This is a genomic window from Paenibacillus liaoningensis (genome assembly GCF_059609455.1).
This window is the reverse complement of the sequence record NZ_JCAALU010000028.1, coordinates 1-57671: the sequence shown is the minus strand read 5'-3', so window position 1 is coordinate 57671 and position 57671 is coordinate 1. Positions and strand designations below refer to the sequence as shown.

Annotated in this window: 51 protein-coding genes and 2 riboswitches (1 of these 53 running past the window's edge); of the genes, 1 reads left to right on the top strand and 50 read right to left on the bottom strand. The window is 50.7% G+C overall.

The genetic code is table 11. The annotated features are described in order from the left end of the window. From AC6B99_RS31270 to yabN, 37 genes are all read right to left on the bottom strand, one after another. Positions 1-3377, bottom strand: partial view of a glycosyltransferase family 39 protein gene (locus AC6B99_RS31270; protein WP_496664979.1) — the 5' portion only. It extends 520 nt beyond the left edge of the window; the window shows 3377 of its 3897 coding nt (coding positions 1-3377); the start codon lies at positions 3375-3377; its stop codon lies beyond the left edge, outside the window. 227 nt (positions 3378-3604) lie between these two features. Continuing rightward, the gene (lysS, locus tag AC6B99_RS31265) at positions 3605-5128 is read right to left on the bottom strand and encodes a lysine--tRNA ligase (RefSeq protein ID WP_494865540.1); all 1524 of its coding nucleotides are present in this window, start codon (positions 5126-5128) and stop codon (positions 3605-3607) included. Between the two features lie 85 nt (positions 5129-5213). After that, entirely contained in the window at positions 5214-5690 is a 477-nt protein-coding gene (gene greA, locus AC6B99_RS31260) for a transcription elongation factor GreA (RefSeq protein ID WP_056034744.1), read from the bottom strand. 784 nt (positions 5691-6474) lie between these two features. Continuing rightward, complete coding sequence (dusB, locus tag AC6B99_RS31255) at positions 6475-7473, bottom strand: tRNA dihydrouridine synthase DusB (protein ID WP_056034751.1); 999 nt, start codon at positions 7471-7473, stop codon at positions 6475-6477. A 130-nt stretch (positions 7474-7603) separates the two neighbouring features. Further along, the gene (locus AC6B99_RS31250; RefSeq protein WP_056034753.1) at positions 7604-7825 is read right to left on the bottom strand and encodes a helix-turn-helix domain-containing protein; all 222 of its coding nucleotides are present in this window, start codon (positions 7823-7825) and stop codon (positions 7604-7606) included. Then, complete coding sequence (folK, locus tag AC6B99_RS31245) at positions 7777-8328, bottom strand: 2-amino-4-hydroxy-6-hydroxymethyldihydropteridine diphosphokinase (protein ID WP_056034756.1); 552 nt, start codon at positions 8326-8328, stop codon at positions 7777-7779. The genes AC6B99_RS31250 and folK overlap by 49 nt, the downstream gene beginning before the upstream one ends. Beyond that, positions 8306-8692, bottom strand: coding sequence for a dihydroneopterin aldolase (gene folB, locus AC6B99_RS31240; protein WP_496664978.1), 387 nt, complete (start codon positions 8690-8692; stop codon positions 8306-8308). Before folB ends, folK begins: the two co-directional genes overlap by 23 nt. A gap of 31 nt (positions 8693-8723) precedes the next feature. Further along, positions 8724-9596, bottom strand: coding sequence for a dihydropteroate synthase (gene folP / locus AC6B99_RS31235; RefSeq protein ID WP_056034762.1), 873 nt, complete (start codon positions 9594-9596; stop codon positions 8724-8726). 61 nt (positions 9597-9657) lie between these two features. Then, the gene (locus AC6B99_RS31230) at positions 9658-10623 is read right to left on the bottom strand and encodes an aminotransferase class IV (RefSeq protein WP_494882973.1); all 966 of its coding nucleotides are present in this window, start codon (positions 10621-10623) and stop codon (positions 9658-9660) included. After that, positions 10620-11201 (bottom strand): aminodeoxychorismate/anthranilate synthase component II, encoded by a 582-nt coding sequence (gene pabA, locus AC6B99_RS31225; RefSeq protein ID WP_046234446.1) that lies wholly within the window; start codon positions 11199-11201, stop codon positions 10620-10622. Before pabA ends, AC6B99_RS31230 begins: the two co-directional genes overlap by 4 nt. Before the next feature lie 14 nt (positions 11202-11215). Next, a complete protein-coding gene (locus AC6B99_RS31220) occupies positions 11216-12853 on the bottom strand; it encodes a chorismate-binding protein (RefSeq protein WP_494882971.1) in 1638 nt (545 codons plus the stop codon). Positions 12854-13150: 297 nt separating this feature from the next. Next, positions 13151-14089 (bottom strand): cysteine synthase A, encoded by a 939-nt coding sequence (gene cysK, locus AC6B99_RS31215; RefSeq protein WP_056034771.1) that lies wholly within the window; start codon positions 14087-14089, stop codon positions 13151-13153. 307 nt (positions 14090-14396) lie between these two features. After that, the gene (locus AC6B99_RS31210; protein WP_494865528.1) at positions 14397-15368 is read right to left on the bottom strand and encodes a peptidylprolyl isomerase; all 972 of its coding nucleotides are present in this window, start codon (positions 15366-15368) and stop codon (positions 14397-14399) included. Positions 15369-15386: 18 nt separating this feature from the next. After that, a complete protein-coding gene (gene hslO / locus AC6B99_RS31205) occupies positions 15387-16286 on the bottom strand; it encodes an Hsp33 family molecular chaperone HslO (protein WP_056034777.1) in 900 nt (299 codons plus the stop codon). A gap of 3 nt (positions 16287-16289) precedes the next feature. After that, positions 16290-17060: a type III pantothenate kinase gene (locus tag AC6B99_RS31200; protein ID WP_056034779.1), complete on the bottom strand. Its 771-nt coding sequence runs from the start codon at positions 17058-17060 to the stop codon at positions 16290-16292. Further along, positions 17057-17941 carry a carboxylating nicotinate-nucleotide diphosphorylase gene (nadC, locus tag AC6B99_RS31195; RefSeq protein ID WP_494882969.1) on the bottom strand — a complete coding sequence of 295 codons (885 nt, stop codon included), beginning with the start codon at positions 17939-17941 and terminating at the stop codon, positions 17057-17059. The genes AC6B99_RS31200 and nadC overlap by 4 nt, the downstream gene beginning before the upstream one ends. Further along, positions 17934-19550, bottom strand: a complete 1617-nt coding sequence (nadB, locus tag AC6B99_RS31190; protein WP_494865525.1) for an L-aspartate oxidase — start codon at positions 19548-19550, stop codon at positions 17934-17936. Before nadB ends, nadC begins: the two co-directional genes overlap by 8 nt. A 39-nt stretch (positions 19551-19589) precedes the next feature. Beyond that, positions 19590-20528, bottom strand: a complete 939-nt coding sequence (gene nadA, locus AC6B99_RS31185) for a quinolinate synthase NadA (RefSeq protein ID WP_046234439.1) — start codon at positions 20526-20528, stop codon at positions 19590-19592. Between the two features lie 416 nt (positions 20529-20944). Next, positions 20945-21907 (bottom strand): ABC transporter permease, encoded by a 963-nt coding sequence (locus AC6B99_RS31180; RefSeq protein ID WP_496664977.1) that lies wholly within the window; start codon positions 21905-21907, stop codon positions 20945-20947. 1 nt (position 21908) lies between these two features. Continuing rightward, complete coding sequence (locus tag AC6B99_RS31175; protein WP_056034790.1) at positions 21909-23003, bottom strand: ABC transporter permease; 1095 nt, start codon at positions 23001-23003, stop codon at positions 21909-21911. Between the two features lie 5 nt (positions 23004-23008). Then, entirely contained in the window at positions 23009-24556 is a 1548-nt protein-coding gene (locus AC6B99_RS31170) for an ABC transporter ATP-binding protein (protein WP_099517805.1), read from the bottom strand. 118 nt (positions 24557-24674) lie between these two features. Further along, positions 24675-25742, bottom strand: a complete 1068-nt coding sequence (locus AC6B99_RS31165; protein WP_496664976.1) for a BMP family lipoprotein — start codon at positions 25740-25742, stop codon at positions 24675-24677. Between the two features lie 517 nt (positions 25743-26259). Continuing rightward, positions 26260-28260: an ATP-dependent zinc metalloprotease FtsH gene (gene ftsH, locus AC6B99_RS31160; protein ID WP_056034799.1), complete on the bottom strand. Its 2001-nt coding sequence runs from the start codon at positions 28258-28260 to the stop codon at positions 26260-26262. A gap of 104 nt (positions 28261-28364) precedes the next feature. Then, positions 28365-28904 carry a hypoxanthine phosphoribosyltransferase gene (gene hpt / locus AC6B99_RS31155; RefSeq protein ID WP_046234433.1) on the bottom strand — a complete coding sequence of 180 codons (540 nt, stop codon included), beginning with the start codon at positions 28902-28904 and terminating at the stop codon, positions 28365-28367. Positions 28905-28953: 49 nt separating this feature from the next. Beyond that, positions 28954-30384, bottom strand: a complete 1431-nt coding sequence (gene tilS, locus AC6B99_RS31150; protein WP_496664975.1) for a tRNA lysidine(34) synthetase TilS — start codon at positions 30382-30384, stop codon at positions 28954-28956. Positions 30385-30462: 78 nt separating this feature from the next. Continuing rightward, positions 30463-31386: a protein kinase domain-containing protein gene (locus tag AC6B99_RS31145; RefSeq protein ID WP_056034801.1), complete on the bottom strand. Its 924-nt coding sequence runs from the start codon at positions 31384-31386 to the stop codon at positions 30463-30465. Beyond that, positions 31370-32095 (bottom strand): vWA domain-containing protein, encoded by a 726-nt coding sequence (locus AC6B99_RS31140; RefSeq protein ID WP_056034804.1) that lies wholly within the window; start codon positions 32093-32095, stop codon positions 31370-31372. The genes AC6B99_RS31145 and AC6B99_RS31140 overlap by 17 nt, the downstream gene beginning before the upstream one ends. Positions 32096-32592: 497 nt before the next feature. Then, positions 32593-35085 carry a stage II sporulation protein E gene (spoIIE, locus tag AC6B99_RS31135; protein ID WP_056034810.1) on the bottom strand — a complete coding sequence of 831 codons (2493 nt, stop codon included), beginning with the start codon at positions 35083-35085 and terminating at the stop codon, positions 32593-32595. 364 nt (positions 35086-35449) lie between these two features. Next, entirely contained in the window at positions 35450-35998 is a 549-nt protein-coding gene (locus AC6B99_RS31130) for a S1 domain-containing RNA-binding protein (RefSeq protein ID WP_056034813.1), read from the bottom strand. 103 nt (positions 35999-36101) lie between these two features. Next, complete coding sequence (locus AC6B99_RS31125; RefSeq protein ID WP_056034815.1) at positions 36102-36413, bottom strand: FtsB family cell division protein; 312 nt, start codon at positions 36411-36413, stop codon at positions 36102-36104. Between the two features lie 69 nt (positions 36414-36482). Continuing rightward, positions 36483-37085: a spore cortex biosynthesis protein YabQ gene (gene yabQ / locus AC6B99_RS31120; protein WP_063892552.1), complete on the bottom strand. Its 603-nt coding sequence runs from the start codon at positions 37083-37085 to the stop codon at positions 36483-36485. Next, positions 37082-37366, bottom strand: coding sequence for a sporulation protein YabP (gene yabP / locus AC6B99_RS31115; protein ID WP_056034818.1), 285 nt, complete (start codon positions 37364-37366; stop codon positions 37082-37084). The genes yabQ and yabP overlap by 4 nt, the downstream gene beginning before the upstream one ends. A 209-nt stretch (positions 37367-37575) precedes the next feature. Beyond that, positions 37576-38337, bottom strand: coding sequence for a DUF817 domain-containing protein (locus AC6B99_RS31110; RefSeq protein ID WP_081418787.1), 762 nt, complete (start codon positions 38335-38337; stop codon positions 37576-37578). Further along, complete coding sequence (locus AC6B99_RS31105; RefSeq protein ID WP_056034823.1) at positions 38337-38945, bottom strand: histidine phosphatase family protein; 609 nt, start codon at positions 38943-38945, stop codon at positions 38337-38339. Before AC6B99_RS31105 ends, AC6B99_RS31110 begins: the two co-directional genes overlap by 1 nt. Positions 38946-39051: 106 nt before the next feature. Further along, positions 39052-39333: an RNA-binding S4 domain-containing protein gene (locus AC6B99_RS31100; RefSeq protein WP_046234424.1), complete on the bottom strand. Its 282-nt coding sequence runs from the start codon at positions 39331-39333 to the stop codon at positions 39052-39054. A 3-nt stretch (positions 39334-39336) separates the two neighbouring features. Further along, positions 39337-39609, bottom strand: a complete 273-nt coding sequence (locus AC6B99_RS31095; RefSeq protein WP_046234423.1) for an HU family DNA-binding protein — start codon at positions 39607-39609, stop codon at positions 39337-39339. A gap of 192 nt (positions 39610-39801) precedes the next feature. After that, positions 39802-41283 carry a bifunctional methyltransferase/pyrophosphohydrolase YabN gene (gene yabN, locus AC6B99_RS31090; protein WP_056034825.1) on the bottom strand — a complete coding sequence of 494 codons (1482 nt, stop codon included), beginning with the start codon at positions 41281-41283 and terminating at the stop codon, positions 39802-39804. Positions 41284-41639: 356 nt separating this feature from the next. On the opposite strand from yabN, the gene AC6B99_RS31085 reads away from it, so the two are divergent. Further along, entirely contained in the window at positions 41640-42047 is a 408-nt protein-coding gene (locus AC6B99_RS31085) for a hypothetical protein (RefSeq protein ID WP_496664974.1), read from the top strand. Positions 42048-42100: 53 nt separating this feature from the next. On the opposite strand, the gene spoVT is transcribed toward AC6B99_RS31085, so the two are convergent. The 13 genes from spoVT to AC6B99_RS31020 form a co-directional block, all read right to left on the bottom strand. After that, on the bottom strand, positions 42101-42643 hold the full coding sequence (gene spoVT, locus AC6B99_RS31080; RefSeq protein WP_046234419.1) for a stage V sporulation protein T: 543 nt from the start codon (positions 42641-42643) through the stop codon (positions 42101-42103). 537 nt (positions 42644-43180) lie between these two features. After that, positions 43181-43414 (bottom strand): hypothetical protein, encoded by a 234-nt coding sequence (locus tag AC6B99_RS31075; protein ID WP_496664973.1) that lies wholly within the window; start codon positions 43412-43414, stop codon positions 43181-43183. 24 nt (positions 43415-43438) lie between these two features. After that, positions 43439-44287 carry an ABC transporter ATP-binding protein gene (locus tag AC6B99_RS31070; RefSeq protein ID WP_496664980.1) on the bottom strand — a complete coding sequence of 283 codons (849 nt, stop codon included), beginning with the start codon at positions 44285-44287 and terminating at the stop codon, positions 43439-43441. A gap of 177 nt (positions 44288-44464) precedes the next feature. After that, entirely contained in the window at positions 44465-46291 is a 1827-nt protein-coding gene (gene atzF, locus AC6B99_RS31065; protein ID WP_496664972.1) for an allophanate hydrolase, read from the bottom strand. Continuing rightward, on the bottom strand, positions 46288-49989 hold the full coding sequence (gene uca, locus AC6B99_RS31060) for an urea carboxylase (protein ID WP_496664971.1): 3702 nt from the start codon (positions 49987-49989) through the stop codon (positions 46288-46290). Before uca ends, atzF begins: the two co-directional genes overlap by 4 nt. A 22-nt stretch (positions 49990-50011) precedes the next feature. After that, positions 50012-50662, bottom strand: coding sequence for an urea amidolyase associated protein UAAP2 (locus tag AC6B99_RS31055; protein ID WP_056034837.1), 651 nt, complete (start codon positions 50660-50662; stop codon positions 50012-50014). A gap of 2 nt (positions 50663-50664) precedes the next feature. Further along, positions 50665-51390, bottom strand: a complete 726-nt coding sequence (locus AC6B99_RS31050; RefSeq protein ID WP_056034840.1) for an urea amidolyase associated protein UAAP1 — start codon at positions 51388-51390, stop codon at positions 50665-50667. Positions 51391-51439: 49 nt separating this feature from the next. Further along, positions 51440-51589: riboswitch (guanidine-I (ykkC/yxkD leader) on the bottom strand. Positions 51590-51737: 148 nt separating this feature from the next. Next, the gene (locus AC6B99_RS31045; protein WP_496664970.1) at positions 51738-52745 is read right to left on the bottom strand and encodes a hypothetical protein; all 1008 of its coding nucleotides are present in this window, start codon (positions 52743-52745) and stop codon (positions 51738-51740) included. Between the two features lie 25 nt (positions 52746-52770). Next, positions 52771-52971 carry a type II toxin-antitoxin system antitoxin gene (locus AC6B99_RS31040; protein WP_056034846.1) on the bottom strand — a complete coding sequence of 67 codons (201 nt, stop codon included), beginning with the start codon at positions 52969-52971 and terminating at the stop codon, positions 52771-52773. Between the two features lie 13 nt (positions 52972-52984). After that, positions 52985-53857 (bottom strand): SPFH domain-containing protein, encoded by an 873-nt coding sequence (locus tag AC6B99_RS31035; RefSeq protein WP_494882947.1) that lies wholly within the window; start codon positions 53855-53857, stop codon positions 52985-52987. A 502-nt stretch (positions 53858-54359) separates the two neighbouring features. Further along, on the bottom strand, positions 54360-55166 hold the full coding sequence (locus AC6B99_RS31030) for an ABC transporter permease (RefSeq protein ID WP_496664969.1): 807 nt from the start codon (positions 55164-55166) through the stop codon (positions 54360-54362). After that, a complete protein-coding gene (locus AC6B99_RS31025; protein ID WP_494882945.1) occupies positions 55166-56182 on the bottom strand; it encodes an aliphatic sulfonate ABC transporter substrate-binding protein in 1017 nt (338 codons plus the stop codon). Before AC6B99_RS31025 ends, AC6B99_RS31030 begins: the two co-directional genes overlap by 1 nt. Positions 56183-56365: 183 nt before the next feature. Continuing rightward, positions 56366-56514, bottom strand: a riboswitch (guanidine-I (ykkC/yxkD leader). A gap of 145 nt (positions 56515-56659) precedes the next feature. Further along, positions 56660-57671 (bottom strand): asparaginase (locus AC6B99_RS31020; protein WP_496664968.1); only part of this gene is annotated, 1012 nt, incomplete at its 5' end.

Genomic DNA, 57671 nt, shown 5'->3' with positions numbered 1-57671 from the left:
TACATATGCTCCTGCTGACTTACAAGTCCTTCAAATGTATATTTGCCATCGCCTGCGTTCAGCACCGGGATAAAGGATAGGCTGTAAATAACAGCAGGAATGGCGATATACGTCACCAAACAGCTCGCGAGCGTCAATAGCGTATTGCGCGGGAAAGCTTGAATGACGCGCTTATACGTTTCCCTCTGCTCGGCATTCCCTGTTCCCGATGCAAGCGCACGCTTGGAAGCCGCATATTGCTTGTAGCGTTCGAACAAGGATAGGCCCAGCATAACGGCAAGCCCTGCCCCGCCGTAAAGGACGATCCATTTGGACGCAGCACCTATGCCGAATACGACCCCTGCGAGCGATAGCGGAACGAGCGTCTTCCTTAGTGCTACTAAATAGAAGTTCATTCTATAGTAACGGTACATGAAGTAGAACATCAGCATAATGAAAAATACGGCGTACACATCGATCGTCGCAATGCGCGTCTGTGTGAAATGCATGAAATCGGCCGCCAGCAAAATCGCGCCAGCCGCTGCATAAACCGTGCGGTAGCGGAACAGCCGCAGCACGAATATATACATAAGAGGAATCATCGCAATGCCGAACAGCGTTCCAATAATCCGCCAGCCGAAGGGGCTGAGCCCGAACAGCTTGATACCGATGGCGATGAGTATTTTGCCCAATGGCGGATGTGTATTTTCATATACGGGCAAATCCTCAAGGAACTCATACGCAGTACGTGCATGATAAATCTCATCGAAGTATGAGCCGTTCCAATAGGTCGACTTGTAAGCTGCCGAGCTTTGCTCATCAAATAGATGCTCCACAGGGCCAAAACGCGGGTCCTCGGCCGCTGCCGCATTAGAGCCGATATAAACAATGTCTCCAATAGGCAGCGGCTGATCGCTTCCGTTCGGATAAAAGGCCATTTCCTGCAGCGAGAAACCAGTTGAAGCAACCGTAACCTTGGCATATCTCGCGCTCACATTAAGCGGCTGGACGACCCATTTTAGATCATCGCCGATTTTCAGTTCGACTTCTACACCGCCGCTCCACGCATCCGGTGAATTTCCGAACTCCAGCTTGAGCTTGCCGGCTCCCACGCCTCCGAACATATTGACCCGTTCCAACTGCTGCGTCTGGCCAAGATCAACATAAAAGCTTTGGCCATTCTGCTGCGGCTTCCAGCCTGTATTCAGGCTGTTGAACGAGCCCAAATTAAGCAGCGCCACAATCGCATAGACAACAGTAATGCCGCCCATCCACCACCAGTCCTTGCGGGTGAGCTTATTGCCGCTCTTATCAGAGGTAGAAGCCTGCAGTTCCTTGCCCTTAGGAGTGCTCTGCGGCTCCAGCTCCTTGAGTGCCTGCTGGTCCGCTTCCCGAAGTTCTTCCTGCGTCAGCGGTGGAACTGGTTTGGGATCATTTTTCACATAGAGAGAATAACCAACATAAAGCAAATAGGCGAACAAACACAAATTCGTAATGGAGCACAAAATGACAATGCCGTCGGTCACCGTATGCTGACCTGCCTCGCTAAATGCAAGCACGTACCCGACATTAATGAAATGCGTGACACTGAAACCCATCATGAGATGCAGCAGCCGCCGATCCTGCGACTCGATATAGGCGAATACATACAGCAAGATGACAGGGAACAGATAACGCTCATGCATTTTCGTCGCAAATAGAAACACGATTGTGATGAGAATAATCGCAATAAAATAAGAGATGCCCAGATTGCGCTTTGGCTTGCCCTTAAAGGAGAACCATAGTGCCACCACAACAGCTAGTACTATGGCAATATTGCCCCATGTTTTATAAGACAACAGCAGCCAGCTGCTGTCCAGTGAAGCCCAGTTCCCTCCCGTGAGCGCGTATAAGTTGAACGCATTCAATGTTGCGTACGGATAGGAGGATAACGTTGCTTTGTAAAGCTCAATAACACCCATTAAACCGCCATTATTCAAGAAAAATGGAGCCGCAAGCACTAGAAAAGCAATCAAGCCATAAGCGACGCTCATCAAGGCGCGCTTCCAATCGCGTTTATGCCAATAAGCGAGCAGGACAACCGGGGCGAAAATTAAAGCCTGCGGTTTAATGAGCACAGCAAGCGCGAACCAGATACCGCCTCGTTCCAGACGCTCCCCCGCCATGCTGCTAATGGCCATAATGAGAAACAAGGTGAAGAAGGAATCCACCTGTCCCCAGCCTGCTGAATTGATCCAAATCGCCGGGTTAAAGACATAGAGCAGGGCAAGGCCTGTCGCTGCTGCCGGATTGAGCTTTGTTTTGGCAAACCGGTAAATGAGCCAGCTGGACACTAGATCGGCCACGATGGCCGGGAGCTTGAAGAGCAGCGTTGCTCCGCTTGTATCCGGATTTATGCTGAACCATGACTTGATGGCAGCAAGAACATACAAAATATAGACGTAGCCCGGCGGGTAGTCTGCAAAGACCCCTTCTTCATAAAACTGCTGTACGCCATTCTGATAGGCGCGATCCGCCCAGTACATAAAGGTCTTAATATCGTTGACGTAGCCCGGCACCTTAATCGCAACCCATAGCCTGAAAATAAGAGCTGCTGCCATAGCGGCAATCAGCCAGCCACGATAGGAAGTGCTGGATTTGCCAAGCGGCTGCGTCCGAAGCATTTTTCGATAGAGAAAAACAAACAAGAGGCCGAATAAGGCCGATATTGATAATACGGGAAAAGCGGATATCTTTTTCGGGTCCATCTTTTCAGCATCTGTCGCTCCGCCCCCACCACCTGTCAGCTGCGATGGCTCGAAGGACATGATTTGAACGTTTTCAGGCTTTGCTGGAAGCTGCTCCATTTTCAAATCGTCGAACAGCGCTGTTCCCGTGTTCAAGCTTCCGTAGCCGCCCAGGCTGATGCCCATTTGCAGCTCCTTCTGTTCTGGGCCTGTCCGGCCGTAAAATTCGAGCAGCTTCCACTCGCCCGCCGTATCAGTCAACTGTGGAAATGGATCGCCCACTCCTACAATGAACAGATTTGCCCCGATTGCATCGCTCTTTGCATCTGAAACCTTGACCCAGCCGCTCACATGGTAATAAGCGTCCGGACTTACGGTCAGCTTCTGTATCCATTTGGCATGGTTCGGCTGAAAGTTCTGAATCTTAGCTGCGCCGGTGCCTGAATAAACATCGGACTGCTCCAGCGTGAAGCGCGATACGCTCTCCCCAGCCTCCCACACATCCTGCGTCCATGACAAAGGTACACCGGACTCCGCATCCTCGAAGCCAGCATTATGTATAATATTAAATTCCTCCGCGAACACCTGCTTGCCGCCATAAGGCAAAAAACTGAATAAGAGCATTACCATGCATATGACCAACCGCAAACTTCTCATTGAACCTTTCAGCAACGTCTGTTCACCTCTGATTTCTATAGTCATTACCTCGCTAAGATAGCTTTTTTTGTCTGAAAATACATATTCACTTTAAAGGAAAATACGGCACGGGTCAATGGACGGAGGCGGCATCAGCTTGTTGCCTGACATAAAGCACGTTTCAACAGCTTTCCTAGCCCTATTATAGAAAAAAACCTGCTGAAGCCACAGGCCTCAACAGGTTAGTAGAAAAATATGATCGGCTATTCGCCCGCCAGATTGCGCATATGCGGGAACAGCAGCACGTCGCGGATGGAAGGCGCATCAGTCAACAGCATGACCAGACGGTCGATGCCGATTCCTAGTCCGCCCGTTGGCGGCAAGCCGTACTCCAGTGCACGGATGAAATCGTCATCCATCTCATGCGCCTCATCATTGCCCTGCTCCTTCTCCAGCAGCTGCGCCTCAAAACGTTCGCGCTGATCGATCGGATCGTTTAGCTCTGTAAACGCATTGGCATGCTCGCGCGCCACGATAAACAATTCAAAACGATCCGTGAAGCGCGGATCAACCGGGCTTTTCTTCGCCAGCGGCGAAATCGCAACCGGATGGCCCGTAACGAAGGTTGGCTGAATGAGCGTATGCTCACAAAACTCTTCAAAGAACGCATTCACAATATGACCGAACGTCATATGCGGCTCAACTTTGACGTTATGCTCCTTCGCAATGGCATGCGCTTCTTCATCCGTCATTTGAACGCTGAAGTCAACGCCTTTGATTTCCTTAACTAGATCAACCATTGAAATACGGCGCCATTGCGGCGTCAGGTCGACTTCTTGGCCTTGGTACATGATCTTGGTAGTGCCGAGCACATCCTGCGCGATATGCGCGATCATGTTTTCAGTCAATGCCATAATATCCTTGTAGTCAGCGTAAGCCTCATACAGCTCCAGCATCGTAAATTCTGGGTTATGGCGCGTCGACATGCCTTCGTTCCGATAAACGCGGCCAATTTCGTAAACCTTCTCCATGCCGCCGACAATGAGGCGTTTCAAATGCAGCTCAATCGCGATACGCATATAAAGCTGCATATCAAGCGCATTATGATGCGTGATGAAAGGACGTGCGGATGCTCCGCCCGGAATCGTATGCAGCGTCGGCGTTTCCACTTCCAGATAGTTCTGGCCATCCAGGTAGCGTCTCATCGATTGGATAATGCGGGAGCGGGAGATGAACGTTTGTTGAACATCAGGATTCACAATTAGATCAACATAACGCTGGCGGTAGCGCAGCTCGACATCCTTCAGTCCATGGAACTTGTCCGGCAAAGGCAGGAGCGATTTCGTAAGTACGATCACTTCCAGCGCTTTTACCGATACTTCGCCGGTATTCGTCTTGAATACCGTTCCCTTCACGCCGATGATATCGCCGATATCAAGCAGGGTGAATGCTGCGAATTGGTTTTCCTCAACCGTATCCTTGCGCGCATAAATTTGAATTTTGCCGCTTAGATCCTGAATGTGGGCAAAGCTCGCTTTACCCATGCCGCGCTTCTGCATAATCCGGCCCGCAATGCTTACCTGTTCGGCTTTCTCTTCCAGCTCTTCCTTCGTAAACGACTCATAAGCGGACACGATGTCCTTCGCATTATGCGAACGCTCGAATTTGCTGCCGAATGGATCAATGCCGAGTCCTCTCAGCTCGTCCAGTTTATCACGGCGGATTTGCAGCAGCTCGCTTAGCTCTTGTTCTTGTTCATGACCTGTCTCGGTGTTCTGATGTTCCAACTTGATTTCATCTCCTAAGGCACCGCTTTAACGTTCAAAAAGCTTCCGCTTAAGGAAGCTTTCTGAATCAGACACAGTGCAAACCTTATTTTTTAATATCGACGATTCTATATTGTATAACACCGGCAGGTACGCTGACATCAACGACCGTGCCTTCCTTTTTACCCAAAATCGCTCTGCCTACAGGGCTCTCATTGGAAATCTTATTGTTAAGCGGATCCGATTCTGCGGAACCGACAATGGCATATTCCATTTTATCGCCAAATTCCAAATCTTCTACAGTTACCGTGGAGCCGATGCTGACCACATCTGTATCGATCTCATCGCTGTTGATGATCCGAGCGTTGCGGAGCATTTTTTCCAACGTAATGATACGACCTTCGATGAAGGCCTGCTCATTCTTAGCATCTTCATACTCGGAGTTTTCGCTAATATCGCCGTAGCCAATCGCGATCTTGATCCGCTCAGCTACTTCGCGACGCTTGACCGATTTCAGCATCTCCAGTTCGTCCTCAAGCTTTCTCAAACCTTCCTGAGTCAGAATGATCTCTTTATCGCTCATCTTTCCGATTCTCCCGTCGTGTGACCAATTTTCATACCAGGTATGAATTCACTGTTAATTAATATATTACGCTCCTCTTGCCTCAGACCAGCTGAGGGAGCAGATAAGCCGCGTTGACTATAGTCATTAAGGTTATATTGCACGATTATATGCAATGTTCTCCTGAATGTCAATCAAAGCCAAACGACTGGAACGACTTTCGCATAAGGCCTCTTGAAAGCGTTGCCCTCCATATATGTACACCTGGCTGCAAGGAACACGCCGCTTGTAAAAGCGCCTGTGCTTGAACCCTTTATTTCAGTTGGCAGGACAGCCACACGGCCCTTCTTTTTTATTCGTTGCAAAACCGTACAATCCTTCCTAACTCGTCTGCAAAAAACACAAAGTTCCAAATATATAAGGTTTTTTACATAACCTTTCCATTTTCTCATAAGCCGCCATGGCTCTCCTCATCTATTACCCAAGGTGAAACGGCTCGCGCCGTTCTATGAAAAAATAACAAATGTTTTGTCGTTAGGCGTCATACGAGCATAGGCAGGAGACTCGCCTTTACAACCTTTTATTTTAAAAAAAGGCAGGCCTCTGAACGTTCTCAGATAACCTGCCCGTTTATTTCATTTGTAAATCAAGTATAGGGATTGTCGAATTTCCGAGCAGCCGTTTCCTGAACAGCCTGATCGTGCAAGGTGAAACGGCTGGCGCCTTCCTTTGGCGGCGCAACGCGTTTCATTCCGAGAAATATAGAGAAAGGATCGCGTTAGGATATCCTTTCCTATATTTCAAGCTAGAAACTTGCAGCAGCCAGACCTTGCTCCTCGAGCGACACCAGATACTGATCCAAAATGTCCACCATCCGGTCCCGGCCGGTTTCTTCCATAATAACATCCTTGACGCGGGCACCGCCCGGCAAGCCTTTCAAATACCAAGCCAGATGCTTGCGCATTTCCCGTACGGCAACCGCCTCGCCCTTCAGGTCAATGAGACGATCCAGATGAAGAATAGCAACCTGCATCTTCTCGCGCGGCATTGGATCGGGCAGCAGCTCGCCATTCGTCAAATATTGAATGGTCCGATACAGCATCCAAGGGTTTCCAAGCGCACCACGGCCGATCATGACGCCGTCGCAGCCTGTATGCTCCAGCAAGCGCCTGGCATCTTCAGGTGAAAAAACATCCCCGTTGCCGATTACCGGAATCGACACAGCCTGCTTCACATCGCGAATGATGTCCCAATTCGCTACACCTGTGTACTGCTGCTCGCGCGTACGACCGTGTACGCTGACCGCTTTGCCGCCAGCACGCTCAACGGCGCGCGCATTTTCCACCGCATAAATATGCTCGTCATCCCAGCCGATGCGCATTTTCACCGTTACCGGTTTATCGACAGCTTCTACTACGGCAGAAACCATCTCGTAAATTTTGTTCGGGTCAAGGAGCCAGCGCGCACCAGCATCGCATTTCGTTACCTTAGGTACCGGGCAGCCCATATTGATATCAATAATATCAGCATTGGTTTGCTTATCCACGACCTTCGCCGCCTCGACCAGCGATTCACGGTCACCGCCGACAATCTGCAGGCTAAGCGGCTTCTCACGCTCGTCCACGAACAGCATTTCCCTCGTCCGCTTATTGCCGTGCAAAATCGCCTTGTCGCTCACCATCTCCGCGCACACAAGACCTGTTCCAAACTCTTTCGCAATTAGACGAAAGGCTGGATTACACACGCCGGCCATCGGCGCGAGTACAACTCTGTTCTTCATCTCGATGTCGCCGATTTTCAGCATGCTTCTCCACGCTCCTTCTGGTTTGTTCAAATATAAGCATTTATAAGTTTTACCCTTATAACGGGCTTATACTTCACCCGCGAAACGGTAGCTATACCGCCAGAGGACGGCGTCAGCCGTTTACGCTTGCTTACGCGTTTCCATTTGATTCCGAATCCGTCAACTCTTCATAGCTAACGCCAAGGGTGTTTGATATATGAATCAATAACTTCGCGTCCGCCTTGCGGGTGCCGCGCTCAAGGGAGCCTAACACCGCTACCGACACGCCAAGTACTTTTGCTAATTCCTGCTGTGTATAGCCCTTTAGCTTACGAAATGCCCGGACTCGCTGTGCCAATTGATGATTTTCCATAACATGATGCCTTCCTTTCCATCCTGAAGCGCTGAAGCCGCGGCCGCAGCCACCTGTTCCTTAAGCGGATGGGACTGCTCGATTACATCACCAAGCGGAACGAGCACGAAAGAACGTTCCATCATTCGCGGATGCGGAAGTGTCAGCTCCTCGCCATCCATCACGACATCAGCATACAACAGCAAATCGAGATCTATAGTGCGCGGCCCCCAGCGTATATCTCTAACACGCCCAAGCTGCTGCTCGGTATCCAGCAGAACGTGCAGTAAAGCAAGCGGGGACAGCGTAGTTCGTACGGCGATAGCCATATTCAGAAAAGGGGGCTGATCCGTATAGCCGACCGGATCGGTCTCATATACGCCCGAAACGCGAAGCACTTCGATGTCTGGGCGGCCGCTTAACTGCTGGATCGCTTGCAGCAAAAGCTGCTGCCGATCCCCTACATTTGAACCGAGAGCCACATATGCATCTGCGGGCGAATTAAACGGAGACAATGCGTCCATCAGCATCCCGCTTTCTGTGCAGCTCTACCGTCACGCCATCAAAATGAATGTCGAACGGCGGGTTCGGCTTCGTCACACGAACCGTTACTTCATTTATCATAGTATAAGCCGCCAGCAACTGGGTTGCAATGCTACCCGCTAAAGCCTCGATCAATTTAAACGGCGTTCCTTCGACGATTTTCTTCGTTAGCGCATGCAATTCGGCATAATTCACCGTTGCTTCCAAATCATCCATCGTTGCCGCTTTCTCCAAATCCATCAGCAGTTCCAGATCAACACCGAATTTTTGCCCCAGCCTGTTCTCTTCCGCAAAAACACCGTGATAACCGTAAAACTGCATGCCTTTCACAAGCATTCTATCCATAAGCTTACGCCCCTTATACTTATATCTGAAACTATGAATAACGCGGGTAGGTAATCGCATCCGACATTATAGCTGTTCTTTTATTCGCGCGCACATCATGCACCCTGACGATTTGACAGCCTTGAGCAATGCCCAGCGCCGTCGTCGCTGCCGTACCCTCTACCAGCTCTTCCCTTGGCAACTCTAGCGTCTGCCTAATGAAGCTTTTGCGTGAAGTGCCCAGCAGTACAGGATAGCCAAGAGCGTGCAGCTCGGCGAGCCGTCCTAGAAGCTCCATATTTTGCTCATGGGTTTTGGCAAAGCCAAGACCGGGATCTAGCCAGATATGCTCCTCTTTCACGCCCGCATCTCTTGCGATTTCGATGCTTTCTTTCAAATCGGCAATAACATCCTCCACAAAATCGGCTGCCAGGTAGACGGGATTCGTCCGATTATGCGTTAAAATAACTGGGCAGCCGTATTCCGCTGCGGCTGCCGCCATATCCGCATCAAATTTGAGTCCCCAAATATCATTAATAATCGTAGCCCCTGCGGCGAGCGCGTGACGTGCTGTCTTTGCCTTATACGTATCGATCGATATCGCAATGTGAGGCAGCGCAGCACGGACAGCTTGTATGACCGGAATAACGCGGCGCAGCTCCTCCTCAGCATCGACCGGCACAAAGCCCGGGCGCGTGGATTCGCCGCCGATATCGATAATATCAGCGCCTTCTGCCGCCATCTCCAATGCACGGCTGGCAGCCGCCTCCGCTTCATTAAACTTCCCGCCATCGGAGAAGGAATCGGGTGTCGCATTCAAAATGCCCATAATCAGCGTGCGCTTGCCCAGCTCCAGCTGCTTCCCTCCAGGCAGCTCATAGCTCCTGCTGTAATATTCAAGCTTGCTTTCTCTTGTTATATTCATAAGTTCCGCTCACACCTTTAGCTATTCTAGTCTTCATGCGCAGCTGATTGACGCTTCCACCTTACTTGCTTCTCATCGTATCGGAGCGGTAAGCCTTTAGCAGCTGGCGCGTGATCGGGCCGGCCACAGTCCCGGCTTTCCCGGCTTCCGCTTCCGCCTCAAGCATGGCTGCATTTCTGGCCTTTCCGGAGCCCGCGCCGCTTCCTGCACCCGCCTCTTTGCCAACCTGCACCAGAGTGCCGTCGGGACCTGATAACCGCGTCACTGGCACCAGTTCCTGAACGGAGCCCGTCAGCCAAATTTCATCTGCCCCAAGCAGCTGGTTCCAGCTGTAATAGCCTTCCTCCACCTGGAAGCCTGCCGCACGGGCCAGTTCCATAACGCGCTCTCGCGTAATGCCAGGCAAAATGCCTGTATCAACCGCGGGCGTCCGAATGACACCATCCTGGGCAAAAAAAAGATTGCTGACGATGCCCTCCGTCAGCAGGCCAGCACCGCTCAGCATCATTCCTTCTGCTCCCGGCGAGGCATTGCTCGCGGCCAGCTCGCGCTTCGCTATAATATTATTCATATAATGCAGTGATTTAAGCCGAATCTCGCCTTCTGGCGTATTGCGCTTCGTATGCAGCAGCCTAAGCTCGCGGCCATGCTCATAAAGCGCGGCCTGATAAGGCGGCAGCGGCTTCATCAAGATCAGCTCCTGCGGCTGCTCATAATCGCCCACCGGCAAGCCTAGCCCGCCATCGCCTGCTGTAACGGTCAGCCGGACATAACCATCCTTCAGCTCATTCGCATGAAGCAGCTCGGCGATCCTCGCCTCAAGCGCACTTTGATCCGCTTTGTAGCGAATGCCCAGTGACAAACAGCCCGCCTCCAGCCGCCGCAAATGCCGTTCCAGCAAATAAGCGCGGCCGCCATAGGTCCGGAACGTCTCGAACAAACCCAAACCGTACAAAAAGCCGTGATCATATATTGAGATCACAGCTTGACCGGCATCCATGACAACGCCGCCAAACGCGACCTTCATCGCGGCGCGCCTGTACGAATTTTCAAAAAGTTGCGCAGCAGCGTCAGCCCATGCTCGGAAATAATCGATTCCGGATGGAATTGCACCCCTTCAATCGGGTATTCTTTGTGGCGAAGGGCCATAATTTCGCCTTCCGCTGTTTCTGCACTGATTTCAAGACAGTCTGGCAGGGTCTCTTTTTTCACGATAAGGGAATGGTAACGGGTTGCGGTGAACGGCGAAGGGATGCCTTCAAAAATCGTTTTGCCGTCATGCACCATTTGTGATGTTTTGCCATGCATCAAACGTTCAGCGCGAATGACATCGCCGCCAAAAGCTTGTCCAATCGCCTGATGGCCAAGGCACACGCCGAAAATCGGAATTTTTCCTTTAAAATGCTCAATGAGCGACAGGCTGATGCCCGCTTCGTTCGGAGAGCAAGGTCCCGGAGAAATCAAAATATGATCAGGTGCCAATTGCTCAATGTCCGCCAGCCCCAGCTCATCATTTCTTTTCACAACAATGTCCTCGCCAAGCTCGCCTAAATATTGCACCAGGTTGTAGGTAAACGAATCATAGTTATCTATTACGAGAATCATCGCATGCGCCCCCTCTAATGTTTGCGCCCGCTTGGCGCAGCCTGCCTGAACCGTTCACTATACTCAATCGCCTTCCACAGCGCCTTCGCCTTGCTTAATGATTCCTTATATTCGCGCTCCGGCTTGGAATCAATGACGATGCCTGCTCCGGCCTGAATATGCACCATGCCATCTTTGACGACCATAGTTCGTATGATAATATTAAATTCCATATCGCCATTATAGTCAATCCATCCGAGCGAGCCGGTATAAGGACCACGCCTTACAGGCTCCAGCTCTTCAATGATTTCCATCGTGCGGATTTTGGGAGCGCCTGTTATAGTTCCGCCTGGGAAAGTAGCCGCAATCACATCGTAAGCATCCTTGCCCTCGGCAAGCCGTCCCTCCACTTGGGATACCAAATGCATCACATGCGAATATTGCTCTATGACCATCAGCTCTTCCACTTTCACCGTGCCGTAAGCCGAAATCCGGCCCAAATCGTTGCGCTCCAAATCGACCAGCATAATATGCTCGGCGCGCTCCTTCTCGCTCGTCCGCAGCTCCTCCGCCATGAGCTCGTTTTCCGCCTCTGTTCGGCCGCGTCTGCGCGTTCCGGCAATTGGGCGGGCTGCAAGCAAGTCGCCGCGGCGCTCAACGAGCAGCTCCGGGGAAGCCGAAACGAGCTGAAAGTCAGGACAGCGCAGAAAGCCCATATATGGAGAAGGATTAATGAGACGAAGCCATTCGTACAGCTCTTCTGGCTGCACACCCAGCGCCCGGCTCTGCCTCACCGATAAATTAACCTGAAATACGTCGCCTTGCCCGATGTAACGCTGAATTTGCCGAACAGCCTCCTCAAAGGCTTCCTTCGAAAAACGCGTACTGATCCCGCCCATCTCATCCAGATTGCTCTGGAGGGAATCGTCCGTGGCAAGCTGCAGACGCTCTTGACGCAGCTGGCGGCTGTCGCTTGTGCTTGAGCTAGCAGCATGATTCACGCCCCGCTGTCCATTCGCTTCGCTTCCGAACCGCTTCTCCCAATAAACGGCCATCTCATCGGCCCGCGAGCAAGCTTGCGCATAAAGACGCCGCAGCTCCTCTTCACCCGCATCGCTTGGCACAAGCGTATGCACCGCGCAATATAGCTTCTTGTCGCTATGATCGACAATCCACAGTTCATTTAAACGCAGAAATAAATAATCCGGCAAATTCAAGTCGTCCTCCGTCAGCTCCGGCAGCCGCTCAATCGAACGAATGACGTCATAGCTCCAAAATCCGACACAGCCGCCTGTCCATTTCGGCATGCCAGCTGCTTCAAGCTTCGGCGCGCGATAAGGCTCCATCCAGCTCCGCACCACTTCGAGCGGCTTGCCTTGATAGCGTACGACTGAATCAGCTGCCTGTGAAGCATCGGCGAGATCTGGGCTCAACGCCCGGGCTTCCGCCTCCAAACCTTTGCCGCGAATGACGCTTTCCGGCTGCAAGCCGAGATACGTATAGCGCCCGCCCTTGCCGCTCTCCAGCACAAAAGCATACGGCGATGCATCCCGCCATGCCTCTTCCCATGAAGCGACGCCTTCTTCTCCAAGCGGCAGCTCCCGCAGCAGTGGAAAAGTCGTATACTTCTGCTCGGCGTGCCACCCTAACCAATAGTCCAAGGCGGTGAACATCACCTTCCAACCCCCGATCGACAAGCATGTTTATTTTGCCTAGTATACAGAATACCCGCCCAAAAGGAAAGAGCGCTGCCACCATATTCATGCGGCCCATTACGCCCATCAAGCGTAAACGGCTGCAGCCGTCCTCTGGCGGCAAAGCTGCCGTGTCGAAGGTGAATGCTAAGCCGTTTATAAGGGTGAAACTTATACATTCTTATAATTGAAAAAAGCCCTCCACTCAAATGAATGGAAGGCCAGTCAAACGGTACACCGCTCCAATTAAGGCACGGCCCCGCTTGGTCATAAGTGTTAGTTCTCGAAGTTGAACAGCGGCGTACTTAGGTAACGCTCACCGTTACTTGGAACAACCGCGATAACGCGCTTGCCTTTGCCGAGTTCTTTCGCTACTTTCAAAGCAGCATAGATTGCAGCACCGGAGGAAATTCCGCACAAGATGCCTTCTTCTTTCGCAGCACGGCGTGCGTAGTCGAATGCATCATCATTTTCAACGGTAATCACTTCGTCGTAGATCTCACGGTCCAAAATCGTCGGCACGAAGTTAGCGCCAATACCTTGGATTTTGTGAGGGCCAGGCTGTCCGCCCGAAAGCAGTGGGGAAGCCGCTGGCTCAACCGCGTAAATTTTAATATCTTTGAAGTTCTTCTTCAGCACTTCGCCAGTACCCGTAATTGTGCCGCCAGTACCAATGCCCGCTACGAATGCATCCAGCTTGCCGTCCAGGGAGTTGATCGCCTCAACGATTTCTGGGCCTGTCGTCTCGCGGTGGATTTTCACATTCGCTTGGTTATTGAACTGCTGCGGGATAAAATAGGACGGGTTTTCTTTCGCCAGCTCTTCAGCTTTGCGTACAGCTCCGTTCATGCCTTCCGAACCCGGCGTCAGAACCACTTCTGCACCATAGGCACGAAGCAGGTTGCGGCGCTCAATACTCATCGTCTCAGGCATAACAAGAATAGCTTTATAACCTTTAGCCGCTGCTACCAAGGCAAGACCGATACCTGTGTTGCCGCTCGTAGGCTCAACAATTGTATCGCCTGGCTTAATGACGCCTTCCTGTTCAGCTACTTCGATCATGCTGATTGCGATACGGTCTTTTACGCTCGCACCTGGGTTTTGATATTCAAGCTTCACATAAATTTCAGCGCTGTCCTCAGGAACAAGACGATTCAAGCGAACTAGCGGTGTATCACCAATTAGATCAGTAATGCTTTGCACGATTTTTGCCATGTGTCATACTTCCTCCTTATTCCGACTAATTCAGTTGGTTTTTTAACTAATTCCATCTTATCAATGAGTTGTATTCGTTGTCAATACCTTCATTTCCTTCAAGCGAAAACGGCTGGCTAACGCCATCCCCGACGGAAAAAGTTCCGTTTTGCATTGAAATATAAGCCTGATATAAGTAGAAGCCTTATAAATGCTTATATTTTGAAAAAGACGGATTGTTCGCCCATTTTCCAAACGTCTGGCGAATACGGCTATATGATGCTCCAATATAATGGAAGCTTATAAACAAACCTAAAATTTCTTATATTTACGGAAAGGTGACCGCATCATATTTGTCCAATAGCTGCTGCTCAATTTGGCTTAGCGAAGGAGCCTGTGATAAAGCCAGCTCTTTGCGAACAAGTTCATGCAATTGCTGCCCCTGTGGCTTATCCGTTGTATGACGCTCCATCAAACGAATAATGGCATAACCTTCGGCAATGGCTATCGGGCCGGCAATCTCTCCCGTACCCAGCTTGCTTGCTGCTGAAAGAATCGCCAGCTCATGAAACGGGTCATTCGCATCAATAAGGCCTAAATCACCGCCAGCCTCTGCCGTAAAAGCATCTATTGAGTTTTCAGTCGCGGTTTGCGCGAAATCCGCTCCTTGGGACAGTTTGTCCAGCACGCGGTTCGCCTCTTCCTTATTCGCCGTCACAATCCAGGATAAGCGATATTGCAGCTTGTCGCCGTACTGTTCCTCATGATCCGCAATGTAGCGTTCAACCTCAGCGTCCGGCACGTCCACTTTTTGGATCGCTATTTTTTCAGTCAACAGCCTGTACTTCACATCCTTCAAAACTTCCTCTTTGGACATGCCAAGCTGCTGATCCATGACCCGGTAAAAATCCTCTTCGCTATCGTACCCTTCTGCCTGCTCCTCCACAGCTCTCTGCTGTTCCTGAGCGGTAACCTCAAGCTGCTGCGAGGCAGCTTCTTGGTCAATGGCGCTGTGAATCATCATCAGCTTGAGGGTGGCTTCGCCATATTGCTCGCTGAGCCTGTTCATCAGCTCGCTTACCCTAATGCTGTGATTGCCAATGATGGCAATAATTTTATCGTTTTCCGAGCTGCCGGGTACTATCTCATTGCCCGTCTCCGTACGTGTTCCCGAATCCGGCTCATGCTCTGGCAGCCCTTCAGAAAAAGGCGACAATCTCACTACAACAACTACACTGAGCACGATCATGCACAACGCCTGAATGACGACGATCGTCCTGACTACACCGATTTTGTTCATTGCCCGGTAGCCTCCATCTTAATGGATCGGCTTCGGTTTGGCTTGGTCGAGCAATTGCTCCAGCTCAGTACGGTTAAACTGGTAAGCTTCATTACAGAAGTGGCATACGACCTCTGCTTTTCCTTCTTCTTCAATCGTTTGCTGCAATTCCGATTCGCCCATGCTGATCAGAGTCTGCTCTACGCGCTCGCGCGAGCATTTGCATTGAAAACGCAAATCCAGCGACTCATGGATGACAGCATCGTCGCCGACGACCCATTTGAGCAGCCCTTCTGGCGTCTCGCCCTGATCGAGCAGCGCAGTGACAGGAGGCATCGCACTGAGCGCTTTCTCCAGCTTTGTAATTTCTGCATCCGTAAGTCCTGGCATCAGCTGTACGATAAAGCCGCCAGCGTGGATGACGCGGCCATCCTCATCGACCAGCACGCCTAGCCCAACTGCGGAAGGCGTCTGCTCCGATACGGCAAAATAATAGGTGAAATCTTCGCCCAGCTCGCCGGAAACAATCGGAACGCTGCCGCGGTAAGGCTCTTTCAGGCCTAGATCCTTTGTAATATGAATATAACCGCTATGGCCTACTGCACCTGCAACATCAAGCTTGCCCTGCGCATTGCTTGGAAGCAGAACGAGCGGATTGTCCGTGTAGCCTCGCACTTCTCCATGAGCATTTGCATCAACAACAATTTGTCCCATTGGGCCATCGCCCTTCACTTGAATCGTCAGCTTTTCTTCGCCCTTCAGCATGGCGCCCATAATAGCTCCGGCTGTTGCCGTTCTGCCGATCGCCGCCGTTGCTGTCGGCAGTGTACCGTGCCGGCGCTGCAGCTCATCGACCAATTGCGTTGTACGGGCAGCGAAAACACGAATTTTGCCTTCCCATGCCGTGCCGCGCACCAAAAAATCTTTCCTTTGCTCCATCGTCTATCCCTCCTGATTCCGTTCATATATAATACGCAAGCCTTCTAATGTCAGAAGCGGATCAACTTCATCTATCGTTTCCGATTCTGAGCTAATTAACTCAGCCAAGCCGCCCGTCGCGATGACACGCGGCGAAACTTTAAACTCCTTGCGAATTCTGCGCACGATACCGTCCACTTGTCCAGCATAGCCGTATATAATGCCCGCCTGCATAGATGTGACCGGATTGCGGCCGATTACGCTTGGCGGCTTCACCAGCTCAATGCGCGGCAGCTTCGCCGCCCGCTGATAAAGCGCCTCTGTCGAGATAGCAATGCCCGGCACAATGGCGCCGCCCAAATAGCTGCCAGCGGCATCAATGTAATCAAACGTCGTTGCGGTGCCAAAGTCGACGACAATAAGCGGGCTGCCATATTTGACGATGCCCGCCACCGAATTCACGATGCGGTCAGCACCAACCTCGCGAGGGTTTTCATACCGGATATTGAGTCCTGTCTTCACGCCTGGGCCGACGATATACGGTTTCTTGCGCAAATACTTCATGCACAGCTGCTCCAGCGTCCGCATCAGCGGCGGAACGACGGATGAAATAATGACGCCTTCCATCTGCTCCAAACGCATGCCGGCAAAATGAAACAAATGATGAAAGTTGATGCCATATTCATCAACTGTAGCGGAACGATTCGTGCTGAGCCTCCAGTGATGGAGCAGCTCCTTGCCTTGATAAATGCCCAGCACTATATTCGTATTGCCGACGTCAATGACGAGAATCAAGACATTGCCCCTCCCTTCTTCGCATTAAGGTCGAGACTAATATCAAGCGATTGAAAGGAGTAGGTAAGGCCTCCTACCGAAATGACATCTACACCGCAAGCGGCTATGCCGTAAATCGTATCAAGCCGCACATTGCCCGAAGCTTCTACAATAACATGTGGCGAGCGCTGCTTGATTTGCTTGACAGCTGCCTTCATCATATCTTGCGGCATATTGTCGAGCATAATAATATCAGCGCCGCATGCAATCGCCTCATCGACCTGCTCCAAAGATTCCGTCTCCACTTCAATCTTCATCGTATGGGGAATGCCTGCTCGCGCTGCTTCCACCGCTTCCCGAATACCGCCTGCGCCCTTAATATGATTATCCTTGATCATAACGGCATCATACAAGCCAAACCGGTGATTCGAGCCGCCGCCTACGCGAACGGCATATTTTTCAAGCAAGCGATGGCCTGGCGTCGTTTTGCGCGTGTCGACCAGCCTAACCGGCAAGCCCTGCAAAGCCGCTACAAATTCGCTTGTCTTCGTCGCAACGCCGGACATCCGCTGCATTAAATTAAGCGCAAGGCGCTCCCCTGTCAGCAGACTATGGATGCTGCCCTCTACTTCCGCGAGCACGGTGCCTTTTTCCACATACTGCCCATCCTCAACCTTCGCCGTGAAGACCAGCGAGCGATCAACGGTTTCAAACACAAGGCGAGCAATCGGAATGCCGGCAATCCGTCCATTTTCCTTTACATGAATAACAGCCTTCGCCTGCGCCCCGCGCGGAATCGTCATAGCGGTCGTTACATCGCCGCTTCCGATATCTTCCGCAAGCCAGCTGCGTATTTGTGCGCGCAGTGCTTCATTATAGCCGTCCAGCGTCGTCTCAAACATTGGTTAACCGCTCCTCTGTCCTCCCGTATACACGGTGCATTACAGTATGCTTGCGCCAAGCCTGATCATTGCGCTCCGGGAAGTCCTCACGGTAATGCGCGCCGCGGCTCTCCTCCCGCTGCAAAGCGGATTCCGCCATCAGCAGGGCGCATGTCAACATATTGGCAAATTCAAATTCTTCCCGCTTGGTCAGCATCGCTTGAAAAATCGGAAGCTGGCGCCGCAGCTCTTCAAGACCCTTCTCCAAACCCTTCGCATCACGCTGCAAGCCTGCGTACCTGACCATAATCTTTTGCAGCTTCAATCTCCGCTCCACAACGGCCTGAATCGGCACGCTGCTGCGCGGTACGCTGCTCTCTATTATAGGCTGAATCTCTGCATGCTCTGCAAGTTTATCAATCGCCTCGACGATTCGCTTGCCGAAAACGACCGCTTCCGACAGCGAATTGCTCGCTAAGCGATTCGCTCCGTGAACGCCTGTCGAGGAAACCTCGCCGCAGGCGAACAGCCTTTTAATATTGGTTTCCCCATCGAGATCGGTTTTAACGCCGCCCATCATATAATGTGCAGCAGGGGCAACCGGAATCCAATCCGTCGTCAGATCCAAACCATAACGCAAGCAGAATTCATAAATATTCGGAAAACGATGCTTCACCATATCCGGCGACTCATGCGTCACATCCAAATAAACGAAGGTTGATTTCGTGGCCTCCATCTCGCTAATAATGGCGCGGGCCACCACGTCACGCGGCGCCAGCTCCAGCTGAGGATGGTAATGCTCCATAAAACGCTCGCCCCGCGTATTGCGAAGTACGGCTCCCTCGCCGCGCACCGCTTCTGAAATCAGGAACCGCGGCGCCCCTGGGTAGCATAGGGAGGTCGGATGGAATTGAACAAACTCTACATCCTGTATATAAGCTCCTGCCCGGTAAGCCATTGCGATCCCATCGCCTGTGGCTACTTCAGGATTCGTCGTGTAACGATAGAGCTGGCCGGCTCCGCCAGAGCATAAAATGGTCGCCTTGCCGCGCACAAGCAGACGCGAGCCGTCGGGCTTTTGCACAACAGCGCCAACACATTCTCCATCATTAGTCACCAAATCGATGACAAAATGGTCGTCCCAAACTTCAATACCCGGCTTAGACAACGCTTTCTCCGATAAGGCTCGTACAATTTCGTAGCCCGTCGCATCCCCATTCGCATGCAAAATACGGCGCTGGCTGTGAGCGCCTTCCTTCGTCAGCGCAAACTCGCCATTTTCCAAATCGAACTGCGTGCCCATTTCAATGAGCTGATTTACACCCTCTGGCCCCTCGTGCACAAGCACATTGACCGCATCCTCCGAGCACAAGCCCGCTCCCGCAATCAACGTGTCATCGCTGTGATAAGCGGGTGAATCATCCTCCGATATGACCGCGGCAATGCCGCCCTGCGCATAGCGGGTGTTGCTGTCCAGCAGCGACTTCTTCGTAATCATCAGCACGGAATGCCGATCACTTGCCCGAAGTGCGGTAAAAAGACCGGCAATGCCGGCCCCAATCACAATAACATCCTTCTCGATTACCGGCAGTTCGTCTAAATTGATGTCTACAAGGTATCTGGGAATCATTTTTCGCGCCTCCAGGCATAGGAGTAGCGCATGCTGCTCCTATTTCACGAGTAACATGCGCTCCAAGGACAAGCGTGCTTGATCCGCCACATGCGGCGGTACATAGATTTGCGGCTGCATCGTTTCGAGGCATTTTACCAGCTTTTTGAGGTTATTAACCTTCATGTTCGGGCAGACCAAATATTTAGATGCAAAAAGGAATGTTTTGTCCGGGCTGTCCAGCCGCAGCTGATAGCCAGTGCCATCCTCCGTGCCGACGATGAACTCCTTGCAATCCGATTCCTTGCAGTATTTAATAATCGCTGTCGTACTGCCGACAAAATCACCCAGCTCCACCACTTCAGGGCGGCACTCAGGATGCACAACAAACTGCGCATTCGGGTGTTTCGCCTTCATTTCCTCTACATCCTTGACCGTCAACATGTCGTGCGTGTTGCAGTAACCTTCCCAGATAATCATATTCTTATCGGTTTTCTGCTGCACGTAATGCCCAAGGTTTTTGTCCGGTACCCAAATGACGTCTTGGCCTTCCACGGAGTTTACAACGTTAACCGCATTTGCCGATGTACAACAAATGTCAGTCTCTGCCTTAATTTCGGCAGATGAGTTAATATACGTAACGACGGTCGCATTCGGATGCTGGGCTTTCAGCTTGCGAAGACCATCGACATTGACCATATCCGCCATCGGGCAGCCTGCACGCTCGTCCGGAATAATAACCGTTTTGTTCGGTGCCAAAATTTTTGCGCTCTCGCCCATAAAATGCACGCCGCAAAATACGATAACATCCGCGTCCGTCTGCGCCGCTTTTTGTGCTAGCAAAAAAGAATCTCCACGGAAATCTGCAACCTCTTGAATTTCATCACGCTGATAATAATGAGCAAGAATGATGGCGTTGCGCTCTTTCTTCAATTGCATTAGCCGTTCCCGCAGTTCGCGGTTCTGCTCCGCCTTGCGTTCAAGTGCCAGTGCTTCCACAGTTAATCCTCTCCTCTTATGAGGGAAGGGCAAGCTGATTGCCCATTCCAGATATGGCTACTTCCGACTTTGTGAATTGATGCACAAACCTAAAAAGTCGTTCGCCTTTCATTTGACCTTTACGGTAAATTCATTTGATAAGGTTTAATTTACTCCAGGCAGATCATGCTGTCAATGCGTTTATGACAAAAGTGTGAATTCCCATTGAAAATAGCGCCTGCCGCAGCTGAACTTTCCATCATTGGCGACTATTGTGTATAAATGCAGCATTTACGCACATAGTTATCAACAAGTTATCCACAATCGTGGGTTTTCTGTGACTAACCTTGCGCAAATAATCAGAATACAAAAAACTTCCCTTGGATTGATCACGACATACGTGATATCCATGGGAAGTTTGGAGCTCTTTGATTCTATTAGCGTTTTGCCGGATCGTATGGTTCGCCAAGCGAGCCTGGAGCAGAAGAACGTCCTACTGCACCTACGAGTACAACCAACGTCAATACGTATGGCAGCATATAGAAAAACTCGGTCGGAATTTGCTGCGACCAATCGAACAGTTGGGCAAAGTTGCGAATCGCTTGCGCGAAGCCGAAGAAAATAGCAGCTCCCGCAACGCCAAGCGGATTCCATTTTCCGAAAATTACAGCCGCGATAGCGATAAAGCCTTGGCCCGAAATGGTATTATGGGCAAAGTTGCTCGTCGTTGTTAACGTAATGGTCGCACCGCCAAGACCTGCAAGTGCGCCGCTAAGCAGCACGCCGATATAACGGTATTTTGTTACGCTGATCCCCACTGTGTCGGCCGAGCTCGGGTATTCTCCGACTGCGCGAAGGCGCAAGCCGAAGTGCGTTTTGTACAGTACAATATAGCTGATAATGACAAGCAAAATAACAACATATGTCGTCGGATAAGCTTTAAAGAACGCCTCTCCAAAAAACGGAATATCTGATAAATAAGGGATTTCCCATTTGTTGAATACATGAGTCAGCGTTGTTGTCTGTCCCGAACCTTCATACAAGCTCTTCGTCAAATAAATCGCGATGCCCGCTGCCAAAATATTAATAACGACACCGACTATCGTCTGATCCGCCTTAAATGTAATGGTAGATACCGCATGTAGAAGGGCAAATATCACCCCATATATAGCTGCCCCCACTAAGCCTATCCACGGAGCAGATTCCTCATAACCAGCTTGTATCGCATAGTCGGTAATGACTGCTGCCGCGAACGCGCCTGACACCATCAGGCCTTCGAGACCGATATTAATAACGCCAGATCGCTCAGAAAAGAGACCACCGAGACCGGTAAAAATAAGCGCCGTAGAAAATACAAGCGTAACGTTAACAAGCTGACCCAATATTTCCAGTGCATTCATATTAGATCGCCTCCTTACGCTTGTCTGCACGTCGTCCAAGGAATGGTTTTATGAAAAACTTTACTATGCCATGCGAAGCAATAAAGAAGATGATCGAACCAATAACGATTCGAACGAGCTCTGGCGGTACGCCCGCTCCAAAGCTCATACCCGCAGAGCCATAGCTGAGACCACCGAACAGTATAGCACCGAACAATACGCCAATTGGCGTATTGCCGCCAAGCAAAGCAACTGCGATACCATCAAAGCCATAGCCCCATGGCGCTGCTAGAATCGTCTGATAGCCAAATACGCCCAGCGTCTCAAACACGCCTGCCAGCCCCGCAAACAAGCCGCTAATAAACATCGACTTTACAATGGTGCGATTGACATTAATGCCTGCATACAGCGCTGCGTCAGGGCTTTGTCCCACTGCTCTGAGCTCATAGCCCTGCTTCGTTCTCCACAGAATAATATAAAATACACCAATACCGAGCAAGGCAATGACCGTACCCCAATGCATACGGGCATGATCCATCGCATCGGACAACCAGCCAATCGATACCAGTGCAGATTCTTGGATTGGATCTGATTTTTGCTGCCCTTTTGCCACAAAAAATGCGCGAATAATGTAATTGGACAAATAAAGCGCGACCCAGTTCAACATGATGGAAGAAATAACTTCGTTAACGCCGCGAACAGCCTTCAAATAGCCGGTCAAGGCCGCCCATAAGCCTCCGCACAGCGCTCCGACAATAATAGCAAGCGGAGCATGTAGAAACCACGGTAGGTCAAGCGTAATCCCGATGACGGTTGCACCAGTCATACCCATCATGAACTGGCCTTCTACCCCGATATTAAACAGGCCCGTACGGAAAGCGAAAGCAACCGCTGTACCTGTGAATATCAGCGGGGTAATTGCACGAATAGCCTCGCCCATATCGTAAGGACTGCCAAATAGCTTTTTGATCAGCGATTGGTAAGCCAGTATAGGATCGAACCCGCCTGCCAGCATGGCTATCGCCCCGCATAACAGACCCAAAATGATAGCCACCAAGGGGACGAGGAAAGATGTTTTATTGAATGTTTTTCCAGCAATTCCTTTGACTTTATCCATGGTTGCTATCTCCCACCTTTGCTCGGCTCATTCGCCGCCGAATTGCCTGCCATCATTAGACCCAGCTGTTGATCATCACGCTGATCAGCATCGGCATAGCCCATTATTTTACCTTCATACATAACCGCAATGCGGTCAGACAACGCGTACAGCTCATCCAGTTCGAACGATACAAGCAAAATCGCTTTACCTGCATCCCGCGCTTCAATCAGCCGCTTATGCACATATTCGATCGCCCCTATATCCAAGCCACGAGTCGGCTGCACAGCAATGAGTAAAGATGGGTTTTTCCAGAGCTCACGCGCAATAATAGCCTTCTGCTGGTTGCCGCCCGACAAGGAGCGGGCCTTCGCCCCAATACCTGACGAACGTACATCAAACTCCGTTACTAATTGATTCGCAAGCAAGTCTATTGCTTTATAATCGATAAAGCCGTTTTTCCCGAACTGAGGATCAAAATACGTATCCAGCACCATGTTTTCGCTGAGCGTGAAATCTAGTACCATACCATGCTTGTGACGATCCTCTGGAATGTGGCTTACGCCTGCAACGGACAACTGGCGCGGCGTTTTATTGATCATTTCCTTACCCTGAAGCTTTACAGATCCGCCTGATGCTTTACGCATTCCTGTAATGGCCTGTACTAGTTCACTTTGTCCATTTCCATCAACACCAGCAATACCCAAAATTTCGCCCGCACGGATATCAAAGGCTACTCCGTTCAGAACAAGTTTTTTCTCTTCGCCCTTCATCGTAAGGTTGTCAACGGATACGATAAGCTCTCCGGGCTCTTTCTTAGTCTTTATAGCCTGGAAATTAACATCGCGGCCTACCATAAGTTCAGCAAGCTGCTGCTCATTCGTTTCTTTGGTCGTGACGGTACGCACAACCTTGCCACGACGAATAACCGTAACGGAATCCGCAAGTGCCATAACCTCTTTTAGCTTATGCGTAATCAAAATAATGGACTTGCCTTCGGCAGCCAAATTGCGCAAAATACCAATCAGCTCTTCGATTTCCTGTACGGTCAGCACCGCTGTCGGTTCATCGAAGATCAAAATTTCGGCCCCGCGGTACAAAGTTTTCAAAATTTCCACACGCTGCTGCATACCCACCGTAATATCTTTAATCCGCACCTGCGGATCTACTTTCAATGCATAACGCTCCGAGATGGAACGGACTTTGTCATTTGCTTGCTTATAATTGACGAATGTGCCAAACTTGCGCGGCTCATTGCCAAGCACAATATTTTCAGCCACCGTAAATGGCTGTACGAGCTTAAAGTGCTGATGCACCATGCCAATTCCGAGTTCAATCGCCTTACCTGCTCCTTCAATAACTGTTTTATTGCCGTTAACCCAAATTTCTCCTTCATCCGGCTGATACAGCCCGAACAAAATGTTCATCAATGTGGACTTGCCTGCACCATTCTCGCCCAGCAATGCATGGATTTCGCCTTTCTTGAGCTCAAAATCAATCGAATCATTGGCTACAAGACCGGGAAAGCGTTTCGTAATCCCCTTAAGTGTGACAGCCGCTGCACTTTGTTTCATCCAGTTATCCTCCCCGGTTTGTTAGCTCCCAATCTCAAAAAAGGACAAGACCAGCTCATAGCAGGTCTTGTCGGCTGTACATAATAAACAAACGACATCTAAATAGATTAATTGAAAATTATTTAATATCAGCTGGAACTACAAGCGATCCGCTAATAATTTGTTGTTTGTAATCTTCAACTTTTTTCATAATTTCTTCAGAAACGTTAGGGTTGTTTTCTGGCAGACCTACTGCGCCGTCTTTCAGACCAAGAACAAGCGATTTGCCGCCTTCCCATTTGCCGTTAATCAGGTCATTAGAAACTTGGTAAATGGCAGCTTCAACGCCTTTAAGCATGGAAGTAAGTGTGACTTCGTTGCCGAATTCGATCGATTGGTCCTTATCAACACCGATTACCCAAACATCTTGGCCTGCTTTTTTACGAGCTGTTGCTTCGTTAAATACGCCGTTACCAGTACCACCAGCAACTTGGAAAATAACATCTACGCCATCATTGTACATAACAGCTGCTGCTGCTTTACCTAGATCTGGTTTACCGAACTCGCCTGTGTAGTTGCGAATGATTTTCGCATCAGGATTTACTGCTGCTACACCTGCGTTGAAGCCTGCTTCAAACACAGTTACGCTTGGGATTTCCATGCCGCCCACAAAACCAATTTTATTCGATTTTGTTGTCAAGCCAGCAACTACACCTACAAGGAACGAACCTTCGTTAGCTGCGAAGTTAACAGAAACAACGTTTGGTGCGTCAACAGCGGAGTCGATGATGCCGAACTTGGAGTCTGGATTGTCTTTCGCTACTTTACCCATTGCATCTTGGAACAGGAAGCCTACGCCCCAGATCATATCGTATTTCTCAGAAATGAATGCGCGCAGATTCGGTTCCATATCAGCGTCGCCTTTACTTTCAAGATATTTCGTCTCCGAACCTGTATCTTTAGTTACTTTTTGCAAGCCATCCCAAGCGCTTTGGTTGAAGGATTTATCATTTACGCCGCCTGTATCTGTAACCATACCGATTTTGAGTTTAGCACCTGCTGCTGCCGATTCTTCAGGTGCAGCAGACGCTTCAGGCGACGCTGCTCCGTTTGTGCCAGAAGTACCCTTGTTGCCACCGCCACAAGCAGACAATACTAATGCGAACATAAGAACAATAGACAACATAAAACCTAAACGTTTTTTCATCTTCGATTTCTCCCCTTAATATAGATGTGTTGTAACTGCAACCTGCTTGCTTCTATTATTGTTGTTGTGCTTGGCTGCTATTCTCTTTATTATAATTGCTTATCTACATACGTCAACATTTTTACGTCATGTAACATGACATAGAAATTTTGTTCACGTCTATATCTCACAATTATTTAACATTTGTGCCAAACACGCCATTAAAAACCTCACACACACCCGACAAAACCAAATAATGGCTACGTTTTACCTCTATTATTATAGGCTAAACCCGAACATTAATAAAGTAAAATTAATCAAGCGTAAACGGCTTAAGCCGTCCTCTGGCGGCAAAGCACCGTTTCGAGGGTGAAATATAAGCCCTTTATAAGGACGTACCTTATAAATGCTTTTATTTCAAAAAAAGACAGCTATTTTCTCGGTCACTACTGAGAAAATAGCTGTCTCCATAAACAACGGGAAAGGACGCTTGTTCAACGACCGACTATACCTGGTTTAAAACACGTCCTTATCCTGTTTATTTCGGTTCTTCCTCATCGTTCGGTTTATCATCAGGCTTATCCAATGAAGGCGGAGTAATTTCTCCCGCTTCTCTTGATTGAATACGAACCTTTACATCGCCAATCGTATCGACGATTGGTTCAGTCGTTGGTTCAACAGCAACATTCTCTGCTTCGCCTTCCGCCAATTCAAGCGTGCCTGTTTCGATCAAACGTTTGATTTGATCCATTTCAAGCGTCTCTACAGATAGAAGTGTCTCCGCAATGGTGTGAACTTCTTTCGATTTCTCGGTGAGCAATTTTTTGGCACGCTCATAACAAGCTCCAATAATCGCTTGCATTTCTTGGTCAATTTCGTAAGCGATCGCATCGGAGTAATTTTGTTCATGGCCGATATCACGTCCAAGGAACACCTGTCCTTGCGAGCTTCCGAATTGCAATGGACCAAGCTTGTCGCTCATTCCGTATTCCATAATCATTGCACGAACGATGCTGGTTGCTTGTTTAAAGTCACTGTATGCGCCTGTACCGATTTCGCCGATAAACAATTCCTCAGCTACACGTCCGCCAAGCAAGCCTGTCACTTTATCCAGCAGCTCCTGCTTCGTTACAAGCATCCGATCTTCCTTCGGCAGCATGATGACGTAACCGCCAGCTTTACCACGAGGAATAATGGTCACTTTATGAACGAGATCCGCATGCTCCAGGAAGAATCCAATAATCGTATGTCCAGCTTCATGGAAAGCAACAATGCGCTTCTCACGATCGCTGATTACGCGGCTTTTCTTCTCTGTACCTACGATAACGCGGTCAATCGCTTCATCAACCTCAACCATTGCAATGTCTTTCTTGTTGCGACGGGCAGCAAGCAGTGCTGCTTCGTTCAGCAAGTTTTCAAGATCTGCTCCGGAGAAGCCTGTTGTACGTCTTGCGATAATATCCAGCTTGACGTCCTTGTTAAGCGGCTTATTGCGGGAATGCACTTTAAGCACCGCTTCACGGCCTTTCACATCTGGACGATCTACCGTAATTTGACGGTCAAAACGTCCCGGACGCAGCAAGGCAGGGTCCAAAATATCAGGGCGGTTCGTCGCTGCAACGATAATGATACCTTCGTTCGCTCCAAATCCGTCCATCTCGACGAGCAATTGGTTGAGCGTTTGCTCACGCTCATCGTGACCACCGCCAAGACCAGCGCCACGTTGACGGCCAACGGCGTCAATCTCATCAATAAAGATAATACATGGTGCATTTTTCTTCGCATTTTCGAACAAATCACGGACACGGGATGCGCCGACACCGACGAACATTTCCACGAAGTCCGAACCCGAAATACTGAAGAATGGCACGCCTGCTTCACCGGCTACTGCGCGGGCAAGCAACGTTTTACCTGTTCCCGGAGGACCATTGAGCAGAACACCCTTAGGAATACGGGCGCCTACCAGATTAAACTTACGCGGATCTTTGAGGAAGTCAACAACTTCAACAAGCTCTTGCTTCTCCTCATCCGCCCCTGCCACATCCTCGAAAGTGATGCGCTTCTTCTCTTCATTGTAAAGCTTAGCGCGGCTTTTGCCGAAATTCATGACTTTACCGCCGCCGCCTTGCGCTTGATTCATTAAGAAGAAGAACAGAACGAATATAATCACAAACGGAATGATGGAAGTAAGGAGTGTAAGCCAGACACTTGGCGTATCCATTGGTTTATACTGTAACTCAAAACCGTTTTTCACTGCGGCTTCACGCAATACCTCGCCTGAATCAATCCCTGCACGCGATGTGAACTGTATGCTCTTCGCGCTTTCGGGCTGTTTAATGTATTTACCAGAAATATAATAAGACTGACCATCGTACTTTATCATCATTTCCGCGACGTTGTTCTCATTAATAGCAGCGCGAAGCTGATCATATCGTATTTCGACGGTAGTATCATTCTGATTGCTGATAAACTGAATAATCCCGACGGTTACCAAAAAGATGATCAAATAAAATCCAGTGTTACGGATGATCCGATTCATCTCCTACCTCCTCTCAAGACGCTTTTCATATTTTAACATAGCATGACTTTCCATCACAATAGAACCACTTGGAGGACAGCCATACTGGCTAAGCCCATTTAAGATTACTTCTCGTACACTTCCGGTTTCAAAACGCCAATGAACGGCAGGTTGCGGTAACGCTCGGCAAAATCAAGGCCATAACCGACAACGAATTCGTCCGGCAGCGTAAAGCCCGTGTAGTCCGCTTCGAGATCTACCGTACGGCGCGCTGGCTTATCGAACAGCGTAGCGACCGTAACCGATTTGGAATTGCGACGCTCCAAAACATCAATCAAGTAGCTCAGCGTCAAGCCGCTGTCAATAATGTCCTCAACGATGAGCACATCACGGCCTTCAACCGATACATCAAGATCCTTAATAATCTTGACCACACCTGAGGACTTGGTCGATTGACCGTAGCTCGACACCGCCATAAAATCAATTTCCAGCGGAATTGTCATTTCCTTAATCAGGTCGGACATGAAAATAATGGCCCCTTTAAGGATACAAATAACGAGAGGGTCACGCCCTTCAAAATCCTGACTGAGCTTCTCGCCCATCTCACGCACCTTGGCCTGAATCTGTTCTGCATCGTACAGCACTTCTTGAATGTCGTTTAACAACGGATTAATCCCCCTACAGTACTTATGTTTATGAGTGTAACAGTGCTTCTTATTCTTTCGTCAGACGAATGAATAATAGTTCCTTCGTGCTTGGGCTGATAAGCGCATGGCCTGATCGCCTGATGCCTGGAATCCACAGCAGCCGCCCGTCTGCATCAAATAGCAGGGGATAGCTTTCACGCTGTGAAGGAGGCAGCTTTTCGTCAACGAACATATCTTGCACTTTTTTAGACCCATTTAATCCTAAAACTTGAATTCGGTCACCACGGCGCCGATTTCGTACAGTCAGCGGAAATGCAAGCTGCTCCATATCGAAGCACGCTTCATGGCGGCCTGCCAGTTTCCCAGCAGCCTGATCATCAGCTGTCCGCCGCTCAAATACGAGCTTCCAGCCGCCCGCCTCTACCTCTATGTATTGCTGGGTCAAAGGTGCAACTGCAAGCGCATAGTCCGTATTCACGTCCACCTGTTTCGGCAATCTGACAAAACGCATATGGTCGTATTCACGCAAACAGCGCAAGCCGTTACCAATATCCATACGCCAGGTGCTTGAACTTTCGGGCGCTGCGGCAAGCCGCATAGACTCGATATGCTCGAAGGAGACCACATCAGCATCCCTCGAAAGATAATCTAATATTAGTTTAATCAATCTCCTTTGTAAAGCGACATGAAGGCCTGCCAAACGACTGCAGCTTACAGAACATTCCTCCGGCTCCGTATAGGCTAATTCTTCGAATAAAGCTTTAGTCTGGCTATCCAGCCATTCATCCTCGGCCCCCGCCACTTCAGCAAGGCGGCCAAGCGATTCGGACAGCTGCGGATTGAAGCTGGATAACTGCGGAATTACATCCAGACGGACAACATTGCGAAAGTAATGGCGCTTCTCGTTGCTGCTGTCCTCGCAATACGGAATGCCATAATGATGGCAGTATCGTAAAAGGTCTGTTTTGTTCTTACGCATGAGGGGGCGAATGAGTTCCACGTTTTTTTCTCGCCTGCGCAGCGCCATCCCAGAAAGCCCCGAAATGCCGCTCCCACGAATGAAATGCATGAGCACCGTTTCCGCTTGATCATCGGCATGATGGGCAAGGGCAATCGCCTGCGCGCCCCACCTCTCTGCAACCTCATGCAAATAGGCGTAGCGTTTCGCGCGCGCCGCCGATTGTGCGTTCATTTTTGTTTCTTCTATATAAGCAGGCAAATCGAGTTCTGCCAGCTCAAAGGGCAGCCCAAGCTCGCCTGCATAGCGCCGAACGACCTCCGCCTCCAGCGCCGACTCCTCCGGCCGAAAGCCGTGATTCACATGAGCCGCCACAACGCTTATGGCCCCGCTTGACTTCAGGCGGCTCATGAGATGCAGCAGCGCCATGGAGTCAGGTCCCCCGGACACGGCAACGACTATGCAGTCTCCTTCACTCCACAGCCGTTCAGTCGCTGCCAGCTTCTGGACTTCGGGAAGCATATCGATTCCTATCGTCATTTCCTCTTCCCTCATTCCCTTCTGGCCGCCGCCTTCAACAAAAAAGCTAGCGAAGCCTTCCTATAACATCTTATGTCATTACATACCCACGCGAAGCAGCCAATAAACCGATACAGCCAGCATAATCGCCGAGCCTGCAACTAGTCCTTTAAGCCAAAAAGGAGTCGGAGCAGTCTGCTTTCCGTTCGTTCGGTGCATGAGCAAGCGCCATGCCTCCGCGCCTTCAGAAGCATCTGCGAAACGGCCCGCAAGCGCTTCTGCGAGCCAGCCCGCAATCGGCTTCAGTGAAGCATTGGTTGCGATGAGCTGCTCCAAATCCTCGGTCGAACGGTTTTGCGGGAGCAGCGTCAAGGTAAGCTGGTGCAGCCGCTTCGGGTCGTGCATCTGGATGCACAGCACCGCGAAAGAAAATAAGTCGTATTTCAAATCGGCTGCCCGAGACCCTGCATTCCAGTAGCCGCGGTCATAAATTTCAGTAAACTGGCGAATGCTCTTTCCTACCGCCGTCACCCCGCCGTAATCCACCAGCTCGACATGCCCATAATCGGCTACCATCACATTTTCCATCTTCAAATCGCAAAATACCCAGCCCTTGCTGTGAAGCTCCGCCAGTTTATTCAATAAATTGAGGCTGACCAGCGGGAACCATTCCTTGCCGTTTTGCAGCAAATACGCAGACAAGTTCACTCCGCGCACATACTTCATAATATAAAAAGGGTAATCTCGTCCATCGGAGCCTTGCAGATCATCCACATCATACAAGAATGCAGGCGCCTGGCGCCTTCCCTGCTTCGCAAGCGTCTGAAGCACATTAATTTCCGACTGAAGGTCGACCGCGTCAGCGCCTACCTTAAGCGCGACCCAGCCCTGGTCCGAGTGGACCAAGTACACTTTGCCATTGGCGCCTTCCCCAAGCAGACGCTCGACCCGATACTTACGGCGCTTCCATTTTCCAGTCACCACAGTGCCACGGCGGAGACTGATTCTAAACGACGTAGTCACTCATCATCCCATCCGTTTCTTCTCTGCTCCTCCTACCATAATCCCCCTGACGATAAAAATCAATGACCTGCATCAGCGCAGGACCCGTTGGCGTCGTTCCGCTCATTTGCAATTTTGGAAAAATGGACTGCGCTCCCGTCAAATTATCCGTCCAGCCCAAATCCATTTTGCACTCCTCTCCATGCCTTCCGCCTGGAAAATGAAAGACAGCGATTTCGCTTTTCCCCTGCCTTGCTTGCAGGCTCAGCATTAGGTCGCGGATCGCTTCTTCTACCGCAATCAGCTTTGGTTTCATGCTGGCGCTGGCGTCGATAAGCAGCGCCACCTGCAGACTTGAGCTTTCCCCAAGCTCATCCATCACCCTCACGACCTCGCTGCGTGTCTCCGGCGGCAAATCCTCAATCGCCCCGCTGCCTAGCACATGCTTAAGCTCCTTCTGCACAGCCAGCTGAATCGTCTGTACGACCGTCTTGCGCGTCATCATCTGAACAGTCTGCGCCAGCTGCCGCGTATGAACTATTCGGCTGATGCCGCCGCCAGCCCTTGCGATTTCCTCAATCTCCATGCTGCCGGATTCGCCTGCATCACCATGATCAAGCACCCCAACAACATTGACCGCAATACCTTCCGCCTTCGCATGCGCCGCTGCTACAATCGGACTAAGCCCTACATTCGAACAACCATCGGTAATAAGCAAAATTTGTTTCATCCCTATCAATCTCCCTTCACAAGCGTAAACGGCTTTGCCATCCTCTGGCGGCAAAGCTTCCGTTTCGCGTTGAAATATAAGCCCATTTATAAGTGTGAAACTTATAAATTCTTATATTTGCACAAACCTCCACGGATCAGCTTCCCGCCCTGCTAAGGAGACAAGGAGCTGATTCTATCAGTTTTGCCCATTTTAAGAGAGATAAACGGCTATGCGCAGAAAAAAACCAGCGTTTATTCATAGCCGCTCCCCTTTGAAGCCCGCTATGAATGAACGCCGGTTCGGCTAATCACCTCCAAGAAAACACTTTGTTTAAGCTCCCTAGCTCCCGACCAGCTACTTCACCTCCGTTTAATATGTGAGCCAAGGTGAAACGGCTGTCGCCGTCCTTGACGGCGCGGCGCGTTTCATTCCGAGAAATATCCTTTCCTATATTTCTAGCAAATCGTCCCGATCTTCTCTCCTTTCTCCTTTTTACTATCCCATTCTTACATAAGCTAGCTTACCGTCCGCGGACGCTCCATCCGCGTCAGCCCCGGCCAGCGGAATGCCGCCCACTCCGGCAAATGCTTGTCCACGCGTGCCACCAGCACGGTCATATCATCGATAATCTCCCCCTTATGATGGCGCACAACCGTATCGAGCAGCACATCCGCCATTTCCTGCGGGTCCTCCGTTTTCAGCTCATGAATAATTCGTTTCATCCACATCTCCTTATTGACCGCATGGCCCGGCGCATCATAAATGCCATCGCTCATCATAATGAGCGCATCTCCCGGCTGTAGCTGCATCGAAATCATATCCACATCAATATCCTGTAAAATGCCGATTGGCAAATTGTTAGCCGTAACTGGAATCACTTCCTTGCCGCGCTTAATAAAGCTCGGCGTTGAGCCGATTTTCATAAACATCGTTGAGGCGGTATAAAGATCGATAATGGCGAGGTCCACGGTTGCGAATACTTCATCTGAGGAACGCAGGAGCAGGATTGAGTTGACCGATTTGACCGCGAGCTTCTCGTCCATACCCGACTTGAGCAGCTGCTGCAAAATCGACAGCGCTGCGCTGCTTTCCTGGCGCGCCCTCTCTCCATTTCCCATGCCATCGCTAATCGCCACGGCAAATTTGCCGTTGCCAAGCTCCACCATGCTAAAGCTGTCGCCTGACAGCAGATCGCCCCCTTTGGCCGCACCAGCAACGCCCGTTTCAATTTCAAATACTTTGGCGGAGCCAAATACGACTCTTGTTGCTTCTCCATTTTTCTCCGGTTCCTCCTCAAGTTTAACTGCAATATGCTCACCTAAAATATCCGTAAGCAGCGGCGCAATAATTTTGCGACACTCATCATATCCCTTGCTAAATGTATGGTACAGCTCAATATCAACATTGCCCTCCTCCAAATTAATCACTTCAATTTCTCGAATCGACAGGCCCAGCCCCTCCAGCGCCTCCCTAATTTGCTCCTCCTGCAAATGCAGCGTTTGTCCCTCGCGGCGAATTTCCTTCGCCAAGTCCTCCATAACCTGGGACACGCCGGTTAATTGCTCAGCCACCAGCTGACGGGAGTCGAATATTTGCTTCTTCCAGTGCATATTATTTTGATAAAGCTCGTACTGCTGCTTCATGACAGACATCACCTGCGTCGACTTGGAGCAATGGGCAGTCCACGTTCGCGGCATATCCTTGGCTCCAGGAGCCCGCTCCTGCTCGACCGTCGTCATCATCTCGGTCATCACTTTATAGGTTTGATAAAATTTATCTCCCCAGCATGCGTTTTGCCGATGGCAGCTAGCACAGCTTCGAGCCGCCACCTCATTCATAAAATGAGTAATCTCGTCTTCGCGGTTCATCGTCACGACACCGCCATTTAATTGTCCGAAGCTTCGCGAGAGCTGCCGGAACATCTCCGAATATTGCGTGACCCGCTCCGCCGTCACTTCTCGCACCCGCTTCGCATATTCATGCTGCGACTTGGCATGCTCATTCGTTCCCGGCACATAGCGGGATATCGTCCGGATCATGACCCGCGGCGTCAAAATCAGCATGATAGCTGCTGTAACGGATTCCCAAGTGGACGCCATCACATCGCCTTGGCCGCCTACATATACAGCTAGAATGGACGTCCCGAGCAGCATGCCGAAGGCTACGGCCATCTTCCCTCCATCCCTTAGCAGCCCCGCTAATAGGCCCGCAAATGCCAGCAGACTCATCTGCACAATGGCGTTAAAGTCCGCAAGGCTGAGTATGAGCCCCGCGATGACTCCAACCGATGCACCAAGCGGCGCTCCCCCAGCAAGCGCGAACAGCACCAGCATATACCGCGACATAATATGCTCCACCGACATGCCGTAAATCACCCAGCCAACTGCCCCCGTCATGACGGAAGCGAGCAAAATCATTAGACATATAATTTCCTCGCTCCGCAGTGCCGCCGTTTTCTTAGACATGGTCAGCACCGGTATGGCCTGAATGAACACGAGTGTGAGAACGAAGCCAAGCGCCGCTTCCACGACAACCAGCATGATGCTGTACCAGGTCAGCGTGTCCAAGGTGAAGGCATGAAACAATTGGACGAGCAAGGTGGCGGTAAATACGAGCAGCGGAGCCGAAGCAAGCTCAGCTTTCTCATAGGCTTCGAGCCCCTTGAACAAAAGAAATAATGCCGCAATTTCCATCGCAATCCAGACCGGGGAGGGTGTAACCGCAAAGAAGCTCCCCACCACCACTGACAGCCCAACCCAAGCAACCGCATCCTTTCGAAGAAAATAAATGACGGCGAAATAAGCGGCGGCAAACGGCATAAGCGACTCCAAAATGACGGCTCGTCCAAGCAAAAAACCAACAGCAACAAGCAGGAAGGTCCATTTTTTCGCCAGCACCAGCTGAATAAATCGCTGCGAGGCGACGCGCTCCTTGATTTTACCGATTCGAGGCTGCAGCCATCCTTCTTTCTTTCCTCTGGGAAATACGAGCACACTTTCCTTGTTCATCCGCAGACACCACCATTTCCGAATGTATTGTGTTTCCCATTATAGGAGGTCGTCCACAGGAAGTTTGTCAGTTTAACGTAGGCGGCCCAAAAGTTTTTTCCGACAAAATCAACTGCCCTCGCAGTCCTTGTCAAAAGCAAATTTCCGCTTGCCCTGACTGGGCTCATGCCGTCCTCTTTGCAGCCATTGCCTCAAACAGCTTCAACAAAAACCGTCTATCAGCACTTCCATTTGTTGGCGAATATACAGGTGAATGTGTCGGTATTGAAAGAGTAGGGGAGGAAAAAACTTTGAGGCGGCACATAAACGCAAAAAAAGCAGAACCATAAAGGCTCTGCTCTTGTCATTAAAATATGGCTCTTACTTAAACCCGCTTGGCTCCGCGTCCACCGCGTTTGCCTTCGGTATTCTTCTTCAGGGAGGAAATGCGTTCTTCACTGTCTTTCAGGAAGCGCGACACTTTATCCTCAAAAGTTGGTTTTCCGTAAGCTGGTCTCCCGGCCTGCTGCTTGAATGGACGTCCACCACCGCCGCCACCGTGTCCTCCACGGTCGCCACGATCCTGACCGCCACCACTGCCGCCACGATTAAAGCGTTCTCCGCCGCCGCCACCAGGCCCGCCACTTGGACGAGAGCTTGGACGTGATTCGCGTGCAGGAGGCAGTTGGCCTTCTGGTCGATCAATTGCCTGTTTAATGGAAAGTCCAATTTTTCCGTCTTTGTCAACGTTAATCACTTTGACCTTGACCACGTCTTCGATCTTCAGGTGATCTTTCACGTCTTTGACGTAATTATCAGCAATTTCCGAGATGTGAACGAGACCTGTGACACCTCCAGACAAATCAACGAATGCCCCGAAATGCGTAATGCCTGTCACTTTGCCCTCTAACTTCGCGCCTACTTCAATTGCCATAAAATAAAATGTTCCTCCCTAAAAGTTTCGCTTAATGTACTATTAACGTGATTATAACCGAACGGAAGAAGGAAGGTCAACAGACGTTCACCCGTTTGTGCGTCTATTTAACCACCTGTATCTGTTGTTCGCCCTCTTTAACCATGCCTTGACCTTTGGTTGCCAGCTGGGCAATATATTCCGGATCGTTAAGCCGCTCAATTTCCTGTTGCAGCTGCTGCGCCTGATTTGTAGCTTCTTCCTTCTGTTTCATTACAGCTGCAAGCCGCAGTTCGGTAGCGTTTTGCTGCTGGATTTGTCCAAAGAAGGTATAAGCCGCCCAGCCCATGAAGAGGACAATAAACATCATCCACATCTTGATCCGACGCTTGGAGCCTGGATTAACGGTTAACTTGTTTGCTGCTGCTGTCGCCAATTGCTTGTACCCCCTTAAGAAATTGAACCAGATGCATCCATCACTCGATCTGCTCCATGCCATGAAAACTTAGAATAACTTCCGCCAAAGCGCAACTACGCGTGCAACCGCTGCCTTAAAGCGCTCTGTAAGCTTAAGCTTATCGGCGTACTTGATAATTAGGCGGTTCAACGGTCGTATGATAGGACCTAATACCCACCATAGCAATAGCCATAATGGACGAGTCAATTTTAACATAATTTTTAGAACAAAAATAGTGAAAGCAGTCCCAAATCCCAGTGCTACAATACCTAATTTGTATATCAGAAGGATCGGCTTAATAATGACAAATTCCACCGTTTTGACAATTCCTCTGATGAGTGCGCGGATGGCGCGAATGATGCCCTGTACCAGTTTGATGACTGGCTTGCTAAACAGAAAGTAATAGCTGGTCACACCTATTGCCAGCCCTAGGAAAACGTACGCCCGCACCTCGCCATTGTTGCTTGCGTACAGCACACGAAACACGATAATCGACGCCACCAGCCAGTAAATAATGTCCAGAACCGGCAGCCACCACCGTGGAAACCGCAGCTCATTCGACACCACACGATAGCCGTCAAAAGCGACTCCCATGCCGATTCCTGACAGAAGCATCATCGCGAGCGTGTACCACTGCATCGTCAGTGTCACTTAAATAATTTACCAAATATGCTTTTGGATTTGCTTGGGGCATTGCCGTCCAGATAGGCGAGTGAATGAACGAGCCCCTCTATAGCGACAAAGCCTTGCTCCAGGCTGAGATGCTTAATATGCAGGTTCTGCCCTTTAATCGTCAGGAAGCCCAGATCGGTTTCCAGCAAAAACTCCTCGCTGTCAAAGCTCTCCACGTTTAATACGCCGGTAATCTCCAGAAGCTTTCGATTGAGCATCTTCACTTCCTGACGCTTCTGTCCTTTATTCTGTTCCACCATTGACCCGTCCCTCCACTTCAAAAGCGTAGCTTATGCTAAAGCTTATGGGAGTGGGACGAACTTTAGAACCTGTCCAGAGGGACAAACCTATGGAATCTATGAAAGGGCTCATGAAAATAGAGCTGCTACCGATATATACCCTATTCTATGATTTTGAAACAGCAGAATGCCTTGCCTTCCTATCTATTAAAAGAAAGCTTCTATTGCGCTCAGCGGGCGCTTTTTACCCGTTTCAGTTGGGCTACAATAATGATGCTGATCACGACGAGCAGCAGCCATGAGCTGATTTTGCTCACATGAACGAGCGTCCATTGCTTTTCCTGATCCGGATAGGCCCATGCCCCGAAAAAAGTCATAATATTTTCCGCAATCCAAATAAAAAAACCGGTTAGAACAAAAGCCAGCGTAAGCGGCATCTTATATACAGCTTCCCCTAGCTTGAAGTGGACGCTGGTACGCCAGAATACGATAATCAGCCCCGCCATCAGCACCCATCTGAAATCCCACAAATAATGATGGGTAAAAAAGTTCAAATATATCGCTGCGCTGATCGCTACCGCATACGCCATTTTGGGCCAGCCCACCATCTCCAGATGGAGCCTGCGCCAGGACTGACAAATATAGCTTGCTACGCTCGCATACATGAAGCCGCTGTACAGCGGAACATCGAATACTCTCGACCAGCCTTCGCCCGGATACGTCCAAGAGCCCATTTTCACCTTATACACCTCAAGCGCCAGGCCGATAATGTGAAACAGGCAAATAACCTTCAGCTCATCCCACGTCTCCAGCTTTGTAGCTACCATAACAACCTGCATGGCCAAGCAGATGAGCAAAATAAGATCATAACGGGCGATACCCGGCACATGGACGTAATGCGTAAGAGCCATAGCCCCGAAGATTGTAACCGGAAACAGGCAGTTCAGTGCCTGCAAGTAGCCGAACAACAGCAGCTTTTTCAGAAAAAATATCATTTCGCCGCTGCTTCATTAACCACGCCGCTCAAATGCAGCGCACAATTAAACTTCTCGCATGTCCAGCCGCCTGCGGCATTCGCATAAATCGTCGAGATGGACGTATTTTGAAGCGGCTCGTTCTTATAGGCATCCGGCACAAGCTCCTTCAAGCAGCGGCCGATGAGCGCACCATGGCTGACGATGAGTACATTTTCACCCGGATGGTTAAGGGCAATCTCCCTCAGCACCTCGCTGCCACGACCAACAACGGATTCATGGCTTTCACCCTGCCAGTCCATTTCCCGCCAATCGGCTCCCCACTTCTCGATGCGCTCTGCCTCCGTGGTGCCCTCCAGCAGGCCGCCTCCCATTTCCCGCAGCCGTTCGTCCTGCTTGACCGCCATGCCGCCGCCCAGACGCTTTGCCACCGCCTCAGCCGTCACAAGCGCCCGCTGCAGATCACTGGAGTAAATATGATGCCATTCCTCCTTGCTGAGCCGCTCCGCCAATACCTCCGCTTGCTGCAAGCCTTCCTCATTCAACGGAATATCCGTAGAGCCCTGCGCTCTCCCCTCGACGTTCCATTGCGTAACCCCATGTCTAATCCAACCAATTTTCGTCATGCTCCACTTTCCCTCCTTGATTTGCTCCGTCCATGGTTATATACGCAAATTTATAAAAAAAGGGCCGCTCTGCACATAATTACCATGCGCGAGCAACCCTTTATCTTTATTGCCATTCAAGATCATTGTCACGCGGACGCTGTTCTTCCTTCAGCACCGTGTAGAGCTCACCGGCTTCATCCTTGCGGGTCGTTTCGGCAATTCGCTCAATTCGAACGGTTACCGTCTTCTGCCCGTATTGGATAGCAAGCTCATCCCCAACCTTTACGGCGCTGCTCGCTTTCGCTTCGCGGCCGTTGATCCAGACGCGTCCCTGCTCGGACACATCTTTAGCGACTGTACGCCGCTTGATCAGGCGGGATACCTTGAGAAACTTATCCAGACGCATGAATTACTGGATAGCTTCTTTCAGCTTGTTGCCTGCTTTAAATGCAGGAACTTTCGATTCTGGAATGTTAATCTCTTTGCCTGTTTGTGGGTTGCGGCCAACACGGCTGGAGCGTGTGCGCGTTTCGAAAGTACCGAAGCCGATCAATTGTACTTTGTCTCCACCAGCAAGAGCATCTGTTACTTCTCCAAGAAAGCCGTTAAGAACAGCCTCTACATCACGTTTAGTCAAACCGCTTTTTGTTGCAATGTTGTTAATCAAATCTGTTTTGTTCATTCTAAAATCCTCCTAATAATAAGCTTAGCTAATGGTATAGCCGCGCAGTGCGGCCTACGTTCGTGAAAGTTTGAAACTGTTACACTTACGAAGTTAACTTATTCTGCTTGCCGACATGAATTCCTGCCGCTGACCGCAAATTTTTTTCACGAAAAGTGCGGAATCTTTGCTGCTATTAGCGAACCGCGTCCCTTACTGTCGCTTTGCTTCTTCCCACCAGCGGTCCATTTCTGTTAAATCAGTCTGGTCAAATGTTTTGTTGTTTATACGAAGCTGCTCTTCAATATAAGCAAAACGAGACTTGAATTTCCGGTTTGTCATCGTCAAAGCTTCCTCTGGATCCGCATGGATGAATCTCGCTGCATTGACGACGGCGAACAGCAAATCGCCTAGCTCGCCCGCCTGCTCCAGCTCGTCCTTCGAGGCAATCGCTTCACGAAGCTCGGAGAGCTCCTCCTGGATTTTATCGAGCACAGGCCCAAGATCATCCCAGTCAAAGCCGACCTTCGCCGCTTTCTTCTGAAGCTTGTATGCCTTCATCAGCGCCGGAAGGTCCTGCGGAATGCCGTCTAGCTGCGACTGCCGGCTGGCAGCTGTGCCATTGCGCTCCTTCTCTTCAGCCTTCATCTGCTCCCAATTGCCAAGCGCCTCATCGGCATCCGCAGCGCTGCTTGCGCCAAATACATGCGGATGACGGAACAGCAGCTTCTCGTTCAGCGTCTCAATGACATCATAGACGGTAAACGCGCCCGTCTCCTCCTCCATCTGGCTATGCAGCATCACCTGCAAAATCACATCGCCGAACTCTTCGCGCATTCCGTCCGGATCATCATTATCTATCGCTTCAAGCGCCTCGTAAAGCTCTTCGATAAAGTTTTTGCGGATAGACGAGTGCGTCTGCTCCCGATCCCATGGACAGCCTTCAGGGCTGCGCAAAATGGCCACAATCTCATGAAGCCGATCAAAAGAGCGGTTCAGCACCGCGTCCTCCGTCGTACGCGGCACATACAGCAGCGATAGATTGCCAAAGCCTTGTGTACGATCAAGCTCATAGAGCGGCACGCGAATAATCTGCTCCTCGCCGGCAACACCGAGTGCATGCCCGATGACAACCTCGAAGTCGTCGGGATAACGCTCCATTAAAGCCAGCTTCACGTCGGATGCGGTAAACGCATCGTAAATTTGCCCAATAATCGTATGTACGCGCGGTTGAAGCATGGCGGGCTGAAGCTCTGCGGCATCCAGCAGTGCAAAACCCTCAATTGGATCTATGCCGAGCCGGATAAACGCTTGATCCAAGAAGCTCTCGCCGCCGATAATGTCGAGCTGCACGCCCGCAGCTGCACAGCGCTCGCGAAGCAGCTGCACCGTGCGCTCTGCGACCATCGGATGCCCTGGTACGGCGTATACGAGCGCCCCTTGCAGCGATTGAGCCTCCAGCAGCAGCGTGGCCGCTATCGCCTCATATACCTCCGGAAACGTATCATGCTGCTCGTACACGGAATCAAACGAGGTATACGCTAGCTCATGCTCCTTGAGCAGCGATATCGCCGGATGCTGCTCCGTCCTGACATAGACGCGCGCTGCCTGCTGGAGTCTGCGCCATACGCCAAGCGTCATTTGATCGGCGTCGCCAGAACCGAGGCCAACAACCGTAATATGCGGTTCACTCATTATTCTCCCACTCTCCTACAATTGGCTTGTCCCATTAGTATACTAAAGAAGACGCTGCTACTACAAAAAAGCGGACAAGCACATTTTAATCAATTCCTTTTTATGGAAAATTGAGGTATTATCTAGTCGAAGGGTTCGATGCCGTTCGATAAACCCTCTATAACCAGAAAGGCGGAGAATTAATTTGAAGAAATCCTTAATTTTAATAACGACATCGGCAATCATCGGAATCGGCACACTAACTAATCTGTGTTATTTAATCATCCAAGCCAAGGTTAATAAAAAAAATGGCGTTTATATCGGCTTAAACTGGGATGGATTTTTCCCAAATTACTCGCAAGGCACATGGTAACTAAATGAAAAGGACCTATAATAATTTAAATGCCAACGAGCAAAAATTGCATAAATTCTCCAGCATTGCCTCATCACTGCTTTATGGCTCCTTATTCGGCTACTCGCTCAATAAAGACATTTTTTTTATTTGGCTCATATTGATGCTGTGCGGCGGAATCGCTCTTTTACATGTAAAAAAGTGGATTAGGACAGAACTGCGAACAAAAATGATGACCCAAATCATCGTGTTCACCGTCCTGTTGGATGTTTGGATCGTTTCTGACTTCATTCCTGTGCCTATGCTGATTAAACAACTCGTTTTTTTAATTGCTTTTTGTCTATTGGGCTACAAATATTTCAAGCTGCTTTATGCAGGCGAGCTCGCCGTTCAAGATGATGCCGCTATAAACACGCAAAAGCCCGGTGCTTAAACAGCTAACCTGCTGTGTGCACCGGGACTGTTCGTTTGTAGGGACAGCCTGTCCTACTGCTCCATTTGCTTCGCTAAAAAACCAGCAGCGGTCTCAGCCATTTTTTGCTCCATAATCGACATTTTCACAGCTTCATCCTTACTCAGCAGCACCACGGTACCGATCGGATCTCCGCCTGCAATAATAGGTGCTATAACGAAGGCTGAAAAAGTGTCACTTATATCTTTAATCATCTCATAAGCGCCAGGAGTCGTTTCGGCTACAGCCTTGCGGTTCTCCATGCAGCTCTCCAGTATCGGCCCAACCTGCTTGTCTAACAGGTCTTTCTTAGAGGCTCCGGCTACCGCAATAATCGTATCCCGGTCAGAGATGAGCGCCACGTGATTCGTGCTCTCGAACAGCGATTCTGCGTATTCTTTGGCAAAATCCCCGAGTTCGCCAATAGGAGAGTACTTCTTGAGAATAACCTCCCCATCGCGATCCACAAATATTTCAAGCGGGTCACCTTCCCGAATGCGTAGTGTCCGGCGAATTTCCTTCGGAATAACTACACGCCCAAGATCATCAATGCGGCGTACAATTCCAGTTGCTTTCATTTCATGTTGCCCCACTTTCCTAGAGGATTTTAAGTCTACTGGGTACGAACTACCTGTCTAATAGCGTAAACGGCTATCGCCGAAATGCAGCGGCAAAGGCTCGTTTCGCGCTGAAATATAAGCGGGTTATAAGCAAGGAACTTATAAAGTCTTATATTTAAAAAAACACGGCTAACAGGCGGGAAGCCTCGAATGCTGAAGCAGTCGTTTTTCGATGCATGACGAAGGCCGCCACTCGAATGACCGTTCTTTACTTGATCAAGCCAGGCAACTCGTTTGCTGTGAATCTGACCATAGTATTCATCCGCTCCCAATTTCTTATGCACGCACCTTGAACAGCAACCCTTCAAATCATTTTACCCTTTACATCCCCTTCATTAACACCGCCTTTCAGCACTCCTGAAAGGCGGCAGGCAGCTCGTTCCCGGACTAATTTCCTAGTTCCAGCGGGCGAATATTCACGAAATTTTTAAATATTTGTCGCTTCATCCAGCTCTTGGCCAGCAGCTCCACCATTTTGATTTAACCCTGATTTGGTTAAGCCTTTTGTTCTTGCCCTCCGCGGGCCTCCTCTTTTTGCCCTTCTTCTCCCCGAAAAGAAAAACATCCCGCTGCTCCATTAAGAGCGGCAGGATGCCTGAATAACATGACGGTAGCAAGCAAAGCCATAGCCGCAAGCAGTTTGGGACGAGCCTTGAGAACCTCGGCAGTAGGGAAATTCCGCTGATCTTTCTGTTCCTCTTCCAGCACAGCCCTAGTCAGTTTCTCCATTATTAACTCCTCCTTTAAAATCACTCAATCATGCTTCAGCAGATCGGCAAGCTCGCGCTTTAAAGCTAAAAATGATTGGTGCTCACGCACTTCTGGCGAACGCTCCGCAGGCAAGTTCACTTTAAATTGCTTTAAAATCCGCCCAGGGCCAGCCCCCATTACGACAATGCGCTGCGACAGAAAGATGGCTTCATCAATATCGTGCGTAATGAAAAGCACGGTGGTTTTCTCCTTTTGCCACACATCCAGCAGCATCTCCTGCATCTCCAGCTTGGTCTGGGCATCCAGCGCGCCAAATGGCTCATCCATCAGCAGCACCTTCGGGCGATTGGCAAGCGCCCTGGCAATGGCCACACGCTGCTTCATTCCCCCTGAAAGCTGCTTCGGATATGACTTGTCGAACGACTCAAGGCGGATGATTTTGAGCCAATAATTGGAGATCGCCCGGCGCGCAAGCGTGGGTACCCCTTGCAGCTTGAGACCATATTCGATGTTTTCACGCACCGTCAGCCACGGAAACAGCGTGTAGCCTTGAAAGACCATGCCCCGTTCTGCACCGGGCCCGACAATCTCTTCGCCATCCAAAGCAAGCATGCCGCTCGAAGGCTCATCAAGTCCGGCGACCATGCGAAGCAGCGTAGATTTGCCGCAGCCAGACGGGCCCAGTATCGTCAAAAACTCATTGGAGCCAATAGTGAGCTGAATATCACGCAGCGCTTCAAAGCTGCTTTTTTTCGTTTGGTATACCTTATGGAGATCGCGGATTTCGATCGTTCCGCTGCCAGCAGCCGCTATGGCAGCTGGCTCGTTTTGCGCCAATACATTCTCCTTCGGCTGCTCTTTCTCTTTCGCTTTCGCTGTTACCGTCGCCATATTCAAACGTGATCGCCTCCATAAGCGTTCAATTTGCGCTGCCTAGCCTGCTTGCGTTCCAGCAAGCAAACCGGCATCGGATTTGACTAACTGCCGCCCGATTTGTCAGGTAATCTAACAATTTTAATTAGAATACCGCAAATTTTTACTATTTGTCAATTTATATGTTAGGTTTATTTACATTATACTTGTAGCCTGCTCATATTTTCGCCAGCCGCCATAAGCCGAAATTCGCTCTGCCCCTTCAAGAGCATAGCCTTCACAAATAAAGCCCGGCACCTCTTCTCCATGTTCAAGCTCCACTTTTCCTATGCCCAGTGGCGCCGGTATAAGAGCCGCGAACTCGCCGAAACGCGCCAGCGGCATTCGCCAAAGCTCCAGCGCGACCGATACGCCACCTCGATCCAGCTTAATCATGCCAGGCTTTGCCGGCGTCGTAGAAAGCTTAATCAGCTCATATTTAGCCGCCGTGCTCGCTTCCCTGACAAAGCTCGCTCCGAATGCATGCATTTGCCGCTCTAACGCGAATCCGCGCATATGGAGACCGCATACAGCTACTAGCGTCGTCTGATCGGCGTCGACGGTTTCGGATGGCACTGCTGCAACTGCGCTATTTTGACTGCACTCCGTCCAGCCCGACTGCCCAGACTCCATTGTCTGGTTGGCATACAGCCTCCCCAAGCCTTCAAGCAGATGCTCTTGATCCGCTAATGCGAACAGCGTTATGCCAAAAGGCAGCCGCTCCGCTGCCTCCCCCGAGGGAAGAGCTACCGCACTTAGATCGAGCAAATTGCAGTGGTTCGTAAAAGCGCCCATTGCCGTATTCGTCTGTATAGGCTGCTCGCGCACCTGCTCACGCGTCCACGTTCCGCCACAGGTAGGCTTAACCAGCACTGCATCATCGAGCAGGCTCTTTGCCGCCAGCTTGAAGGCTTGCAAGCGATGCATGGAAGCAAATACGGAAGCTGCCGTATGGCGCTCAGCAGCTCCCGAACGAAGCACCTGCTCCGTTGCAGGCACCGTAATTCCGGGATGGCTTTCGATAAAACTGCCCAGATCAGCCCAGCGTTCTGCCACCCAAGGACCTTCATATAGCTCAGCTGCCGCTTCCGCAAACAAGCTGCAATCCACATTTTCAATGGCAATCCCCAGCTGTTGCAGCTGTTGAACGGAGGCATCCCATGCCTGAGCGTAATCCCCCGCATACGGTCCATAAAAGGCCGGACGCTCTAGCGGCAAATACAGCTTGGACGGCAGGCCGCTCGCAGAGCGCGCAACCTCCCTTGACCATGGATCAGCGGGATCAAGGCCGCGAGCGGAGCTGTCGACGGCGAGCGCATCCTCTATACTGTGGGCGAATACCGTCACACAGTCCAGGCTGGCACAGGCAGGCACGACGCCCTTGGTCGGCCACGCGCCAAGGGTCGGCTTATAGCCGACAAGCCCATTCAGCGCAGCCGGCACCCGGCCGGAGCCGGCGGTGTCTGTGCCAAGCGAGAATACCGCTTGGCCGCGGGCAACAGCGACAGCCGAGCCGGAGCTCGAGCCGCCGCTGATCAGCTTGGGGCGCAAAGCATTATGCGCCTCGCCGTAAGGGCTTCTCATGCCGACCAAGCCGGTGGCGAATTGGTCGAGATTGGTTTTGCCCAGCGGAATGGCTCCCGCCCGAACTAAACGCTCCACTACAGTGGCGTTTTCTTCTGGCGTATAGGCAAATTCCGCACAAGCTGCCGTTGTCGGCCAGCCAGCAACGTCGATATTGTCCTTGATCGCGAAAGGGATGCCCCAGAGCGGCGTTTTTGCCGGATCAAGCAGCGCGAGCCGCTCCAAATAGGGGCGCAGCCGCGCAAGCGCAGGCGGTGTAATCCAGATGTTCATTGCGGCATCCCGCTCGGAACGGCGGATGATTTCTTCAATAACCGCCTCAGGAGCAAGCTGCTTGGCGGCATATTTTTCACGCAGCCACTGCATCGTAAGCACTTCAGGAAAAGTAACAGCCGTCATACGAGCGACACCTCTTTCTGGATTTGCATAATGCCAGCAACAAGCTGGCCAGTATGAACCTCATCACCAGGCTTGACATAGATCGAAGCAACGACCCCGTCACAGGATGCCTGCTGGGAAAACTCCATTTTCATGCTTTCGACAATGATAAGCGTATCGCCCTTTTTCACCTGATCACCCGGACCTACGAGCACTTTCCAGACGCTTCCCGGCATATTGCAGCGTATAGCCTCCACTCCCGCAGGAAGCTCCTTTTCTTCGCCTTGAGCCGCACCATCCTGCTCAGACACATATTCCGCAAGCCCAAGCGCCTTCCAGCTATCGCGCTCTGCCTTGAACGCCGCCTGCTGGGTGTCGCGGAACGACGCCGCATCCTCTTCAATAGAAGCAAGAAATAGCAAATAGTCATTCAGTTGAAAGGTCGTCTCCTTAATTTCGACATCAAAGCGCCCACGCGGGAAGTCCTCACGCATCTTCAGCAGCTCATCCGCAGCAACCGGATAAAACTGAATTTGGTCAAAAAACCGCAGCAGCCACGGCTTGCCCGCCGTAAAGCTCTTCGTCGCCTGCAGCTTATTCCACATTTGAATCGTGCGCCCAACAAATTGATAGCCGCCCGGCCCTTCCATGCCATAGACGCACATGTAGGCTCCGCCAATTCCAACTGCATTTTCAGGCGTCCACGTCCGCGCCGGATTATATTTGGTCGTCACCAGACGATGCCGCGGATCAATGGGCGTAGCAACTGGCGCACCCAAGTACACATCGCCCAAACCTAGCACCAGATAACTGGCATCGAAAACGATTTGCCGCACATCCTGCCTATCCTCCAAGCCATTGATCCGGCGAATGAACTCTATATTGCTCGGGCACCATGGAGCATCCGGACGCACCGTTTGCTGATAGCGGTCTATCGCCAGCTGCGTGGACGGATCGTCCCATGACAGCGGAAGCCGCACAATTCGCGATGGAACTTCAATGGTCTCAAGCGGCGGCAGCAGGCTATCCAGCTCCAGCAAGCGGCGGCAAGCATCGCGGGCCGTGATGCGAGTGCGATCGATATGCACCTGCAGCGAGCGAATGCCCGGCGTAAGATCAAGCACCGGAAGCGAAGCATCCGCCCGTATGGCCTCCATCAGCACATGCACCTGAAAACGGAGCAAAATGTCCAGCTTCAGCTCGCCATATTCCACGAGCAAATTCTCATCCCCACTGCACCGAATAGCGATGGGAAAACGCCGCCCCTCCTCCTCGCTGACGAGCAGCGGATAGGACGGCGAAAGCAGCTGCCCCCTAGGCTCAGGAAGCTTCAGCTCTTGAAGTGACGCCATGTCGCCTTCGCCAAGCGCCCGCAGATTAGCTTCCTGTGCCTCGCGCAGCACATCAGCCTCTTCAAGCGTCAATAGCTGAAAATAGACCTTGTCGCCGGGATGCAGCTGCCCCAGCTTCCAAAATTCGGCCGAAGCCGTCGTAACCGGACATACAAAACCGCCGAGGCTCGGGCCATCTGGCCCCAGCAGGATCGGCATATCGCCCGTCAAATCAAGCGTTCCCACAGCATAGGCATTGTCGTGAATATTAGAAGGATGCAGCCCCGCCTCTCCGCCATCCTCTCTAGTCCAAAGCGGCGCTGGGCCGATTAAACGCACGCCTGTGCGGGAGCTGTTAAAGTGAACCTCCCACTGCGTTTCGGTTAACTGCTGCAAATATTCCGGCCGCAAAAATTCCTCTGTACAATGCGGTCCCGGTATAACGCCGATTGTCCATTGCCCTGTAATGGCCGGACGGTACACAGGAGCAAACTCCACCGCTAACGGTGCGGATAAATAGTCTCGCGACAGCTCCGAGCAATGTTCAGAGAACGCCATTTCATGTGATAGCATGCTGCCAGCGCCTAGCACTCTCAGCACATCCCCAGCTCGCAGCGCCCGGCCGCCATGACCGCCAAAGCCGCCCAGCGTAAACGTTGCAGCACTACCCAGAATAAGCGGCATATCCAGTCCGCCTGCAATTTGCAAATACGTCCGAAGCCCCGCCGCCGCCTCGCCGAAGCTGAGTACCTGACCCGCCTTCGCTAGAATAGGCGCATACAGCGGAACAAGCTCACCGTCCAGCTTCGCCTGCATATCAGCACCCGTCAGGCAAAACCGCATAGCAGCGCGGAATCGATAAGAACCTCCGCGCAATGTCAGCTCCAGGCCCGCTACCTGATCCGAATTGCCGAGCAGCTTGTTGCCGAGACGGAAGGAGTAAGGGTCCATTGGTCCGCATGGCGGCACACCGACATCCCAATGCCCGACTCTTCCGGGCCAATCCTGCACCGTCGTCTGCACGCCGCCATCCAGCACCTCAATGGCTTGTTCCACTGGCGCAAAGCCTTCCAGCATCCGCGTATAAACTAGCCCCTCCTTGCAAGCTGCATCCTCAAGCAGCGCCTGCACATATTGCAAATTCGTCGTCAGTCCGTACATCCGCGTCTGGGCCAGCGCCTCGCCCAATTTGCGCAAAGCATCGTCGCGATCCGTGCCGTGCACGATAATTTTCGCCAGCATCGGGTCATACAGCGTCGTAATGGTCATGCCATCTCTCACCCATGTTTCATTGCGCGCCCGCTCCGAAAATCTCGCTTGATCCAGTTGCCCCGCACTCGGGCGAAAGCCCTGCAGGCAATCCTCGGCGTAAATCCGCGCCTGAATGCTATGTCCCTGCGGCTTCTTCACGAGCGTATGCAAATCGCGCAGCTCGCCCGCCGCTTCCCGCACCATCCATTCCACGAGATCGAGGCCAAGCACTTCTTCCGTAACACCATGCTCTACCTGCAGCCGCGTGTTCACTTCCAGAAAATAAAAAGCGGCCGTTTCCGGGTCATATAAATACTCCACCGTCCCCGCACTGCGGTAGCCCACTTCGGCAGCGAGCCTCGTTGCCGACTCCATCATGGCCGCGCGGACACTATCCGGCAAATGGGGCGCCGGGCTTTCCTCCAGCACCTTCTGATTGCGCCGCTGCACGGAGCAATCCCTCTCACCGAGCGCAACAACCTCGCCATAGCTGTTGCCGAAAATCTGCACCTCGACATGGCGCGCTTTGGCGATGTATTTTTCCAAAAACATGCCGCCGTTCTTGAAATTCGTCTCCGCCAGATGACGAACCCCCTCATAAGCAGCAAGCAGCGCCTGCTCATCGTCACACACCCGCATACCGATACCGCCGCCGCCTGCCGTGCTTTTCAAAATAACCGGGTATCCGATTTGCTCCGCACGCAGCACCGCTTCTTCCACACTGTCAATCAGCTCGGTTCCCGGCAGCATCGGAACACCCGCCCTTGACGCCAGCTCACGAGCGGAGTGCTTCAGCCCAAACTGCTCCATTTGCTCCGGAGTCGGGCCGATGAATACGATGCCGCGCTCGGCGCAAGCACGGGCAAAGTCTGCATTTTCACTCAAAAATCCATAGCCCGGATGAATCGCCTCCGCACCTGTTGCGATCGCCGTCTGAAGAATGAGCTCCGCATTCAAGTAGCTCTCTTTGGCGGGACCATCCCCAATCCATACCGCTTCGTCGGCGTTATCGACATGCCTGCTGTCTTGATCTGCCTGCGTGTAGACAGCAACAGATTGAATGCCCAGCTTGCGCAGCGTGCGCTCGATTCTCACGGCAATTGCGCCACGATTAGCAATCAGTACCTTTGTAAACATAGCGACCTCTCCCCGCATTTATTTATTCGTTCCAGATCAGCACCTGTACAGGTGTTGGGTTATAGGCATTGCAAGGATTGTTAAGCTGCGGACAGTTGCTGATGAGCACCGTTGTCCTGCCGTGCGATTGCATCTCTACGTAATAGCCAGGCGCGGATACGCCGTCCGCAAACTGCAAGCCTCCTTCAGCGGTCACCGGCACATTCATGAAAAAATTTACGTTCGGCGCTAAATCGCGCTTTGTATAACCCGCCTCCCGCTTCGACAGCTGGAGCATGAACGTATCGCGGCAGTTGTGCATATGCAGCTTTTCATGGGCATATCTCACCGTGTTGCTCTGGGCAGAGCAGGAGCCGCCAATCGTATCGTGGCGTCCGCATGTATCGGCAATGATCGTCACGAGCGGCTTGCCCGATTCCGCCCGCAGCACCGACCCCGCCGTTAAATATACGTTCGCTTGCCCCGCAATCGTCGCGATGGCACTATAGTGATCTTCCGGCTGATCAGCGTCGTAAAAAAGCGTGTCCGCCGCCTGATTGCCTTCCAGATCGACAATTCTGAGCACTTGGCCAGGCAGCAGATCATGCATCCAGCCATCACCCGCCAAAATCGTTTTACTGTATACAGCCTCCGCTACCTTGCGCGGGCTTTCTATCAGATTAAATGCGGCCATTATTATTCGCCTCCTCGTAAAGCATCGTATTCCCACGTATTTTCAAACGCACGGCGATTTTCCGCACGATAATTCACACAGTAATCATGCTCCCGGTCTACCGCTTCCGCAGCCAATACTTCAATCAGCACAGGAACCGATGGATAACCCCTTCTTGCATCGAGCGGATTAGGCGTATTCGATAACACTAGCAGCACATCCATTTCCGTCCTAAGCGTTACAGCGCTGCCCGCCTGGCAATGATGCTCCGCATAATGCATATCACCCTGCTCGTCGCAGCTGATTTTGGAAAACCAATTGACGACCGGCATTAAATCTCTGACACCCATGCCGCTTCGCACGAGCTCCACCGCCAAATTTTCCTGCCCGCTTCGCAGCCAGCCGTTTCGAAGCTCCTGATAAGTCGTCGCACCATAGCGCTCATCCGTCAGCTCGCGGCTTGTGTAGCCGCCAAGCGGATCATGCCAGCCAAGCTCATCTTCTACAATGCTGACCATTGCGCGTCCGTTGTCGCTCATCAACACATTCCCTTTGGTCAGATGTGAGGTATGCTGCGCCTTAAGGGTATCCGGCATATTGTAGCGTTCATTCAGATCTGCGGCACTGAACAGCATGGCAGACACATTAGCCCCACCTTCAAGGGCAGTCAAACGGATGAGCCTCCCCCGTCCAATAACACCTGACCACTTGCCTCCAGCTTCAATTGTCTTGCTCCACCCTTTACTCATTTCCACTCCGCCTCCCCGTGAATATAAATAAAAAAAGCCTGGGAGATTGATCTCCCAGGCTTTTATCCTTCCGTGTTATACAGCGATTCGCGCCAGCAGCGCTTATATTCGACTGTATGCCGTCTCTCGGACCAGGCTTAGCTTTCATCAGAGGAGGCAATCCCCATATGCACCTAACGGAACCCTAGACAGCGGTTTGTTTCCAGTTTATTTTGCAACGGAAACCCATATTCAATTGTCATATAACCTAACACTAAATAGATTATATGACCGTTGAATATCATTTGTCAACGATTATGTTAGATAATGTAACATTAAATATAACGCTATATAAACAACTCACCCTTCTACGGCATTGAGTATGCGTCTAATTGCTCCTCTCGGTTTAGCGAAATAGTAATCTTCTTGATTTTTCGTTCACTTGAAGCGAGCCAATTTCGAACTTCTTCAAACCCCGTTTTAGATGATTGCAGATCAGCCGAAGCCATCCAAAATTGATTATTATCTACCCATTCGTAGTCAGGAATCGGCCAAGTTGGCGTGTACATATACACCTCGCCCAGTTCCGCCCTCTCATATGGAACAACCTTCATCTGCACCAAATCAACAGCAAACAACACATTCCGGACAATCTGCCCGCCCTCATTGTAGCCAAATCTCAATAACAGCCTATTTTTCTCTGGAGAAAGCTTATAATCTTGAAAAATGCCGTCCGCCAAGCCAACGCTCACAAGCCCGGAATTACTTTCCTTCACCAAAATAGACGAGCATTGCTTATTGCCACAATTGTACTTCAGCAAAATAAAACGTTCTTGATCAGCGATATCGAGCATTTCCAATTGAGTCCGTTTGACTTCTTTTTCAATATCAGCAGCATGAGCTTGCAAGCCTAAATATTCCTTATAGAGCGGGATATCGCCAATAGCTAATTCCACCTTCTCGCCGTTAGCCCCTTCGACCACGAGCACCTCAGGTCCAACCTTCTCCGTTTCCAAGCGAACCGAATCAGCCGCATCTGTACCGGCAGGAACCTCCTTATGATTGCCCTTCAAGAAATAAACAGCCGCTGCTCCCGAGACAAATACAAATGCCATCACAATAACAAGCACCAGAGATGAACTCTGCCGCTTTTTGTTCATTTTCATCCCCCCATCTGCTATACCATTAACCCTCATGCCTGCAACATACATACTAATAGCTTTAAAGTAAACGACGCTTCCTTCCATAAAAAAGTTACAAGGCAGCCGCGCTCGTTTAATGACCGCTGACCCAGTGAATCCCCCACCCCAAACAAAGCCAAACAGCAGCTTATCGTCCTTAGACGGCAGCTGCTGTTTGGCTTTGCTCTTGCCCATAATCAGGCTCTCTATCTGCTTCTCTCTATTCCTTAGGCTCACCAGCAATTTCCGGAGGCTCGGCTGGTTTTGGCTTTGGCAGCCTGCCAGAGCGGCTAAGCGCCTCGCGCAGCAGAAACTCAATATGTCCATTAACGCTGCGAAATTCCTCATTAGCCCATTGCTCCAGAGCGCGGTGAATGTCAGGATTCAGTCGGAGCGGAAAAGCTTTCTTTTCTTTTCCCATTATCGACAGCTCCTTACGTGTACAAAGACCCGGTATTAATGACCGGAGTAGCAGAACGATCCGATACGATCGCCACCATCAGATTGTTGACCATCGCCGCACGCCGCTCCACGTCCAGCTCAATTCCACTATCCTCCAATTGCTTCAACGCCGCATCCACCATGCCAACTGCGCCTTCAACGATTTTCTGGCGAGCCGCCACAATCGCTGTCGCCTGCTGCCTTTGCAGCATCGCGCTAGCAATTTCCGGCGCATAGGCCAGATGCGTCAGCCGCGTCTCAATCACTTCAACTCCCGCAACAGCAAGCCTGCTTTGCAGCTCCTTGAGCAGCTCTTCAGCCACTTCCTCCGAATTGCCTCTGAGCGACATCGCATTCTCATCCGTATGCGTATCATACGGGTGCTGCGCCGCCGTGTGGCGAACAGCCGTCTCGCTTTGGATTTCCACGAAACGCTCATAATTATCGACATCGAAGCTGGCACGGGATGTATCCGTCACTTTAAATACAACAACCGCTCCAATTTCAATCGGATTGCCGTCAGCATCATTGACTTTCAGCGTATGGCTGTTAAAGTTGCGCACTTTAAGCGACACCTTCTGCTTGTTCGTCAGCGGAAGCGTCATCCACAGCCCCGCATTCCTTACCGTACCGATATATTTTCCGAAAAAGGTGATGACCTTCGCTTCATTAGGCTGCACAATCGTCAGCGAGGAAGCGGCGATAACAAAAACAAGAATCAGCAAAGCACCTGCAATAATCAAAAGAAAGTCCGGCTGTGAGTCCGATGCGCCAAACACAATAAGAATAACTCCCCCAACAAGTGACAATATGCCAATGAGCAATGCTAAAAATCCATTCACATGCCAAGCTTTGTACTCCTTCATCTGTCAGAACACCCCTTAGTATTAATTTGATATATTTATGATATCACTTTTTACATTTATATGCAAGCAAGCGCAAACGGCTGAAGCCGTCCTCTGGCGGCAAAGCTGTCGTTTCGCGCAGAAATATAGAGAGAGGCTGGAAAAATCATATACTATCCTATAATTTAAAAAAGGCCCACAATCCTCAGGGAAATCTCCCTATTGGACTGCAAGCCTCGCATAGCAGGTACTGATATTCTTTTTTTAACATCACGATCCCGATCGAATGCTTCGCGTTCTTCATTTCAGGAGTTCACACCCTTCACCAAGGTAGACTTGGCGGACACAACAGCCGCTATTTTAACAAAATCAAGGGTTATGGCCAGACAGCGGACTCAGGAGCAGCTAACGCACTCCCCATCACCATTTTGACAGGATTATATAGGTGATAACGGATTCCCTGTCCGCTTACGGCCCAAAATCAGATCAAAAGCCAAAATAGCGGAACCTCAGTCCTCGAACCCTATACCCAAGGAAACAATCTGCGGTTCAAAAAGGCAAAAATGCGGTCGCTAATCAAGCCCAGCAATCCAATGACGAAAATACCAACAAAAATTTCCTCCGTATTCAAAAATCGCTGCGCCTTCATAATCGCATATCCCAGCCCGCTGTTAACCGCAACCAACTCCGCCACAACCAGATACGTCCACGCCCAGCCGAGAATAAGCCGCATCGTATGCATGAGCTGCGGTTGGATCGCCGGTATCAGCACCGTCTCAATCGCCTTCCAACGACCTGCTCCAAGCGTAAAGGAGGCTTGCAGCAAATCTTGCGACACCCTGCGCGTATTGTCAGCTACCATCAGCACCAGCTGGAAGAAGCAGCCGATGAAAATAAGCAGCACCTTCGCCCACTCCCCAATCCCTGCCCATACCATAATAAGCGGAATGAAAGCGACCGCCGGCATATAGCGAATAAATTCCATCGGCGGCTCCACCAGCGCTTCGCCGAACTTGAACGTTCCAGCCAATATCCCGATGGGAATGCCCAATACACATGCCAACAGGAAGCCCGACATTACGCGAAATAAGCTAACGCCAATATGATTCCAATAATCAGAGCTGCCGAGCAGCTCTATAAAGGTAGTCAGAACGACATGCGGCTTCGGCAAAAATACAGGGTTCACTGCCTCCGTATAGCTCAGCAGCGACCAGAGCAGCAGAAGGAGCAGAAAAGAGCAGCTAGCTGTAAGCGCAAACGCCCGGGGGCCGATATCTTTAAAAATCTGTATCCGATGCGGCTTCCGCCGCCGAACTGCTTTCATCGCCATCACTTCCCTGCTGTTGTATTTTTGACGAATTGCGAGTCGAATAGTCCGCTCACGTCATCTATGTCACCGACCATATCAAGTCCGCGCAAGAAATTCGCCGTCTGCCCCGCCGTATACTCAAGCGAGGTATATTCATCACGCTTCTCAAAGGCATGGACATTATCCGCTTGAGAGAACAGCTTGATGCCGTCAAATCCCAGCTTGAGATCCTCCGGGGTCGTTTCCGCCTTAGCAGCGAGCAGCTTCAGCACTTCTTCCTGATTGGCTTCATAATACGCAAGCGCATCGAACCAAGCATCCACCACCTTCTGCACTTCAGCGGAACGCTTCTGCACGACCTCTTCACGGAACACAAGCAGATCCGGAATAAGCCCCGGCGTATCTTTAGAAGAGAACAATACCTTCCCCTTGCCCTCCTTCACCGCAATCGTCTGAAACGGCTCCCACAGCACAGAAGCATCTGACTTTCCCGAAATAAAAGCGGGTCCCGCATCATTTACCGTCATATTGACGTAGTTCACATCTTCTTCCTTCATGCCATTTTGCGCCAAGGCAGTCAGCAGCAGCAAATGATCGACAGTTCCAAGCTCCGTCGCAACCGTTTTTCCCTTCAAATCCTGAATCGACTGAATTTCCGGCTTGCTGACAATAGCATCGCCGCCAAAAGAATTGTCATTTACCAGAACCGCTTTAAGCGGAATTCCTTTTGAAAAAGGAGCAAGCGTATCGCTCAGCGTCTGGCTGTTCGCATCGACTCTCCCCGTTGCCAAAGCTTGCAGCGAGTCGCTGTATACCGGGAAAAACTCCAGCTTGACGTTAACGCCATGCTTTTCAAAAAAACCTTTTTCCTCTGCTACATACCACATATACCAGCCCGGCCACGGGCTTAGGGCAATCGTAATCGACTCCCCTCCCCCTCCTTCCTCCGCTTTGCCTTCTGAACTGCTGCAACCCGACACAACAAACACCGACACGACAAGCAACCCTAAGAGCCAAACCTTCCACGACCGTCTCATTGTCCCACCCCTTGTCTTTATAGCTCCAGCCCCTGAATAACGGGAGATTGGGCTAAGCGTAAACAGCTGTCACCCTCGAAATGGCAGCAAAGCTGCCATTTCGAGGGTGAAATATAAAAATGTATAAGTATGTAACTCATACATTTTTACATTTCTAAAAAAACAAAAGCCTAGGAGATTGTGATCTCCCAGGCTTTTATCCTTCCGTGTTATACAGCGGTTGCCGCCATCTCTCAATGGGTGCACGCTCGCCGTACGCCGTCTCTTGGACCAGACTTGATAAGGCGCAAGCACGCTTGCAGCCTTTCAACGGAACCCTAGACAGCTTGTCGTTCCCGATGTGTACAGCCAGCATAGGAACCATATGTTTTTTTGTTAGAATACCTTACATTTATCTGTATTATAGTAGGGCATCCAACATTCTGTCAATACTCATGTCATGTTAATTTACGTCGTTTTTATCTAAAATGCTTTGTATTATGCAGCAGCTTTCACCGCAGTATCTTCCGGCACTTCCAACGCACCGTAAGTAGTGAACCATTTTTGCATAGTCGGGAAATCGCTTGTGTAAGTCAGAGTCAGCATAAGCAGAATACGAGCATGAGCTGCATTCAAGTTATCCCCTGCCAAAATCCCATCGCTGCCGCCATAAACATTGCCCGATCCGGTTCTTGTCGTCGTTACGAAAACAACACCCTTCTCAATCGCCTTCGTACGTTCTTCCCTCATTGCAGCGGAAATGCCGCCAGCTCCCGTACCCGCTGTAACAATCCCTTTTGCTCCGCCGTCTACGAAGCCTTTGATCGCCTCGCCGCCAGCTCCTTGATACGAATACGCAATTTCAACCTTCGAGAAGCCGGCCTTCGGCAGCTTGGACAGATCAAACGGCGTTGCCCACTCTGCATCGGTTTTCAGCGCTCTTGTCGGCACGCGGTAAATTTGAATAATCGATTCATCAATGTAGCCCAGTGGGCCAAATCCTGGCGACTCAAATGTGTCAAGACGCAGCGCGTTTGTTTTCGTCACTTCACGCACAGCATGAATCTCATCATTCAGCATGAGCACGGTGCCGAATTTCTTCGTCTTGCCGCTCGCCGCCAGCTTGATCGCATTGAACAAGTTCGCCGGAGCATCGCTTCCGATTACTGTCCATGGACGCATAGAGCCTGTAATAACAACCGGCTTCGAGCTGCGAACCGTAAGATCGAGGAAATAACCGATCTCCTCCATCGTATCCGTACCCGTCGTAACGACTACACCGTCGTATTTCTTCAACGCTGCATCTACTGTCATCGATAGGCTTGCCAGATCATCCATCAGATAAGCCGATGAGCCTTTGTTGCCAAATTGTACAGTCTCAACGTCTGCCATCTTATCTAGATTCGGCAGGCTCTTCACCATATCTTTAATTAAAAGCGTACCCGCACGGTACGTTTGAAAGCTTGTCTCATCCGTCGATTGTCCAGCAATCGTGCCTCCTGTACCAATA

Excerpts from the sequence above, each read along its gene's own strand:
- AC6B99_RS31100 (WP_046234424.1), bottom strand. The coding sequence starts at position 39,333 with ATGCGTCTGGATAAGTTTCTCAAGGTATCCCGCCTGATCAAGCGGCGT.
- hslO (WP_056034777.1), bottom strand. The coding sequence starts at position 16,286 with ATGGAGCAAAGGAAAGATTTTTTGGTGCGCGGCACGGCATGGGAAGGC.
- pabA (WP_046234446.1), bottom strand. The coding sequence starts at position 11,201 with ATGATTCTCGTAATAGATAACTATGATTCGTTTACCTACAACCTGGTG.
- dusB (WP_056034751.1), bottom strand. The coding sequence starts at position 7,473 with ATGCTGAAAATCGGCGACATCGAGATGAAGAACAGAGTTGTACTCGCG.
- AC6B99_RS31230 (WP_494882973.1), bottom strand. The coding sequence starts at position 10,623 with ATGAAGGTCGCGTTTGGCGGCGTTGTCATGGATGCCGGTCAAGCTGTG.
- AC6B99_RS31050 (WP_056034840.1), bottom strand. The coding sequence starts at position 51,390 with ATGAGTAAAGGGTGGAGCAAGACAATTGAAGCTGGAGGCAAGTGGTCA.
- AC6B99_RS31040 (WP_056034846.1), bottom strand. The coding sequence starts at position 52,971 with ATGGGAAAAGAAAAGAAAGCTTTTCCGCTCCGACTGAATCCTGACATT.
- yabN (WP_056034825.1), bottom strand. The coding sequence starts at position 41,283 with ATGAGTGAACCGCATATTACGGTTGTTGGCCTCGGTTCTGGCGACGCC.
- AC6B99_RS31035 (WP_494882947.1), bottom strand. The coding sequence starts at position 53,857 with ATGAAGGAGTACAAAGCTTGGCATGTGAATGGATTTTTAGCATTGCTC.
- AC6B99_RS31210 (WP_494865528.1), bottom strand. The coding sequence starts at position 15,368 with ATGAACAAAATCGGTGTAGTCAGGACGATCGTCGTCATTCAGGCGTTG.
- tilS (WP_496664975.1), bottom strand. The coding sequence starts at position 30,384 with ATGACGATAGGAATCGATATGCTTCCCGAAGTCCAGAAGCTGGCAGCG.
- AC6B99_RS31180 (WP_496664977.1), bottom strand. The coding sequence starts at position 21,907 with ATGAATGCACTGGAAATATTGGGTCAGCTTGTTAACGTTACGCTTGTA.
- AC6B99_RS31220 (WP_494882971.1), bottom strand. The coding sequence starts at position 12,853 with ATGTTCACCGCCTTGGACTATTGGTTAGGGTGGCACGCCGAGCAGAAG.
- AC6B99_RS31055 (WP_056034837.1), bottom strand. The coding sequence starts at position 50,662 with ATGGCCGCATTTAATCTGATAGAAAGCCCGCGCAAGGTAGCGGAGGCT.
- nadB (WP_494865525.1), bottom strand. The coding sequence starts at position 19,550 with ATGATTCCCAGATACCTTGTAGACATCAATTTAGACGAACTGCCGGTA.
- AC6B99_RS31095 (WP_046234423.1), bottom strand. The coding sequence starts at position 39,609 with ATGAACAAAACAGATTTGATTAACAACATTGCAACAAAAAGCGGTTTG.
- atzF (WP_496664972.1), bottom strand. The coding sequence starts at position 46,291 with ATGACGGCTGTTACTTTTCCTGAAGTGCTTACGATGCAGTGGCTGCGT.
- AC6B99_RS31175 (WP_056034790.1), bottom strand. The coding sequence starts at position 23,003 with ATGGATAAAGTCAAAGGAATTGCTGGAAAAACATTCAATAAAACATCT.
- AC6B99_RS31105 (WP_056034823.1), bottom strand. The coding sequence starts at position 38,945 with ATGACGAAAATTGGTTGGATTAGACATGGGGTTACGCAATGGAACGTC.
- spoVT (WP_046234419.1), bottom strand. The coding sequence starts at position 42,643 with ATGAAAGCAACTGGAATTGTACGCCGCATTGATGATCTTGGGCGTGTA.
- AC6B99_RS31170 (WP_099517805.1), bottom strand. The coding sequence starts at position 24,556 with ATGAAACAAAGTGCAGCGGCTGTCACACTTAAGGGGATTACGAAACGC.
- greA (WP_056034744.1), bottom strand. The coding sequence starts at position 5,690 with ATGAGCGATAAAGAGATCATTCTGACTCAGGAAGGTTTGAGAAAGCTT.
- folB (WP_496664978.1), bottom strand. The coding sequence starts at position 8,692 with ATGGATAGAATGCTTGTGAAAGGCATGCAGTTTTACGGTTATCACGGT.
- uca (WP_496664971.1), bottom strand. The coding sequence starts at position 49,989 with ATGTTTACAAAGGTACTGATTGCTAATCGTGGCGCAATTGCCGTGAGA.
- AC6B99_RS31070 (WP_496664980.1), bottom strand. The coding sequence starts at position 44,287 with ATGGCGACGGTAACAGCGAAAGCGAAAGAGAAAGAGCAGCCGAAGGAG.
- yabP (WP_056034818.1), bottom strand. The coding sequence starts at position 37,366 with ATGGTGGAACAGAATAAAGGACAGAAGCGTCAGGAAGTGAAGATGCTC.
- ftsH (WP_056034799.1), bottom strand. The coding sequence starts at position 28,260 with ATGAATCGGATCATCCGTAACACTGGATTTTATTTGATCATCTTTTTG.
- AC6B99_RS31045 (WP_496664970.1), bottom strand. The coding sequence starts at position 52,745 with ATGGGCAAGAGCAAAGCCAAACAGCAGCTGCCGTCTAAGGACGATAAG.
- cysK (WP_056034771.1), bottom strand. The coding sequence starts at position 14,089 with ATGGCAAAAATCGTGCAAAGCATTACTGATCTAATTGGTGATACACCG.
- folP (WP_056034762.1), bottom strand. The coding sequence starts at position 9,596 with ATGAATATAACAAGAGAAAGCAAGCTTGAATATTACAGCAGGAGCTAT.
- AC6B99_RS31165 (WP_496664976.1), bottom strand. The coding sequence starts at position 25,742 with ATGAAAAAACGTTTAGGTTTTATGTTGTCTATTGTTCTTATGTTCGCA.
- AC6B99_RS31030 (WP_496664969.1), bottom strand. The coding sequence starts at position 55,166 with ATGGCGATGAAAGCAGTTCGGCGGCGGAAGCCGCATCGGATACAGATT.
- spoIIE (WP_056034810.1), bottom strand. The coding sequence starts at position 35,085 with ATGAACAAGGAAAGTGTGCTCGTATTTCCCAGAGGAAAGAAAGAAGGA.
- AC6B99_RS31140 (WP_056034804.1), bottom strand. The coding sequence starts at position 32,095 with ATGAAACAAATTTTGCTTATTACCGATGGTTGTTCGAATGTAGGGCTT.
- nadC (WP_494882969.1), bottom strand. The coding sequence starts at position 17,941 with ATGTTTGAGACGACGCTGGACGGCTATAATGAAGCACTGCGCGCACAA.
- folK (WP_056034756.1), bottom strand. The coding sequence starts at position 8,328 with ATGGACGCATTGTCTCCGTTTAATTCGCCCGCAGATGCATATGTGGCT.
- AC6B99_RS31130 (WP_056034813.1), bottom strand. The coding sequence starts at position 35,998 with ATGGCAATTGAAGTAGGCGCGAAGTTAGAGGGCAAAGTGACAGGCATT.
- AC6B99_RS31025 (WP_494882945.1), bottom strand. The coding sequence starts at position 56,182 with ATGAGACGGTCGTGGAAGGTTTGGCTCTTAGGGTTGCTTGTCGTGTCG.
- AC6B99_RS31250 (WP_056034753.1), bottom strand. The coding sequence starts at position 7,825 with ATGGAAAATCATCAATTGGCACAGCGAGTCCGGGCATTTCGTAAGCTA.
- AC6B99_RS31075 (WP_496664973.1), bottom strand. The coding sequence starts at position 43,414 with ATGGAGAAACTGACTAGGGCTGTGCTGGAAGAGGAACAGAAAGATCAG.
- AC6B99_RS31085 (WP_496664974.1), top strand. The coding sequence starts at position 41,640 with ATGAAAAGGACCTATAATAATTTAAATGCCAACGAGCAAAAATTGCAT.